This window comes from Peribacillus sp. NPDC097895 (genome assembly GCF_050277555.1).
Lineage (GTDB): Bacteria > Bacillota > Bacilli > Bacillales > DSM-1321 > Peribacillus.
In genome coordinates this window covers 288358-346028 of sequence record NZ_JBNNSH010000002.1, presented here as the reverse complement: position 1 = coordinate 346028, position 57671 = coordinate 288358, and the positions used below count along the sequence as shown (strand labels likewise).

Genomic DNA, 57671 nt, shown 5'->3' with positions numbered 1-57671 from the left:
GTTGAAGCCATGACCAAAGCCTTGGAAATGGAAACGAACATTAGCATATGGAGTTTGATTCCGTTTGTCATCGTTCTAGTCATGGCTTTGAAAAAGGTGTCGGCGATTCCGACATTGTCAGCAGGAATCGTTTCGGCGGCTGTCATTGCTTTCATACAAACGCCAAGTGTGACGGTTGCAAAACTAGCAGATATTTTATACGGCGGCTTTGTACTGAAGAGTGGGATGGATCAACTTGACTCAATCCTATCGCGGGGCGGCATTGAAAGTATGATGTTCTCCGTTTCGATGGTGTTGTTGGCATTGGCGATGGGCGGACTATTGTTTGAATTGGGAGTCATCCCATCTATTTTAAATGCGGTCCAGAATTCATTGACGAGTGTAGCGAAAGTGATTTCAGCTACCGTATTTGCAGGAATCAGCGTGAATTTCCTAGTGGGGGAACAGTATTTGTCAGTTATACTGCCAGGGAAAGCTTTTCAGCAGAAATATGATGATTTAGGCTTGAAGCCAAAAACGCTTGGGAGGGTACTTGAAGATGCGGGAACGGTTGTGAATCCTCTGGTTCCTTGGGGTGTCTGCGGTGTATTCCTGACACAGGTATTGGGTGTTTCAACCCTTGAATATGCCCCATTTGCATTCTTTTGCTTACTTTGTCCTTTGCTCAGTTTGATTTCGGGCTTTACGAAAATAGGTATCCATTATAAATGAAAAAACAGGCGGTCGTTTCGACTGCCTGTTTTTTCATTTATATGAACTTCCATAACTTTGAGAGAAGGGAAAAACCCCCTGACATGAACGGCAATGTCAGGGGGAAGAAGTTGATCGTCTATTTTGAAGAAGCAATCTCATCTTTTGGGATGGACAAGACCTTTTCTTTCTTTTCCAGTAAATTCATTCGCATTACGACATTCTGGAATATACCCATTGAAAGCATGAGCAATAGTAAGGAAGATCCTCCATAGCTGATGAACGGAAGAGTGATTCCAGTAATGGGAATGAGTCCCGTCGCACCGCCGATGTTGATGCCAACTTGAATGCCGATCATGGATGAGATTCCGATCAATAATAAGCTTCCAAATGGATCTTTACATTTTGCGGAGAGTATAAAACCCCTAAGGACGATAAATCCAAGTGTCAATAGAACGAAACCTACACCGAATATTCCAAGTTCTTCAGCAATGACGGAAATGATGAAATCCGTATGTGATTCAGGCAGGTACCCGTATTTTTGTACACTGTCACCAAGTCCCACGCCTGAAAGGCCTCCTGATCCTATCGCATACAAGGAATTCACGAGCTGATACCCATCTCCTCCCTCTTGACCAAAAGGATCTGCAAACCCGGTAAAACGAGACACTTTATTTTCAGATAAAACGGATGACAAATTTCCTGTCACGATTACTCCCAATGCAAATATTGTAACGAATATCGCAATAATCAAAGAGAGTTTGAAAATACTCTTAAAAGACATTCCGGATGAAAAGATCATCGTACTGGAAATTAGGAAAATGACGGCTGCCGTTCCATAGTCAGGTTGAATCCCGATTAAAAAACAAATAAATACGAGAAAGAAAATCGGGGGGATGACGGCTTTATCAATGCTATTGATCCGATCCTGCCTTTTTCCGTAAATGGCTGCCAGATAAATGATCATGGCTAACTTGGAAAATTCCGCGGGTTGGATCGATTTTGTCCCTAACTTGAACCAACTTGTGGCATTTCCTGCTGTATGGCCGAAAATGAATAGCAACAAAAGGATACCGGCCATTCCAAACATCATAGACATCAAGAAAATTTTGTTTTTGTACATCTTATAAGGAAGAATCATCGTCACGATCATTGCTAGGAATGAGATGATAAAAGCCGTTTTTTGCTTTTCGAAGAAGAAATCCATGGGCTGGCTGTACCGAGCAACAGCCGTAATCATGCTTGCACTATAAATCATGACTAAACCAAACAAACAGAGTAATACGACAGCGATGAAAATAGGGAAGTCGTATGCTTTAATTATTCTTTTCACTTGTGCGCTCACCTCAAATATGTATGCGCGAAAAATTCGCCTTCTTATATAGTAACGGAAAATCAGTTATATAGATAATAATTTTTATTCGATACCATGAATTTATCCTCCAGGAACCAATAGTAAACATTAAATCCGATAAACTTGAGGGCAATTCCTTTTTTCTTTTAGGCGCATTCAATTTCCTATTCATTACCTTCGATAGCAAACATGAATATTCCTTTTAATAATAAAAATTTTACTATATATTCCATTTTGGCAGTGCTATAAAGATTACTATTTAAGGTTATTGCAGACAGGGATGGAGTTCAGGGGTCTCACCAATTGAGTTGTAAAACGGGATGTGATGTCGCGGATACTGTATATGAATTTGTTTAAAACGAGTAACTCATCTTAAGAGGTATACTTATTTTAGATCCGGTTATGTGGCAGGGAATGGCGGACAGGGATTTTATGAAGAGAGGGAAACGGTTGTGAACCTGGTTCCAATCTATTATATTATACAGGCTGGCTGCGACTCTGGCATTATATAAAGAGAGTTCAGGTGAAAACGTAGTTACAGGTAATGAAGCTTATGAACGCTTCTTTGATGAATTGTTTAAGAAAGTACCTAGGCCACTCAGTAGCTGCATTTCAGGGAAGGTGTTCCTTTCTTTGGTCGATCTTAAGTATAAAAATGATAGGGAGTACCAATAAAAATAAAAAGCAAGGGGAGTAGTTATGGAAGAAATAAATGACAAGTTGGAAGTGTTTTCTCCGGCAACAGGAGAGAAGATTGCGGAAATCGCCCCAACGCCATTGAAGTCAATTCCTCATATATATAAGAATTCCAGACATGCGTTTAAAACGTGGTCGAATCTTCCCATCAATGAAAGGCTGCACTATTTAAAACGCCTTCGTGCATTGATGGTTGAAAAAATGGATGAAATAGCTGAAGTCATTTCAAAAGATACAGGAAAAGTTAAAATCGAAGCGCTAGTTGCTGATATCATGCCGACTATTGATGCGATCAAGCATATAGAGAAACATGCAGTGAAAGCTCTTTCCGGAAAAAAAGTCACCACCCCACTCATGTTAATTGGCAAAAAATCATATGTCCATTACATGCCACGTGGAACGGTTCTCGTCATTTCACCATGGAATTATCCTTTCCAATTGGCGATGGTGCCCATTCTTAATGCTCTAGCAGCAGGAAATACAGTCATCGCCAAGCCATCTGAGGTGACTCCTTTGGTTGGGGTGTGCATGGAAAATCTGTTTATTGAAGCTGGTTTTCCTGAGGGAACTATACAGTTTGCCCATGGGGGGAAAGAATTGGGTGCAGCGTTAACTGAACAAAAACCAGACTATATATTTTTTACTGGTTCTGTAAGGACCGGAAAAATGATAGGGGAAGTTGCAGCAAAACAGCTAATCCCCACAACCCTGGAGCTTGGCGGGAAGGATCCTATGATCGTGCTGCGTGATGCTAACCTGGAGCGGGCTGTGAACGGGGCACTCTGGGGAGCTTTTACAAACAGCGGCCAGGTTTGTATGAGTGTTGAAAGGGTTTATGTGGAGCGTCCGGTTTATAAGGAATTCCTGGCGTTGCTTAAAGAAAAAACGATGTCCATGAGGCAGGGGATACAATTAAAGGATGATATCGGTTCAATGACTTTTCCTGCTCAAGTTGATATCGTGGCTGGACACCTGGAGGATGCATTGAATAAGGGGGCCATACTTGAGGCGGGAACTTCGCCGAAAGAGTGGAAAATGGGGCAGACCCATTTCATTCCGCCGACGATTCTGTCCAATGTCGATCATTCCATGAAAATCATGAAAGAAGAAACGTTCGGTCCCGTGTTGCCTGTTTTGCCTTTCGATACGGAGGAAGAAGTGGTCGCTCTAGCCAATGAGAGTGAATATGGACTCAATTCGAGCGTATGGACGATGGATGAGGAAAAAGCAATGCGGATTGCGTCACAGTTAATAGCAGGAGCGGTGACGATCAATGATGTGCTGGTTACGGTGGCTAATCATCATTTACCATTTGGCGGTGCAAAACAAAGTGGCATTGGCCGTTATCATGGCGAACAGGGATTGAAGATTTTTTGCCATGAAAAAGCGATCATGATCGACAAAGGTAAAAAGATTACAGAAATACAATGGTATCCGTATGAGGGGAAATACACGAGGTTTTTATCGTTGTTCCAGCACTACTTTTCTGCAAAAACAAACTGGGTAAAATTCGGGAATGAATATTTGCGATTGATTAAAATATCCAAAGGGAAACGAAAATGATGGTTTCTTATAAAAAAGATTGTTATTTTCATAATGACCACGTATACTATTAATATACTTAATAACTGATTTTCCTTTATCAAAGGGGAGTAGCGTTAGGGTTCGCCCTAAAACAAAGTCGTCATTACGTGAATGGAAACATTCATCGGCTTTGTTGACATGTTTTCATGTTCAGCAAGACCTTTGCCTATATGGCAGAGGTCTTTTTATTTTGCCAATGCCGATAGGAGTGGGAATAAAACTATTGGAGGTTGAATGGATGGAAGCATCAATATTATTGGAATATGGCTGGGTCCTGCTTATCTTGGTTGGATTAGAAGGAATACTCGCTGCGGATAATGCAGTCGTCATGGCTGTCATGGTTAAACATTTACCAAAGGAACAACAACGTAAAGCTTTGTTTTATGGTCTGATGGGAGCTTTTGTTTTCCGTTTTGCAAGTCTATTCCTTATTTCCTTTCTTGTCGACGTGTGGCAAGTTCAAGCAATCGGTGCCCTTTACTTACTTTTCATTGCTTTTCAGCATATTTACAAGAAATACGCTGGTAAAGGTGAGAAGGAAGTCACTAAACCTAAAAAGCAATCTGGCTTTTGGATGACGGTAGTAAAAGTTGAAGCTGCCGATATCGCTTTCGCAATCGATTCCATGTTGGCTGCCGTGGCACTCGCTGTGACACTTCCTGCAACAGGCTGGATGAAGGTCGGCGGTATTGATGGTGGGCAATTTGCTGTTATGTTCATCGGTGGTTTGATTGGATTGATCATTATGCGATTTGCAGCTAATGCATTCGTGAAATTGCTTCATCAGCGTCCCTCACTTGAAACGGCAGCATTTTTGATCGTAGGGTGGGTTGGGGTGAAATTAGCGATATATACACTTGCACACCCTTCGTTAGCTGTTATCGATCACCATTTCCCTGAATCAGCTCTTTGGAAATCGATTTTCTGGGTCGTATTGATTGGAATAGCAGTAGGTGCATGGATCATTTCAAGCAAAAAAGAGAAAAAAGAGAAAAAAGAAAAACATATACAAGAAGCATAAAAAATGGGCGTGTCTGCCACGCCTCAGTTTGTAGACAAAAAGGTTACGGAATGTTCCCATTCCGTAACCTTTTTGATTTTTTATTGGATGTTAAGCAGTTAAGGCTGGTGTTTTGTAAGCTGCATCTGTGGCAACAGCTTTTGGTTTACCGACTTTTTCATTCACTTGTTCAACCAAAGACTCTAAGATATGACTATCATGCATATCTCTGGTTGAAATATCTTCCCACACAACTCCATTGCGGTCTGCTGCCGTATGAAACGAATACGCAAACTGTTTAGTATTCGTTCATCTTTCACAAAATAGCCACTCTCAGGGGCAGTTGAACGTTCTTTAAACTCCTTGGTTTCTTCCTATATAAAATTATCTGGTGGAAAAGGCTTCTTTCCACTGTTTTCACGATCTTGATTTATTTCTTATTGAAGGCGTCCTTGATAGGCTCGTGTTTTCTTACGAACGATTTTCTTTCAAATTTCCGCTTATTCGCACTGGCTTTCACATGTGTGGAACGAAAGCATCCTTATCACCTCATGTTTCAAAACAAAGTTAACTGGATCGGGTGTGCGAGTCTTATACGGTCATCCCACTGGCGCAAAGCTCTGAGGGATGACCGCCCTCGGAAAGCGAGTGCCCTACGTTCCAATCAACGGTCATATATTACAAACACTCAAAAAATCTGTAGGCAAACTCAATTATTATCGAGTGTTAGTCAGAATCATTATCTTTATAGATCAAAACAGATTTTTAATATCGATTTAAGGAGATTACCCACAAAAGTCCATGCATGTTTACGAATGATATGTTTAGATGTGAATATTAAATTCCGATTATAAAAATGACAATTGTCCCATGGATTTGTAAAAACTGCGGAAAAAGATATTTTACTGTAATTGCACTGTAATAAACGAGAAAAAACTAAGTATTTTATCATGTGGATATATTATGTGATTTCATTTATATCGCAAAAATAGTTCTTTTGGTACTGTCTTTTAGTCTCCCTCCGCTTAAGATAAATATGTTGATGCGTATTTTATGTTCAACAGGAGCGAGGTGAGCAGATGCTTGGTTTGTTGTTTACAGCATTCAAAAAAAAGCGTTCTTTAGAAGAAACCGTATTGAAAATTCAACAAGGCGATTTAAGCCTTCGTAATGATACAATAGAGTCATTCAAACCATTTATAGCAAAAACCGTCTCATCAGTTTGCAGGCGTTACATATACGAATCAGATGATGAATTTAGTATAGGTATGATTGCCTTTAATGAGGCAATCGACAAATATTCCCCGGAAAAAGGCCGTTCTTTATTGGCATTTGCCGAAACCCTCGTTAAACGAAGGGTTATAGACTATTTAAGAAGCCAGTCGAAACGCAAAGAAATCCTTCTGGACTTATCTTTGAATGATGATGATGATCAAAGCCACATATATATCGATAATGAAAATTCGATTCATGAATACGAGAAGCAAAAAGAATCGGAAAAAAGGAAAGAAGAAATACAGCTTTATATAAGCCATCTACAGGATTTTGGTCTGTCATTTGAGGATCTCGTTGAAAACTCTCCAAAACATGCGGATGCTAGGAAAGGAGCTATAATGATCGCTAAAATGTTAATGGACGATGACGAACTGAAAGAAATCCTGTTTGCAAAAAAGCGTCTGCCAGTGAAACAGCTTGAAGGAAAAGTGGATGTAAGCAGAAAAACGATTGAACGGAACCGAAAGTACATCATTGCTGTGGCAATTATAATAAACGGAGATTTTTTGTACTTGAATGACTATATTAAAGGGGCTATCAATGGATGAAAAAAGGAGTTATTCTTTCAGTTAATAAACGTTTTGTTACCCTATTGACCCCCGAGGGTGAATTTCTAAAAACCAAAAGACAGGAACGTGTATATGAAGTGGGTGAAGAAATCACTTTTGCACCTGTTAAACAAAAGGTCTCTTTTTCCTTGCCCAGCTTTCATTCATCTTTCAAAAAAAAGGCCGTGATAAGCATTGCCTCTACCTTTCTGATTCTTTTTTCGATTCTTCCATCGTATTTCTCTGGTCATGTGTCGGCATATATGACAATAGATGTAAATCCTAGCATTGAATTGGAGCTTGACGATCATTTAGAAGTGCTCAAACTTACCGGCTTAAACGCAGACGGCAAGCTTGTGATTGATCAGCTAAAAAATTGGAGAGGTAAGGATATTAAGACGGTTACAAATCGAATCGTTGCAACGACGAAGCAACTTGGATATTTGAAAGGGGAAAAACAAATAGTTGTTTCCACAACTGTATTGGATAAAGGTAAAAAATTGGATAAGAACTTAAAAGAAGAGATAAAAGAGATATCTGAGCAGGATAATGTTTCAAAAACAAAGATGAAAGTGATTGAGGCAACAAAAAAAGATCGGGAGCAAGCAAAGGAACAAGGAATATCCACAGGTAAATATGTCGAAAAGAAGTTGAATGAAGATAAAGAAAAAGTAAAAGTGAATAAGAGAGAACCTGTACCAGCAGCACCTGAAAAAAAAGTTGAGGAAAAGGTCGATATTTCGACTGAGAAGAGTGCAGCTCAGAGCAATAAGAGCAATTCGGACGAAGAAAAGAAAAAAGAGGACAATACAAATGAAATAAAACAAAAGACTGTAAAGGAAGCCAAACCAATGGTACGGCAAAATCTGAAAACGGTTCCTGCCCCAACCAAAGAAAAAACCAATAGTGAAGATAAAAATGAAAACCGGAATGAGATAAATGGCCTTAAGCAAAAAAAACAGGAGTCAAAAAGGGAATCAGATAGTAACCAAAGCACCCGAAGTAACCACAGCAGTCAAAGCACCCGAAATAACCACAATTACCAAAGTAACCACCGTAATCAATTAATGGACAAACAGAAGAATGAAAAGGCAGATAAAAAGCTTGTTGAGAAACGATATCCAGACAAAGAAAGGGGAAGAGAAAAGGAAAAGAATAAAAACGATCATAGTAAGCACGAAAATAAAAAAGATAAACAAGAGAGGGATAAGTGGAAACGGGGTAATGGGAATGATGAAAACAAGCATTGGACGCAATAATTAAAAAGAGTCCAGCAAGGAGCTGGACTCTTAGCCATGGATATTCAATTGTGTTTTGAATTATTGACCTTTAAGTTGTGATTGAGCTTGTGCTACAAGTCGTTTCGTAATTTCTCCGCCAACTGATCCATTTGCACGTGATGACGTATCTGAACCTAATTGTACACCGAATTCTGATGCAATTTCATATTTGATTTGTTCTAATGCTTGTTCAATTCCAGGAACAAGAAGGTTGTTGCTGCTGTTGTTAGCCATTTGAATCTCCCCTTTACTTTTTCAACGGCTTTTGCCGCTGTAATGATAGTATAAGTAGAATCAAGAGTTTTACTTACATGAACAGCATCAAATTTATTGGTAAACCTGCCTTATTGTTGTATGTAAGTCAGTTTCAAAAGAGAATGGAAAAAAGAATGAAAAAAGGGTAAACTAGAGTTTCAATGGTTATGTGATCCACATAACCATAAAGGAGTAAGAAAGGAAACTCTGAATGGTTGCTATCAAACAAATATTATCAAAGTTAACACCAGCACAGCTTATCGTCGGTTATTATTTTTTGGCCGTCAGTATCTCGACCTTACTATTGAGTCTGCCTGTTGCTCTTAAGCCAGGCGTAGAATTTAAATTCATGGATGCGTTATTCACAGCCGTAAGTGCAGTTAGTGTGACAGGTCTAACAGTTGTTAGTTTGCCCGATGTGTATAATGAGGTAGGCTATTTCATTCTAATGTTTGTTCTCCAATTTGGCGGGATTGGCATCATGACACTCGGAACTTTTTTCTGGTTGATTTTGGGTAAGAAAATCGGCTTGAAGGAAAGACAATTGATCATGACGGATCAAAACCAATCGAATCTCTCAGGCCTTGTTAAATTATTGATTCATATCATTCAGATATTTGTCGTAATTGAAATGATTGGCGCCCTAGTTTTAGGGATTTACTTTCTGGATTATTTTCCAAACTGGAAAGAAGCCTTTTTAAATGGTTTATTTTTGGCAATCAGTGCCACTACTAATGCTGGTTTTGATATTACCGGTACTTCAATGATTCCATTTAAAGACGATTATTTTGTCCAGTTCATCACTATTATCCTTCTTACCCTTGGAGCTATAGGGTTTCCGGTCTTGATTGAGTTGAAAGAATTTTTATCTAATAAAGCCCGTACATATAAGTTTCATTTTTCATTGTTCACGAAACTGACATCGGTCACTTTCTTTTCCTTGATTATTGGGGGAACGCTCCTGATATTCCTTCTGGAGATGAATGGTTTCTTAAAAGATAAGAACTGGCATGAATCGTTCTTCTACTCTTTATTTATGTCATCCAATACGCGAAGCGGCGGGTTAGCAACAATGAATGTGAGCGATTTTTCGGAACCAACCCTTTTGGTGTTGAGCATACTGATGTTCATTGGAGCATCCCCAAGTTCAGTCGGAGGGGGGATTCGTACAACCACTCTGGCTATTATGATGCTTTTCTTATGGAATTTCATGAGGGGGAGGCGCTCGATTAAAGTATTCAAACGGGAGATTCATCCTGATGATATCAGAAAGGCGACTGCAGTGATAATCATGGGGTCGCTCCTATGCATACTGGCCGTCTTCATTTTAACGATTACCGAGAATTTTACTTTAACCCAAATTATCTTTGAGGTTTGTTCGGCTTTTGGATCAGTTGGACTTTCAATGGGAGTCACGCCTGATCTCAGTAATACCGGTAAAGTTGTCATTATGATCATTATGTTTATTGGACGGGTCGGGATCACGTCCCTCCTGTATATTATAGGACACAAAGAAGTTACGGAAATTTATCATTATCCAAAAGAGCGCGTCATTATTGGCTAATGATATAGCAGGACAGAGACCTTTCCAGGGTGGAAAGGTTTTTTGTCTTATTAGCAGGAATCAAAGATAAAATGTTGAAATTTACCTATAAGTGAGTTATCTAACGTATTTATATACAGTATATGCTCAATTTGAACCCTTACTTGCTGGAATTCGATTGGATGAAGATTATATCATTTTCATAAAGGAGGTGGAGGAAATAAAGAAATATACTGGAAGGGTCATTGTTCCTGCCCTGTTCTTCATATTGTTATTGCCCTATTTAGGATTGCTGGATCATGAAGAACGCAGGTTTTCCGCCTTTGAAGGAATATACTTAATCGGCAGTTTATCCATAGCTTGGTGTTTGGGTGCTATCTATGATAATAAACGGAAAACAATTGCTTTATTACAAGATAGCGAAGGACGCTATCGTATTTTCTCCAAGTACTCCAAAGAATTGGTCAATAGCTTCAATGAGGTTATTTTCCAAACGGATGAAAAAGGTAAATGGTTATATTTAAACCCAGCATGGAAATCGATGAGTGGTGCAACCGTAAATGAATCTCTCGGGCTGCACTTTTCTAAACATATGGATAACACTTCTTATCAAGCCGTATTAAAGGCGTTTGCGGAATCATTTCATCAAGGAAATAAATATTTTCGAGTGGACATTAAACTGAATGATGCAAAAAAGGGGACAAGTTGGGTTGAAGCATTCGTTAAACTGATTTACGATGACGCTGGGAAATTCATAGGGACTGCAGGAATATTATCGGAAATTAATGAACGGAAACATGCAGAAGAAAAGCTTGTAAGCCTTAACGAACATTTGGCAATCACATCAAGCAAGTTATCAACCGCTGCCCAACTTGCGGCAGGGATTGCACATGAGGTCAGGAATCCAATGACAGCTATATTAGGATTTGTAAAGTTGATTAAAGATGGGAATGCCGATAAACAGGAGTACTATGAAATAATTTTTTCGGAAATAAACCGGATTGAGCAAGTTCTTAATGAACTCTTGTTGCTCTCGAAACCGACTGGAGCGGTTTTTCTTGAGAAGGATTTAAAAGAAAGCTGCAACCATGTCGTAACACTGTTGGAGACAAACGCCGTACTGAACAATATTCAAATTCATAAAAATTATGATGCAGAACCAATTTTCCTTTACTTTGATGAAAATCAAATTAAACAAGTACTAATAAACATGATAAAAAACTCCATAGAATCGATGCCGAACGGCGGAAATATATTTGTTAGTGTATATGAAAAAAATGGGGAAGTTTATGTAAGCATTTTGGATGAGGGGGAAGGTATTCCAGAAAACTCCCTTCAAAAAGTAGGAGAACCGTTTTTCACTACCAAATCCTCAGGAACAGGATTGGGTCTTTCCGTTTGTTTTAAAATCATCGAAAAGCATGGTGGCAAAGTTTTCATCACAAGTGAACTGAAAAAAGGCACGAAAATCGTATGTGTATTCCCTGCCGTCCAACCCAAGGATGTAAGCGGGAACAATAATGTCCAAGGAAAGGAGATTGAACAATCAGGAAAATAGATTGTCAACTGTCGGAAAAATCGGAAAATAAATAACTAATTATTGGAAAAATCGGAAAATTGCGTGTATACTGTAAAAGTGACAACATACTAACCGGTTAGTTAGTTTGAAAAGGGGGAATTCAATTTGAATTTTGAACATACTCAAAAGGTGAAAAGTCTGGAAAAGAAGTTAAGGGGATTCATGGAAAAACACGTCTACCCCAATGAATCCGTATACAAACAGCAGCTCGAATCACAGGAAAGCCGATGGAGTAAAATACCGCCAATTTTATTTGAATTAACGGCAAAAGCAAAGGAAGAAGGATTATGGAATCTATTTTTACCTGATAGCAGTCATGGAGCGGGTTTAACGAATCTAGAATATGCACCGCTTTGTGAAATCATGGGAAGGTCGATGATAGGACCCGAAATCTTCAATTGTAATGCGCCGGATACCGGAAATATGGAAGTGTTGGTGAGATACGGTTCAGAGGAACATAAGGAACGCTGGCTGAAGCCGCTACTTGCTGGGGAAATCCGCTCATGCTTCTCTATGACAGAACCAGACGTAGCTTCTTCGGATGCGACCAATATTGAATGCAGGATTGAAAAGTCAGGAAATGAATATGTCATAAACGGCCGGAAATGGTGGTCTTCGGGAGCAGGCGATCCCCGATGCAAAATTGCCATTGTCATGGGCAAGACGAATCCTGAAGCATCCAAGCATGAACAACAGTCCATGATTCTTGTACCGCTGGATACACCGGGTGTCAAAATCGAGAGATTGCTTCCTGTTTTTGGTTACGATCATGCACCGCATGGCCATGCTGAAATCAATTTTGAAAATGTAAGGGTTCCTGCTGAGAATATTTTATGGGGGGAAGGCAAAGGATTTGCGATTGCCCAGGGAAGACTCGGACCTGGGAGGATACATCATTGCATGAGGCTGATTGGGGCTGCTGAAAGAGCACTTGAAGAATTATGTAAGCGCATTCAAGATCGGGTTGCTTTTGGAAAACCTTTGGCTAGACAAGGTGTGATCATGGAATGGGTGGCTGATTCAAGGATTGAAATCGAACAAGCAAGGCTTCTGACTCTAAAAGCTGCCTATATGATGGATACTGTCGGGAACAAGGAAGCGAAGGCGGAGATTGCCATGATTAAAGTGGTTGCACCGAATATGGCATTGAAAGTCCTGGATCGGGCCATTCAAGGGTTTGGAGCTGCAGGGATCTCCGATGATTTCCCTTTTGCTGCACATTGGGCAAATGCCCGGACGTTGAGACTTGCCGATGGTCCGGATGAAGTGCACCGGTCACAAATAGCTAAAATCGAACTTCGAAAATACCAGCAGAAGCATGAGGTGAATATATGAAAGTTACCGACCTATTCGATTTGACTGGTAAAACGGCAATCATAACCGGTGGGGGGAGGGGGTTGGGAGAACAAATAGCGACCGGCTTTGCCGAAGCAGGTGCCAATGTCGTTCTTTGTTCTAGAAAGAAGGAAGCATGCGATGAAGTAGCCTCTCGCATGCAAAGTATTGGAGTCAGGGCACTTTCCTTCAAGTGTGATATCACCAATCCCTCAGATGTACAAGAAGTCGTTAACGAAACTTACCGGGAGTTTGGTTCCATTGATATTTTAGTGAACAATAGCGGGGCATCTTGGGGAGCTCCAGCTGTCGACATGCCACTGGAAGCCTGGCAGAAGGTGATGAATGTCAATGTAACTGGAACCTTTATCATGAGCCAGACTGTAGGCAGGGTCATGATTGAACAGGGACATGGAAAAATCATAAACATCGCTTCTGTCGCTGGATTAGGAGGGACGGACCCGAGGGTGCTTGATACAGTCGGATATAATACGAGCAAAGGGGCAGTCATTGTTTTAACAAAGGATTTAGCCGTTAAATGGGGCCAGCATAATATCAATGTTAATGCAATCGCACCTGGATTCTTCCCGACAAAAATGAGTAAAGGGGTGCTTGAACAAGGAAAGAATCCGATCTTGGATTCCACTCCGCTTAAAAGGTTAGGGAGTGATGATGATTTAAAAGGGGCAGCGGTTTTCCTAGCTTCAAAAGCATCTGATTATGTGACTGGAAATATCTTGATTGTTGATGGGGGTTCGCATGCAATGTAATGAAAAGTAAGTAAATATGGCTGGAGGGTATGGAATGATGAACGAAAGAAAATGGCTGTCCATTTATCCCGATTCAATATCAAAGGAAATAAAGGTTCCTGAGTTTCCGATGCAAAGAATTCTTGAACATGCATATGAGTCCTATCCAAACAATACAGCTATTACTTTTTATGGTCGGAAGATTTCTTATCAGGAACTTTTTCATGCGTCGCAAGCATTTGCTTCAGCCCTTCAAAAAAAAGGTGTCCAAAAAGGCGATCGTGTCGCCATCATGCTGCCTAACTGTCCACAATACGTCATTGCGTATTATGGATCTTTGACCACAGGAGCGATTATCACACAAATCAATCCAATGCTGGTTGAAAGGGAGTTGCAGCATATCCTGCAGGACTCCGGGGCAGAAACCATTGTGGTATTGGACGGTTTATATCCGAAAGTCAAAAGTGTGCAGCAGCACGCAAATGTGAAAAATATTATCGCAGTGAGCCTGCAGCCATCGGAAGCAGATTTCCAACCTGATGCTTCCTTTGACCAATTCATGAAGTCAGGAGACGGAAAAATCAACCCAGTAACGATCGACCCGGAAAATGATATAGCCGTTCTTCAGTATACAGGAGGAACGACAGGCCGTTCAAAAGGGGCAATGCTGACTCATGGCAATATTCTGGCTAACGTTGTTCAATCATATGAATTCTTCAAGCATGAATTAAAAATGGGCTCAGAAAGAACGTTGTCGGTCATACCGCTTTTTCATGTATTTGGAATGACCTCGGCCATGAATTTATCCGTGTATATCGCGGGGGATTCAATCATGCTGCCACGATTTGAAATAGAGGAAGTGCTTGAAACGATAAAACGTGAACAGCCGACGACTTTTCCTGGTGTACCAACCATGTATGTAGCTTTGACGAATCATCCTAAAGCAGATGAATATGGAATGGGCTCCATACAGCTCTGTAACAGCGGAAGTGCACCTATGCCCGTGGAACTCCTACGTGAGTTTGAACGGAAATCAGGTGCGAAGATATTGGAAGGCTATGGTCTTACGGAAGCTTCGCCAACAACGCATTGTAACCCCGTATTTGCCGACAGAAAGCCTGGGAGTGTCGGGATTGGTATCCCTTCAACTGATTATAAGGTGATGGATCTAGGTGACGGGACAAAAGAAGTGGCCCCCGGCGAGATGGGGGAATTGGTCGTCAAAGGACCACAAGTGATGAAAGGTTACTGGAATATGCCAGAGGAAACGGCTGTGACTCTTAGGGATGGTTGGCTTTATACGGGTGATATCGCCAAAGTTGATGAGGAAGGGTATCTCTATATTGTCGACAGGAAAAAAGATTTGATCATCGCAAGTGGTTATAATATTTATCCTCGTGATGTGGAAGAAGTTCTCTATGAACATCCTGCTGTCCTGGAAGCGGTTGTCATCGGAGTTCCGGATGCGTATCGAGGAGAGTCGGTTAAAGCGGTGCTAGTACTTAAAAATAATCAAAAGGCAAGCGAACGGGAAATCATCGATTACTGCCGAGCAAACCTATCGGCATATAAAGTTCCTCATGTCCTCGAATTTCGTGAGGAGTTACCGAAAACAAATGTTGGAAAGATTTTAAGGCGTGCTTTAAGAGAAGAATTTTCCAGGGGATAAGTGGATTTGATAGTACGAAAGCGTATGACTTCAATTCAGCTGAAATTTTAACAGATTGCGAGGATGCTTACATGAAAGAAAAAATGACAGAACATAGCATACGCTTATTCGAAAAGAAGGGGTTTAGTGAAACGTCGATTACTGATATCGTCGAATCGGTTGGGGTTACGAAGGGAACGTTTTATTATTACTTTACGAGTAAAGAGCAGTTGCTAATGGATATTCATCTCGCTTATATTGACGAGTTGCTTAGTGAGCAGGAAAAAATCATTTTGGACCCTGAAAAAAGTTGTAAGGATAAGCTTTTTGAAATGGTGTATATGCTTTTAAAGAGCATTAAGACTAAAAAGTCAAGCGCAATGGTCTTTTTCCGCGAAATGAAAAATCTAAGTGATGAAAAACTGGCACAAATCCTGCCTAAGCGAGATCTGTTCCGAAATAAAATCGAGCAGGTACTGATTACTGGCATCGAGAGCGGAGAACTGCGGTCCAATCTCGATGCATCCATCATTTCTTTTGCTATCTTGGGTGTGGTCAATTGGAGCTATCATTGGTTCGACCCAGCAGGGGAAAAAAATGAACAGGAAGTGGCACGTATTTTCATGGAGATGATTCTACAGGGGATTGAAGCGTGATATAGGTTACATACTAACTAGTTAGTAGAGGGGAGATAGATGACATGACCAACAAGCAAATTCAATCTATAACCGTAATTGGAGCTGGCCAAATGGGGCATCAAATTGCGATGCTCGCTGCACTTGGAGGTTACGAGACGATTCTTCAAGATGTTCAGGAAAAAGCATTGAATGAGGCCAAGGAAAAATTGGATGTCATTTTGAATAAGTGGGTTCAAAAAGGAAAATTGTCTGAAGATCGTAAATTGGCAGCTTTTAGTCGACTTCAATATACGACCGATTTGGAAAAAGCGGCCAGTGGAGCTGATTTAGTCATTGAAGCGGTTGTCGAAAAGCTTGAAGTGAAACGTGAAGTTTTTGCTAAACTGGAGGAATTGGCCCCAGCAGAAACCATTTTTGCTACGAATAGTTCAACGATTGTCAATAGCCTGCTTTCAAGTGTGACAAACCGTCCGGATAAATTCATTAATATGCATTTCTTTTTTCCACCTCTTATTATGGATTGTGTTGAGGTTGTCATGAGTGACCAAACATCAGAAGAAACAGCAAAGCTTGCGATGGAAGTCACTCAGAAAATGAATAGGACAGGTGTTTTATTAAGGAAAGAAATTTCGGGATTCGTAGCCAATCGGATATTGGGTGCACTGCAGCGTGAAGCTTTATATTTGTATGAAGAAGGAATTGTGGACTATAAGGATATCGATCTAATTTGCAGAAAAGCGTTAAGCCATCCCATCGGCCCTTTTGAACTTATGGATTTATCAGGAATTGATGTGGGGTATTTTGTCATGCAGCAGCGATTTAATGAAACGGGGAATCCAGAAGATAAGCCAAATGCTTGTATAGAAGAAAAAGTGAAACAGGGACATTTAGGAAGGAAAACTGGTAAGGGTTGGTATGAATATCCGAATCAAGGAGTGAAGAATTGATGCCAAAGTTCATTAGATTGGAAAAAGAAAATAAGCTTGCAATCATAACCATTGATAATCCTCCATTAAACGTAATCAGCAGACAAGTATTCAGGGAATTGGGAGAAATATTCACAGAACTTTCAAATGATGATGAAATGGTAGCAGTACTGATAACTGGTACAGGCAATATGGCTTTTGCGGCTGGTGCAGATATAAAAGAATTTCCAACCATGATGGGAAATCCGAATATGAAAGAAAGAGTAAAGGAAAGTCATGCGGTTTTAACCAAAATTGACCAATTTCCTAAACCTACGATAGCCGTATTAAACGGGTTGACTTTAGGAGGCGGATGCGAACTGGCTTTGGCCTGTGATTTGCGCGTTGCCGAAACACAGGTTCAAATTGGCCTGCCGGAAGTCAAATTAGGGTTATTTCCAGGAGCTGGTGGTACACAGCGATTGTCCAGACTTGTTGGAAACGCCAAAGCAAAGGAAATGATCTTTACCGGTGATCCGATTGATGCTAAAGAAGCGGAAAAAATCGGGCTCGTCAATAAAATCGTCGAGCAAGGCTGTGGCTTATCAGAGGCGAAGATTTTAGCCTCAAGAATGACGAGGCACTCCCTTCAATCACTGTCGAGAATCAAGAAGGCGATCAATGAGGGAAGCGAGGCAACGCTTGAACAAGGTCTAGAAATTGAAACGGATCTTTTTGAAGAAATCTTCCAAACTGAAGATGTGAAAGAGGGGGTCTCCGCTTTCTTGGATAAGCGTAAACCTGCTTTCGTTCATCGATAATCTAGGAGGGATTTTATGCATGAATTAGAAGTCAACGTCCGTTTTTCCGAAACGGATGCTTTGGGACACATCAATAATACAAACTATTTCATATATCTGGAAGAAGCACGCATGAAATTTTTTGAAGCTTTGGGTCTGACGACAAATGCCGAATCATGGAATTTTTTGTTAGCCTCCACAAAATGCGATTTTATTGCTCAGGGATATTTCAATCAACTCTTGACCATTCGAACTTCTTTGACAAAGGTAGGTACGAAAAGCTGTGACATGGCCCATGAAATCCTTTGTTCACAAACTGGTGCGTCCATTGCCAAGGGGAGTGCGGTTTTAGTCTTTTTTAATTTTTCGAATCAAAAAAGCGAACCTATTCCGGAAATGATTAAAGAAAAGCTCATCTCACATCTTGTTCATAATTAGAATGGTAAAAGTCTAAAAGGGGTTGAAGAATATGGTTGATGATACAATTCCAGTTCGGCCTGGCGAGGAGCTTAATCTTGATGCATTAGTAGATTTCCTCAGAAAAAATGTGTTGGACCTTCCCAAGGAACCGTTAGAACTGCAACAATTTTCAACAGGCTACTCCAATTTGACCTATCAGCTGAAAATGGGAGAGTGGGAGGCTGTACTGAGAAGACCTCCGCTTGGTCCTGTTGCTCCAAAGGCACATGATATGAAACGTGAACATCATATCCTTTCACGAATCAACCCGTATTTTCATGCTGCTCCCGAGCCTATCCTTTATTCGGATGATGAATCAATTGCTGGTGCCCCTTTTTTCCTGATGGAAAGGAAACATGGAATTGTAATAGATACTGAATTTCCCGCGGGAATCGAGCCTACTTTTGAACGATGCCGTCAGCTTTCTAATGTGTTGGTCAATCGGCTGGCAGATCTACACTCCATTCCCCATGAGAAAACGGGATTAGCGGAGATCTCCAAACCTGAAGGATTCATTGAAAGACAAGTATACGGCTGGATTTCCCGATATGAGAGAGCAAAGACTGATGAAATCAAAGAAGTGGCGCCGCTTATCAATTATTTGAAGCAGAATATCCCAAAATATAGCCAGACCTCCATTATCCATTATGACTATAAGATCAATAATGCCATGTTCAATCAAGATCTTACCGAAATGGTTGGGCTATTCGATTGGGAAATGTCCACAGTTGGCGATCCGCTGGCAGATCTAGGAGTGGCTTTAAGCTATTGGACGGAAAGTGGTGATCCAGAATTAATCAAATTCGGTTTGGGCCAAGCGTCCATCACTACTTTAAATGGTTTTCTGACACGAAAGGAATTTATCGAGTCGTATGCAGCGAGAAGTGGAAGGGATGTTTCAAACGTCGATTTTTACTTAACCTTTGGTTACTTTAAGTTAGCTGTCATCCTTCAGCAAATCTATTATCGATATAAAAAAGGCCAGACAAGTGATCCCCGCTTTTCCAAACTCGGAAAAACCGTAAAAAGCTTGCTCACCCATGCAGCAAATGTAGCAGTGGAGGAAGTTTAATAAAATGGGGCATGTACAACACATTCATTTGTTAATAAAAAAAGAAGAGATAGATAGGAAAAAGCTTCAAGAAGGGGAGAAAGTGGCAGTTATCCTGGATGTCCTGTTAGCGACCACGACGATTATTTCAGCGCTTCATAATGGAGCTCGCCAGGTGATACCTGTCATGGATCCAGTTGATGCCCTATTGAAAAGCCAGGAATTGAAAATAGGAGATTTTCTAATGGCAGGGGAACTGAAAGCAAAGCCTGTTGATGATTTAATGTATCCCAGTCCGACGCTTTTGAGTAAGTTGGTACGCGATAAAACGCTAATATTGTCCACGACTAACGGAACGGTTGCATTGAGAAATTCTGCAGCGGCTAAGAAAGTATATATCGCTTCTTTGCTGAATAATCCAGCTGTTGCAGAAAGAATAAAAAAACATCATCAAATAGAAACGATCATCATCGTATGTTCAGGGAACTCAGGTGAATTCAGTCTGGAAGACTTTTATGGGGCAGGTCATCTGATAGATTGCATGATTGCTGGATCACAAGGAAGGTTCATACTTAATGATGCAGCAAGGGCTGCAACCACACTATATAGCACGAACATCGATAATGCTTTCGATATTTTGCAATCATCTTATGTCGGACAGCTATTCGATAAACACAGCTTGGTCGCAGATTTGAAATTGGCTGCACAAAAGGGTTCGATTGACCTTGTTCCAGAGTTGGTGGATGGACGAATCGAAGCTGAATTGAAAAAGCAGGAAACGTAGTATAAAAATCATGATAAGGGGTGAGGGGCATGAGGTTTTCACAAGCAATAGCGGTGGTGACTGGTGCTGGATCTGGGATTGGGAAAGCTACAGCGCTGCGCTTATCGGACGAAGGGGCACGGGTATTATTGGTAGGGCGGACGAAAGGAAAGCTGAAGGAAGCGGCGGCTGAAATCAATGCCCGGCATACTATTCCCATGGCCGATATTTTCCCTGCAGATGTGACGGACGAGGATGATGTAAAAGATCTGGCCATGTATGTACAGGAACAATATCGTGACCTTCACATTTTAATCAATAACGCAGGTGGATCAAAGTCCTCGAAGCTTTTGGATACAACTGTAGATGATTGGGAAATGATTCAACATGTCAATCTGAAAAGTGTCTTCCTTGTTTCCAAGTACTTGGGGAAAGTGATGGTAGAGGGAGCGAGCGATGGAAATGAAGAGCCCGTCAACCGGGCAATCGTGAATGTCGCCTCACTGTCAGGACATCAAGCAGGAGCACTCATCCCCCACTACAGCTCGGCTAAAGCTGGCGTAATCAGTTTAACGAAATCATTGGCACTGGAACTGGCATCAGCTGGCATTCGGGTCAATTCCGTTTCACCCGGTTTTATTGAAACGCCATTAACAGAAGATGGATTGCAAAATGAAAAGTTTGTAAAGTCGATTCAACGAAACACGGTACTGGAAAGAGTGGGGAAAGCTGAAGAAATTAGTAATGTCATTACATTTGCTGCTTCCCCGGAAGCGTCATATATGACAGGGACCGATATTTTGGTGGATGGTGGCTGGTTGATCAAGTAGAAAAAAGGGGATGGGTAAATGTTAAAAGAACACTTATTAACAGAAGTAATCGATAACGTATTGATCCTGACTTTAAATCGTCCTGAGAGCTTGAATGCCTTTAGCCCGGATATGATTGCAAACCTAACGAAAGAGATAAAAGATGTTAAACAAAAGCCCCATATAAGGGCCGTAGTCATCAAAGGAGCGGGACGATCATTCACGGCAGGAGGAGACGTGAAGTCGATGGGGAAGGCCTCTGCAAGTCAATTGTATGATCATGTCGGCAGAATGAATGAATGCATCTTGGCCATTGATGCTTCTGAGGTTCCCGTAATCGCTGCCGTCCATGGATTCGCGGCAGGGGCCGGTTTCAATTTGGCACTCGCTTGCGACTTGATCGTCGCTTCAGATGATAGTCAATTTGCCATGAGTTTTTCACAGGTAGGTCTGATTTCAGATGGAGGGGGTTCGTATTTTTTACCAAAGTTAGTTGGCCCACATCTTGCAAAGCAACTCTTCTTTTCAGCGGAGCCGATTTCTGCTGAGCGCTTATATACGTTAGGGATCATTAATTATTTATATCCACTCCATCAACTTGAAGAAGAAGCGCTAAAACTTGCGAAAAAGCTTGCCAACGGCCCGACAAAAGCATTTGGAATGATGAAAAAACTCGTCAGTCATTCATTTGCGGCTACACTGGATGAAATGCTCGAACAGGAGCGAATTACGCAAACCTTGATGGCCTCCACAGAAGATCATTTAGAGGGAGTAGCTGCATTCAAAGAGAAACGAAAACCGGAATTTACGGGAAATTAATAAGGGAGGGACAATGATGAGAGCCATTCAATTTGAAAAATACGGCGGACCGGAAGTACTGAAAATGACGGAAAAGGAAAAACCCGTGCCGACTGGCCATGAAGTGCTGATAGAAATCGATTGTGTCGGCGTCAATTATGCAGATACGGCCAGGAGGGAAGGGCAATATGTAGTACCTACGCCGCTTCCGTTCATTCCAGGTGCAGAAGTGGCAGGCGTAGTGGTGGAAGTTGGTGGGAAAGTGACCAAAATCAAACCAGGGACAAGGGTCGTGAGTTTAATCGAATCTGGTGGATATTCTGAATATGCCCTATCCGATGAATACTCTGTCATTCCGCTTCCTGATGCCATTCCGTTTCATGAAGCTGTTGCCCTGCCGCTTCAAGGTCTTAGTGCCTATCATATTCTAAAGACGATGGGACGTCTGCAGCAAGGGGAGTCCGTTTTGGTACATGCTGCAGCAGGAGGAGTGGGAACGATTGCTGTTCAGCTTGCCAAAATCTTTGGTGCTGGAAAGGTGATAGCAACCGCCAGCACCGAGGAAAAGTTGGAATTAGCTAAAAAGATGGGGGCAGATGAACTAATCGATTACACTAAGGAAGGCTGGGAAGTGAAAGTGCGTGAGGCCACAGGTGGGAAGGGCGTTGATGTGGCACTTGAAATGGCTGGAGGAGACATTTTCAATAAAACATTGAAATGTTTGGCGCCGTTTGGCCGACTTATCGTTTTTGGTAATGCCAGCCGGGAGGCATATAAGATGAACCCACAGCAATTAATGAGGCGGAATCAATCCGTCGTAGGTTTTTTCCTGCCGCAGATCATGAAAAACCCAGAATTGCTGTTGCCTAGCATAGAGGATCTTTTTTCTTACGTGATGTCTGGCGAGCTTAAACTGACTATCGGAGGCATTTATCCGTTTGAAAAGGCAGCAAATGTTCATGAAGAAATGAACACCCGTCAAACGAAAGGAAAATTGATTTTGCAGGTTAAATAAAGTAAAGGGGTGTACACCGAATGGGTGATACACCCCTTTGGTTTTAATGGAGATTTCAGGGGTCCCCTTGACCGCCGGTTGCCACTCAATCTGTATCAAAGCTAACATCTTTATCAGGATGCATAAAAGGAGGTTGCGGAGCTTTTTTAGCTTCTAAAAGTTCGCGGTTTTCTGTTGAATTCCAGCCAATATCATTAGTGGGGTGAATCCATTCGTCACCAGCCATGATTTCCGGGTCTGTTTCTTCACTCCAATTTTCAAGTGGTGAGTTTTCTGATGAATATTTACTATCACCGATGACAACCCCATAATCATTAATAAATGGAGCTTTTGGTTTTATACCTGTTCCTTTAAAGCTTGGTGCATTAATTTGGTGGGGTTGTGTATCAGCCATGATTGGCGAATCCAATTTCTTTTTCATATTGTCTCTCCCTTTTCGTTTTATGATTATTTTTCTCGTCTGTCCCTATATTATCCCTGAATAATTTTCGGCAGTTTTACCCCATTCTAAAACGTAAAATTTATTAAAAAGGGTGGATGTAAAATGAAACGGAAAGCAAATGTGGATGGTGCTATCAAAGCAAGTAAGACACCAAAAAGAAACCAAGCCGAAAATGAGTTTTCCAATGAGTTCGCTTTAGAGGAAAACCCAATGAAAGGTGCCAACCGCAATTCAAAGCAAGGTAGAAAAGGAAGAAGTTAATGGATAAAGCTAAACGGAATTCCCAGGAAGAACAGATGGGAGAACATGTTCGGACTGAATTTGGAATCGAATTCAGCGGCGATATGAATGCAACTAAAATTTATGAAATATTGGCAAAAGAAAATAAAAAGCGTGATAGTAAATAAATGAATAAGGACGGACCCAATTTTGGGCTCCGTCCTTATTCTTAAATAATGATGCTCCCAGATTTCGAGAAAGCGAAAATGGATGAGCCTTTACCACTCGGATCAAAATAGGCAAGCATGATCGAGGGGTTTTCAACGATTGTCCCCTTCGCTAAATAGGTTTCCAAATCAAAGGGAAGGGCCTCAAGCAATGTGTGTTTGTGTATCTCTTTTTCATTAAGTGCCAAAGCAGTGAAAGTAGGTCCAAGCTGTTCAGGGTTATTTAGGATAGCTTCATAAATCTCTTTCCGTCCCTGTTTATCCAGTGAAGCTTCCCACCATGGTTTACGTGGCTTGTACTTTTGATTTTTGAAATAATCCAACTTCATGAGTCCGATAATGTTTTTCAGCTCGGCTGATTCCCTGGAAGCTAGAAACTGCTGTAGGCGTCGGAACAGGTCTTCAAGTTGATGTCCGATTCGTGACCAGCCTTGTTCATCCCAATAGGTCCCGAAATCTTGAAAAAAGTCGAATGGTGATTGAAATACCGAATTAACCAGATACTCTGTTGTATGATCCATTCTATGGTCGTTCCAGTATTTTTCAAGGACATCTTCTACTTGCTTAATGCGGACGATATCATCGAAGGATAATACATTATTTCCAAGAATTTCATAAGGAGCATGATCACTGTATATATATTGGTGCTCATCGGCACGTATCCTTAAGCCAGTTCCACGGAGCATTTTTAAGAAACCAAGCTGCATTTCTTCCGGCCTTAGTTCAAATACATCATTGAAGGTCTTTCTGAAGGTTTGATAATCTTCTTCAGGTAAACCGGCAATCAGGTCTAAATGCTGATCGATTTTCTGCCCTTCTTTAACCATTGTAACGGTCCGGGTCAGTTTTTCGAAATTTTGTCTCCTCATCACAAGGTCATTCGTATGGTCATTCGTTGATTGTACACCGATCTCAAAGCGGAATAATCCTGCAGGAGCGTTATCGTTCAAGAACTGGATAACTTCCGGACGCATGATATCGGCCGTGATTTCAAACTGGAAAACCACGCCAGGAAGATGTTCATCAATTAAAAATTGAAACATATCCATGGCATAGCTTCGGCTGATATTGAAGGTTCGGTCAACGAACTTAATGGTCTTTGCACCATTTGCCATAAGGTACCTGATATCTTCTTTAATCTTTTCACGGTCAAAATACCTGACTCCCACTTCAATGGATGAAAGGCAAAATTGGCAACTGAACGGACACCCGCGGCTCGTTTCGATATAAGTGACACGTTTAGATAGATCGCCACGGTCTTCTTCCAAACGATAGGGTGTAGGAAGCGACTTCAAATCAACCTTGCCGTTCTGTGGCTGGATGATTTTTTTTCCGTCTTGTCGATAGGCGATGCCGCCGACCTTCTTATAATCGTTTGCACCTTCAATTTCAGATAAAAGGGCCTTGAAGGTTACTTCACCTTCGCCAATGACAATAAAATCGGCCCCGGGAATCTGATCAAGCCATTCACCAACATCATATGTGACTTCAGGTCCTCCGAGAATGATAACCAATTCTGGATTGATCTTCTTCAGCATGGCTACGACTTTCATTGTTTCTTCGATGTTCCAAATATAGCAGCTGAACCCGATGACATCAGGTTTTTTGGAGTGAAGGTCACCAGCGATGTTCATAATCGGATCTTTTATTGTATATTCAGCCAGCTGAACATCATAATCCGGCTGGGCGTAAGCCTTTAAATAACGTATGGAAAGTGAAGTATGAATGTATTTTGCGTTAAGAGTACTGATTATTATATTCATGTTAAAGGGCGTAAAAAAACGCCTGTCTCCTTTCGTGTACATGTCTTTTTAAGCAAACAAGCACTAACGAGTAATTTTACCATAGCGCGCTCCATTTGAAAAATTAGTTATTGGTAATGAAGGGGAATCTTTTCAGCTTGAGAAGTTTAATGAAAAGACTTCGAAAAAAACGGATAAAGCAAAAATGCTTTATCCGTTTTTTTTAAAATGCCTGTTTTATATACTCTTTTGTTTTAATCATGAATCGTTTTGTTTTGGTCGCCTTCAATTCGATGATTGGCTGGGCCATTGTAGCGATCATTTCGCTTGATAATAACACAGTGATCAAGAAAGAGAGGCCGGCGAGCATGATGAAGCTCTCTGTATTACTGAAGTAGTCATGTATAGTGCTTTCACGGAAGAAACGAATGAAGAAGCCGTGAAGCAAATACACATATAAAGTTTGTTTACCCCAATTCGTAAAGAAATATTGTCCCCTTGGGATGAAAGATAGAAAGCTAAACACTGAAATTATGCTCAATCCGTAAAATCCCAGACGTTTAAACATGGACACGATCGTCGCATCTTCAAGCTCGGCATACGGTTTTGAACCGAGGAGCCATTTATAATTGATATCGGTATTTAAATAGAAACCGATAAAAATAACTAACATGATACCAAGTGAAGCCAAACGAACTTTGGGTGTGAATAATTTTTTTAAATGGTCTTTGCTTAAATGGTAACCGATTAAAAACATCGGGAAAAAAACGAAAGTCCTTGAGAGACTAAGATAATTGGAGATATTGTCAATATACCCAATCAATAAAGCGATTAATAAAGATAAAGCTATGCCTACTGAAGGCTTAAGCTTTGAAAAACCAAGCAGCATGATGTTCCAACAGAATAAACTGATCAAGAACCAAAGCGACCATTGGGGATCGAGCAAGTCTACAGTGATGGCAGACCGTTCATATAAGAAATAATAGTAAACGGTATATATCAATTGGAAAATAACGTAAGGCAGGATTAATTTTTTTGTAATTTTAGCTAAATATCCTTTTTGATAAAAGCCTTTTGCAAAGAATCCTGATACAAGGATAAAGGCTGGCATGTGAAAGGAATAAATGGTTTTATATAAAGCGTATATCGTTTCGCTGTCATGTATATACGTATTCAGCAAATGACCAAAGACGACAAAGGCCATGAGAATGAACTTGGCGTTATCGAAGAAAAAATCACGTTGTTTCATATTTGCCTCCATATAATAAATTTTTAAGGTAGCTAGAAAGCATTGTTATTTCTATACCCTAAATACGCAATGCGTAATCCTTTTTTATTAAATTTATTATAATTCCCTTAAATTAAGCTTAACGTTAAGTATTAAAGGATTCAACATACTATAATTTGACATAGAGGAAAATTTAGGTTTTCCATAATTGATTCGATTTTCGAAAATACCGAGGAAATTCAAAATGGGCGTCGAATAAAGTTTGGTGAGTAGTGGGTTTGGAAAAGGGGTGTTAATATGAATATCGGTTATGAAAATGAAACGGAATATAAACAAGAGATTATAAAATTGAATAAACAGGTTAAAGGATTATTGGACATTTTCAATTCAATGTCCGAACCTTATATTAGGGTTGATGATGAACTAAGGCTTACATATGTCAATGATGCCACTTGTTCCCTGCTGGAAACATCGAAAGATCAGCTGGATTCGATGAAGATAACTGATTTTTTCGATCCCATCTATTTAAGTAATCAGGAAGAGTCGGGTTCCCGAAAAAAACTAAATGGAAGAGAAAGGAAGATGATCCAGCTTCATACGGGGGCTCTTAAGCAAATTGAATTTGTGCTTATGGGTGAACTTTCCGAAGGACAGCAAATTTATCGATTGGAAGATGTGACATTGGATGTTTCTTTCTCCAAGGAAACAAGAATGTCTAGGCAGATGTTTTTGGACATATTTGATGCAGCCGTAGAAAGTATCGTCCTTTTCGATAGTTCGGGAATCATCATGGAAGTGAATCATGCCTTTATCCATTTTTTAGGAATCCCCAAAAAAGAGATTGTCGGAAAGAATATGATGGATCTCATATCCCCGGATTACAAGACCTATTGGGAAGAAAGCATACAAAGAGTCCACGCAGAGTCGAACTTCAAAGGAGAGGTAGAGTTAATGATCCGGGATGTACCCCATCATTTTACATTTTCCATTAGTTCAACGATCGGAAATGAATTATACATGTCGGTATTACGAAGACTTACAGAATCAAATTTAATAGAAAAGAAGTTAGAGACGAGCGAACGGATTTTTGCGGAACTATTCGACCAGTCAATGGATGCGATCATATTTTGGAATGATGACGGAATTATTTTTCGAGTCAATCAATCAGCATGTAAAATATTTGAATCCAGCCGGGAGGAATTGATAGGGAGTTATATTTGGAAATATGTGTACAGCAACAATCATCATTTTGGCCAGATGATGGAAACGTTTGAAAGGGACACCCAAGTGAGGGGGGAACTGATTTATAAAATGCCGAATCATCAAATTAAATTACTTGAATTGACCGCAAAAAAACACGAAGGTGATGGGTATAACGTAACGATTTTTCGAAATGTCAGCGAACGCTGGCTGATTGAGAAGGAATTAAGGGATAGTGAAAAGAAATTCAGGAAAATTTTCGAGGGAACTTTGGACGGCTTGATTTTATGGAATCATGAAGGGTTCACGGATATTAATGAAGCGGGTCAGAAAATATTGGAAATATCGAAGCGCAAACTACTTTCTTTGTCTGTAAAGGGATTCATCAAGAAAATTCCTGGAAATGCACCTGACGTGAACGCCCACATTGAAAATGTATATAAGCATGAGGTCTACTCATCCATCATTCCGATAACATTCGAAGATGGGAGAGTTAAGCATATCGAATTCTTAACGAGGAAAAATTTATATTCGAACCTGAATCTAAGTATTTTCCGTGATGTGAGTAAAAATCTTGAAATGCAGGAACAGATCCGTAAATCGGATACATTGAATGTCGTGGGTGAACTGGCGGCAGGGATTGCCCACGAAATCAGGAATCCAATGACGGCTTTAAAAGGTTTTATCCAGTTGCTTGAGGATGGTGTTAAGGGGGATTTTTCCACCTATTTTCATGTAATTACATCTGAAATTAAACGAATCGAAACCATTATCACGGAATTTTTGGTATTGGCAAAGCCACAGGCGCTAAAAGTTTTTAAACAAGATGTTCATACCATTTTGAGGGAGACACTAGAATTGCTTGCAGCTCAGGCATTGCTGGAAAATATCCAATTTGAAACAGACTTCGAAGAAGAAGAGTTTACTGTTTTATGTGAAGCGAACCAGTTGAAACAAGTATTCATAAACATAATCAAAAATGCATTGGAAGTCATGCCGGATGGTGGATCTGTTCGGATTAAAACAAGCAGATATTCAGAGAAACACATTTGTATTTCAATTACTGATCAAGGTATGGGGATCTCGACGGAAAAGCTGAAAAAGTTAGGTGAACCTTTTTATACGACGAAGGATAGGGGAACGGGGCTTGGGCTCATGGTCAGCTATAAAATCATAGAAGAGCACAATGGCTATATAGAAGTCGAAAGCGAAGTAGATAAAGGGACGTGCTTTCATATATATTTGCCATTCGAGTATTGATAATAGAGTGGGGTGAATATCATTGCCCTCTGCTCAGTTATTCAATTTGTTAATGGGGATCCTTCTTCAAACGGATTCCTTTTTTTTATTGGCTTCATATCTCATCTTTATGATGCAGCAATAAGTTGTACCAATTTTGAAAAGGATGAAACTCAATTTTGTACTTATTTTCTATGATAGTGAACGGACGGAGGATTCTAGCGTACAGTGAAAATCAAAGGGGAGAACTTTCGAAGCAGGTTCGAACGGGCAACATATCAGGCCCGCCGTATCAAGAAATTTCCGTCATATCCTGTCTGCAGGCAGGTCAAGCTTTATCGCAATTTAAGAAGTTTTGTCTTTTTTTGCGAATCTATTTACATATAAGGCATATTTTGTAATACTTCATTATTATAATGTAACTTTAAAAGGGCAGGAGTAGTGAATGTAGTTATGAATTCTAGGTGTGTAACGGAAATTTGTTCTGAGATTCGAATGAAGCGTTGGGAAATGATGGAGTTGGCAAAAATGTATGGGATAGGTCATGAGTATACCCTTCGCCAAAGCGAGCAACTTGATAAACTTATAAATGAATATTTGATTCTTCAACATCATTCGTCAGTGGAAGTGAAAAATAAGCGAGAAGATATGGTTGTGATTGTTCAGAAGCCCTTCCATGAGGATATTACATTTTAAATGGAACTAAAATGCATGCATGCACGACCAAGCGGTAGGGAGAAAATCACTTTTAGTTAAAAGATTAGTTGTTCGTTACAAATGGAAACGAACTTGAACTTTACGAAGATTTCTGAGAATAATTCAAGAAATACTCATATACGGTTTGAAGCCGAAATTCGACTGAGTTGAATACTTTGAAAATCTTTTTGTACAAGGCGTGTATGGAATCCAAAGCATTTTAAGAAGAAAGGGCTGACTCACTTTAAGGAGCCAGCCGGACGTGTCGGAAATTACAAAACTTCCAATAATATTACCATGAACAATAGACCGACAATGAAGGAATAGGTGGAAGTGCGCTCATTTCCATCCCCATGACTTTCAGGGATCAATTCCTTATAAACAATGAAAAGCATGGCCCCTGCTGCAAAAGCAAGGCCGTATGGAACAAGGAAACTAATGTAAGAGGTTAAATAAAAACCTAATAAGCCCGTTATTATTTCAATGGTACCAGTTAAGGTGGCTATGAAGAACGCTAGGAATTTACCGATTTTTTGATTGATTAAAAACAAGGCGACAAGTAAACCTTCCGGGGCATTTTGCAGGCCGATGGCAAAGGCGATCAAGTTACCCGTATCTGCCGTATCCGAGGCGTAACTGACTCCAACAGAAAGCCCTTCAGGAATATTATGGAGTGTAATGGCAGTGATGATAAGCAAAGCCTTTTCATCGAACTGAATACCACTTTTCGTATGGCTGAGATCGATATGCGGAATATTTTTTTCCATGATCGTTAATGTCATTACCCCGAGGAAAACCCCAATGACAAGCTGCATATACCCTCCGGTGGCAAGGGACTCCGGAATCAGGCTCAATAACGAAGCAGCCACCATGATACCAGCGGTAAATGCCAAAAGCGTGTCTCTGAATCGATGTGTGATTGAACCTTGAATGAACAAGATAGGTAACGCACCGAAACCTGTAGACATTGCAGATAAGATGCTGCCTAATAAGACTCCACTCATAAATTTCTCCTTTGTATGAAACTTATCACTACCTATTTTAAAACTTTGGGTGAAACAATAATTTATTGTATTGAGATCATAAAAAATAGGTTCCAGGAAAAATCCGTTTTACAGTCATGCATGATTTATGTGAATCATTCTTCGGCATACCATTTTTTCAATGTTAGATCAGATGGCAGCAAGAAGCCGATGATTCCCAGCAATGGCAGGAATCCCACCAGCTTAATCATGGATTCGATTCCGATCATATCCGCAATGGTCCCTAATGATACGGAACCGATGGCCCCCATTCCAAAGGCTAACCCTACTGTCAACCCGGCCATCGTTCCGACTTTACCTGGTACCAATTCCTGTGCATATATTACAGTGACCGAAAAGCTGCTCATTATGATGAATCCTGCTATCAATAATAAGATAAAAGCAGCTGTAGGAGGTACGAATGGTAAAAGGGCGGTTAGTGGAGTACTGGCAGCGAAAGAAAAGAAAATCACATTTTTGCGTCCGAATCTATCCGCAAGCGGTCCGCCGAAAAACGTACCTACAGCCCCAGCGGCTAAAAAGGCAAATAGGAAAACCTGTGCGGATTTGATCGTGAATGAATGCTGCTCAATTAAATAAAAACTGTAAAAGTTCGTCATGGCTGATACATACCAGGAACGTGCAAAAATAATGAACAAAATTAAAATCAATGCTTTAGCCACTTTATGTGACCGCTCTTTATTGATGACTTTTGCAGCCAGCTTTTTCGGCTGGAAGTGAACAAGTTTGTGAGAATACCACTTGGCAATATACAGTAATAGGATTACGGCCGTTAAGGCAACCAGGGCGAACCAGAGTGCACCTTTTTGGCCAAATGGAACAAGCACGATAGCAGTGATGAGTGGGGCAAGGGCCTGCCCGCTATTCCCGCCAACCTGATAAATCGATTGTGCCAGGCCTCTCTTTGGGCCTCCTGCCATGTAGGCAACCCTAGAGCCTTCCGGATGGAAAATGGCTGACCCGAAGCCCATCAGGATGACTGCACCGAGGATAATGGTATAGCTTGGGGCAATAGCAAGTATGATGACCCCAATTAGTGTGCTGGTCAATCCAATTGGCAATGCATAGGGTAGGGGTCTTTTATCCGTATAGAACCCAACAGCAGGTTGCAGAAGCGACGATACGATATTCAGGCAGAATGCAATCATCCCCAGCTGTGTATATGTCAGCGACATTGATTTCTCGAGGATAGGGAACATGGCCGGTACAACGGCCTGAAGAGAATCATTCATTAAATGGCATATGCCTATGATGATCATAATTTTCAGAGTCATATCTTGTTTTTGTGTTTTTGTTTTAACGGCAGTGATACTTCCCATATGTATATTTCCTTCTTCCTGTATAAATATTTCTACATTACCATATATAGGTTCATCAATCATGAATCATTTGTCCTGTCTCTTATAAAGAATATACTTCAATGAATGCCTAAGGTTGTTCTTTTATTAGTGGTAAGCAGATTGTAACAGTTGTACCTTTTAAAGGTTTACTTGTAAGCTCGATGGTTCCATTGAATGAATCAATAATTCGTTTACACACAAATAGCCCTAATCCGGTTCCTTCTTTTTTCGATGTATAGAAGGGCTCGAACACTTTGCCGATTTCTTTTTCATTAAGTCCTTTCCCTGTGTCGACGATTACGATTTTCGCCCGTTCATTTTCATGGTAAATTCGTATCCTTAACTCTTTTCCAACATCCATGGCCTCGAAACCATTTTTGGCAATGTTAAGAATGACTTGTTTGAGTTGGTCCTTCGTACAATGAACCCTGATCGGTTCCTTTATGATATTCCATTCCACTTCAATATTAAAGTGACGCGCTTCAGATTCTATTATTGGTCTCAATTCAGCAATAATACTGCGAATATCATATAAGGATAAAGTCTGGGCCATGGGCTTCCCTAAAATTAAAAACTCGCTGACGATACTATTGATCCGTTCAATTTCTTTCATGATGACAGAATAATAAAACTGATCTTGTTCTTCAGGGTGCTTTTCACCCAGTAACTGTACCAGTCCTTTTATGCCTGTAAGTGGATTTCTTATTTCATGTGCAGTACTAACAGCCAATGTACCGACAAAATCTATTTTTTGCCTATCGATTAATATCTTTTGGTTTTTCGTATTGCTACGGACGATCAGTTCCTCAACGATGGTATAGATCATGTGAGTAAAAAAGAAGGTGAAAAACACAAACATCAAGAAGACATTCATGTTATTTGTGTTAAGCGCGTCGGGCATCTTGACGGAAAGTGTCCAATCCACTTCGGTCAAAGGAACTTCAACCCATGGTGAATGTCCAGTAAAGTCTCCGGCATTTATATCTAAAATTCGAGTTTTATCGCTTGATTCCAGCATCAAGGACTGATCAGGGATGAGCATTTTTAATGTCTTTTCCATATGGTCCAAACTAATTTGGACCAATAAAAACCCTTGTACCTTTTTATCATGATCCAGAATGGGAGCGAAAATGGTGAAATAATGTAAACTCGGGTTATTTGACTCCTTAGAACCAACAACAACGGCTTTTTGAGTTTTTACTGCACGGTCCATATCATCCTGTCCAATTAAATAGGAATGAAAAAAATCCTGATTCGTCCCTGATATGGAAACGCCATCCTGATTTAGCCAATATACTCCTGCATATCTCGGATCTGTATCCTTGATCCATTTCATAAGATGCTCGGTTTTTTTATCATCCAAATAAAGAACAGAGCTGCTAAGGCTCAGCAATTCAATATTTTTTTTCGTTTCACTAATTACTTTGTCTATGTATTCTTGATAAACCGTTCCCGCCCATTCAGCTTGTTCCAGTCTTTCTTTTTGGATGGAACGTTCTAAATGCATCCAATAAATGATGGATAGAATAAATAATGGTAAAATAACAATAAGTAAATATGTGCGGAATTTATGCCTTGTTTTCATGTTTGTCACTACTTTAGCTTTTTTTCAAGTATATCAAACTGTGTAATTAAACAATAGTACATACTATTGAAGGGTAAATTGACAAAAAAGCCAAAATGTCATATAATAACTTTTAATTCAAGATATTTTAATTAAAAACTTTTAAGGTTGTGAAGTTATGGAGAATAATAACATCCAACAGTCTTTGAAACTGTTCATTGTGATGTCTAGAGCTCATCGATCAATTAATGATGTGGTAAATAAACATATAGCGGAAGAGGGTTTGAATCCCACTGAGTTTGCAGTACTGGAATTACTTTATCATAAAGGCGATCAACCTCTTCAACAAATAGGCGGAAAGATCCTGCTAGCGAGCGGCAGCATTACCTATGTCGTGGATAAACTTGAACAGAAGGAATACCTTCAGCGAATAGCATGTAAAGAAGACCGCCGGGTAACCTTTGCCAAAATAACGGATAAAGGAAAGGCCTTTATTGAAGGGGTATTTCCGGAGCATGAAAAAAGAATCGATGATATCATGAGTGTACTTACGCAAGATGAAAAGGCTACCGTGATAGAACTGCTTAAAAAGATTGGCTATTCCGCTCAAAATTAGCATATGAACCAGCACCCTCGTTTTATATTTGGTGCTGGTTTTTTATGTTTAAGTGCATGGTGGTGCGATGAAGACCATGGCTAGTAAATCCTGATTTGTTTCTAGGACTTGAAGGTTTTTAATCGTTCATTGGCGAATTTAATTATATTACGAAAATCACCGAGAATATGTCTAAAAATAATGATTTTTTTGGGTGTTAGCGTCAATCTGGATTTTGAAAAAAAGGTGTTAAATCGTATAAAGGAGTGTACATATGAAATTTAATGAGTATGAATATAAACGTCCTGAAATGGATGAAATTAAAACCCGTTTCATGAAGGTTTTGGAGGAATTTGCGGGTGCTAAAAATGCAGATGCACAAATAAAGGCCATGGAAGAAATTAATGAAATTCGAAACTATGTAGGTACGATGTTTAATTTGGTTTATATTCGACATTCGATTGATACACATGATGAATTTTATAAAGCGGAGAATGATTATGTAGATGACTTCTCCCCTGAAATGGAAGAATTGACTTCAAAATTTTACACTGAACTAATTCAATCAAAATATCGTAAGGAGCTTGAAGTGAGATGGGGTAATCAACTGTTTGACTTGGCGGAGGCCCAACTTAAAACCTTTTCGCCTCAAATCATCCCACAACTGCAAAAAGAAAATAAATTATCAAGCGAATATTCGCAATTAATTGCCTCCGCAAAAATTCACTTTGATGGGAAGGAACTAACACTTGCGCAGCTTCAGCCTTTTATGGAGTCGGCGGACCGTGAATTAAGGAAAAATGCAAGTGAGGTATATTATGGCTTCTTTGAAGAAAAGCAAGGGGAATTGGATCGAATATTCGATGATCTCGTTAAAGTGAGGCATGAGATTGCGATAGCGCTAGGCTATGTGAATTTCGTGGAACTTGGGTATTATCGAATGACAAGAACTGATTATGATGCAAAAATGGTCGCTGCATTCCGAAAGCAGGTGAAAGAGGAAGTGGTACCGCTTGTTACCCGGTTGAAGGGCCGTCAGCGTGAACGTCTTGACTTGGACAATCTGTACTATTATGATGAGAATTTTCATTTCAAAACGGGCAATGCCGTTCCTAAGGGTGATGCTGAGTGGATCATCGAAAATGGGAAAAAGATGTACCAAGAGCTTTCGCCTGAAACGAATGAGTTTTTCAATTATATGATAGATAATGACTTGATGGATCTTGTGGCGAAAAAGGGAAAGGAAAGCGGGGGCTACTGTACTTTTATAGAAGATTATAAAGCACCATTCATCTTTTCTAATTTCAACGGGACTTCCGGGGATATTGATGTTTTAACACATGAGGCAGGACATGCATTCCAAGTGTATCGGAGCCGTAACCTCGATATTCCAGAGTACTACTGGCCTACATATGAAGCGTGTGAAATCCATTCGATGAGTATGGAATTCCTTACGTGGCCATGGATGGAGCTGTTTTTCAAGGAAGATACGGAAAAGTATAAATTTTCCCATTTGAGTGGGGCACTTACATTCCTCCCTTATGGGGTAGCTGTTGATGAATTTCAGCATTTTGTATATGAAAATCCTGATGCCTCCCCTCTTGAAAGAAAGCAGGCTTGGCGGAAGATCGAGAAGGAATATCTGCCGCATCGCGATTATGAAGGAAATCATTTCTTGGAGAATGGCGGGTATTGGCAGCGACAAAGCCATATTTATCAGTCACCTTTTTATTATATCGACTATACATTGGCCCAAATATGTGCATTCCAATTCTGGAAAAGGTCGGCTGAAAAAGATGAAACGGCCTGGAAGGATTATTTGAATCTGTGCAAACTTGGAGGAAGCAAATCTTTCCTTGGACTCGTGGATACTGCGAATTTGGAATCTCCATTTGTTGAGGGGACAGTTCAGTCAGTTGTGAAGGGAATAGACGGATGGCTTTCCAATGTCGATGATAAAGCATTATAAAAGGTAGGGATTACCAGATACCGTGTTTTATCAATGCTTCAAAAAAAACGCTTGAGGATGCTTCCTTAAGCGTTTTTATCTTTCCCATACCAAGAGAAACGGCGTGTTCGCTTTACATTGGCCATCATCCCCAAAAATCATTACGAAGGCCATTGGGGAATACCTACAGAGTGATATGCCGCAAGGAGTGGATAGGGAATGTTTGAACTCACCATGTTAGAAAGAAAACTTGTTTTTTAATGCCTGTAAGCCCAGAAAAAAACTGCTATTTCAGGAATATTACTTGGCTTGTCTTAAATGTATCTTCCTTACATATAAATGTAGGGAGGAGGGGAGTGTATGCTGTCAAGGTGGTCAGGGATTTTTCAGATTGCAGCCGTATATGTAGGGACAGTGGTCGGTGCGGGTTTTGCAACTGGAAAAGAGATTGTCGAGTTTTTTACCCGTTATGGCTTTTATGGCTTTATTGGGATTTTAATAGCAGGTTATATTTTCATTTTTACAGGAACGAAAATCATGCTCATATCCTCGAGGATCAGGGCATCTTCTTATGAGGAGTTCAATCAATTTCTTTTTGGCAAGAAAGTTGCCGGGATCATCAATATCTTTTTCCTAATCATGCTGTTAGGGGTGACAGCGGTCATGATTTCCGGTGCAGGTGCCGTTTTCGAAGAACAACTTGGCTTGCCGAAAAGTATAGGAAGCTGGTGTACGATCATCCTGGCAACCTTGGTTTTGATGATGGGAATGCGCGGTGTATTCACTGTAAACTCATTTGTTGTACCAATCATGATCTGTTTTAGTTTGATCCTTTTTTTCTCGACCTTGGGAAATGGAGAGTTTTTTAAGAACCTTACAATGGTTCCTGATGAAGTGATCACATTGAAAACGATTTTGTCACCATTTGCCTATACGGCCTTTAACCTTGCTTTGGCACAGGCTGTATTGGTTCCGGTTGCGTATGAAGTCCAGGATGAGAAGGTCATCAAACACGGTGCTATTCTTGGAGGCATATTTCTAACCATCATTTTATTAACGGGGCATTTTTCACTTATGACACTTCCTGACGTGAATAGTTATGAAATTCCTTCGGCCGTTATCATGAGAACGGCAGCCGGGCAGTTATATTGGATGTTCATTTTGGTGATATACGGGGAAATATTCACTTCAGTCATTGGAAACATATATGGATTACAACGCCAAATCAGCAGTTATTTTAAATTGCCAAGCATGCTGATCATCGCTTTGATTTTTTTTATAGCTTTGATCATAGGGGAATTCGGATATGGAAGGCTATTAGGATATATTTATCCGGTTTTTGGATACATAAGCCTGCTTTTTTTAATGCTGGTCTGGAAAAGCAAGGCAGGGAAGGAGTAAGGAAGAATGGGGGGCATGACCTTTGCCCTCCTTCCCGGAATTTAATGGGTGATCATTCTTTCAGCAGTGTCTTGGCCATCACTAGAAAAGCATCACGGTAATCCTTATCTTTTTTCGTGAACATTGTTAAGCGGACGGGTGCTTTTTCATCCTTGAGCAATATGGATGTAATCACATCATCCCCACTTTCAACTTCAAATCCAATGCCGTTATCCACATTAAGTGCTGGCTCCTTAATCGTTTCTGAAAGACTTTTTAGTTGTGCTTGAACATTTTCTTCCACTTCATCCCAGTTGACATCCTTCTTCAACAATTCGATTCTCATATAAATGGAGTCATCTTCAGTGAGGAAAACGACATCTTTTCCTGGTTCTTCAGCACTTAACTTAAATTGTTGCAAAACGTAGAGGCTGAACGGTTGATTATCACTTTTCTTTAGAAAGGCAGTTTTTTCTTTCACTTTCCCATTACTCGTATATTGCAAGTTTTGCTCCATCAGTCTTACTTTGTTGTTTTTTCCGATATTGCCATTATCCCCATCAGAAGAATTGTTTTCATTTTCCTCTTTTACTGAATCCTCCTGTTGCTCCGCTGTGAATTCGTCTGTGGTCGATCCACAGCCAGTCAGCAGAAAAACTGCTAATGTGGCACTGCCTAAATAACGTGTCCAAATAATCATCTCTTTTTATCACTTCTTTCTTTTGTCATTATAAATGTAAATATTTTCCTAATCTTACGTATATTTCACCTTTAATGAATAGACGGTATGAAATGAAAATTGTTACAAAAAATAACAGAGAAACAAAAACGGAGGATTACTAAAAATGAAAACGGAATGGTTATTGAGAAACCATTCCGTTAGATTACATTGAGTTAACCTATAATTTTATAATTTTTATGGTTGACGACGGTTTTTTGTTCAAGTTCCAAATCACGATAATTTTCCATATACGTGACGTCCACGATCACTGAGTTTTCGTTCACTTTCTCGACGATTCCTTTCAAGCCTTCTCTAAATTCAATGATATTTCCAACTTCCGCTTTCTTCATGGTAATCATCCTTTCCCATTTTGTTTCCAATGATTAAAAAGTAACTATGGAGTAATTGGATTATTCGAACATCTTGCCTTTTAGATTTTGACGTTGGGAGTGCAAGTAAGAGAATAAGATATCTCTACTGTCGGTACGGTAAGCTAAACTAAACATTTAAAGGGGTGCAGTCTTGTAATGGATTGGCATTATTTGGTATAACTTGCAAGCGCAGCTATGCTGCCAGTATGTAATCCTATGTACAAAAAATGCCAATCATTTTACAGTATGATATTTTACTATACAGTTTGCACTATTTTAAAGCATTCGTAAAGAATAATGTAGCAAGTGCGCCCCAAAAAATTCTGATTTATATTTAATGCCAAGCTTATGATAAAATGGAAACGGAATTTCTCCTGTCTGAGTACGGATAGAAACGATTGATATGTAAGGAGGATAATATTTTGAATGCAGAAGAAGCAAAAGATGTACTCGATAAACTGGCAAATCGTGAAATGGATGAATTCAGGATATCAAAGGAAGATTTTTTAGGTTTTCGAGAGGTTCTTGTGAAAAGGGAAGACTTTAAACATTTTCGGGGAAATGCTCACCATAATGGAGAAATAATCTATACGTATTTACAAGAAGCGAGAAGTTGATGAAAAGGAAATTCGGGGTGGCTCATATGATGAGCCACCCCATTGTTATTTACAATGGAAAATCAATTGTTTTTTTAATTTTCTTAATGCGGACTTTCTCCATGATTTGACGGCTGCGGCAGTTACCTGATATATCTCGGCAATTTCTGTCACTGTTTTATTTCCCAAGTACGTCTGTAATAGCCAGCGCTGCTGATTCAGTGTCAAGCCTTCCGTGTAGTGGAGGATATTATCGATGGCGAAGGCTTCTTCGAGCTTTGAAAAAGGATCTTTAATCTCTAGGATGGCGGAATCAATGGGTGTGTTGCGGGTTTCATATTTATGATGACGCTTTAATTCGTTTAGAATTCGGCCTTTGATTACTGTATAAGCGTAGTTATGGAATTGTCCGTATTCCTTATTGAAATTTTCATTTGACTCCCATAAGGCAATCAACCCTATTTGATAATATTCATCCTTGTTCTTATAGATGGAAAGTGATCGGATAATATGATGGATCATCGGCGTGAATTCAGTCGCTAGAGCTGAGAAATCTTCCATTATGCATGGCTACCTTTTGAAAAGTGCACTTTCGTGTATTCCGGGGTGCTTCTACCGTATACAATTTTTTTGGCCTTAGCGAAAAGGAATAATTGAAAAATGGAAGGAATAAAAGGGGGGTTTTCAGGAGGCGAATCAAAAGTTTATGAAATGAAAAGGGACATTCAAGTGATCTTGAATGCGGGGGTAACCAAATGGAATACTCATCCTAAAATTGGATGTGAAATAACTCACTCATTCTTCTTCCGATAGGTTTTAAGTTCTTTGACGATCAAGGTAAAGCCATATACACATGAAGATGTGTTTTCCCCCGCAGGAGTTTCGCACACCCGTTCCAATCAACTTTGTTTTGAAGTTTAGAAGGACCGCCTTTTGCCTGCAAACTGAGGGATGTAGCAAATGCTCATCCTTTTCTACTGAACTTTTTTATTTATATGAACTTAGTAAAAAAGAGCCCTTTCACCATAAAGCTAAAAGTGATTGGCTCTTGTCTTTCATTTATCGAATGTCAGTTTGGCTAAAGCATCCGCCCATGCAGTATTGGCATGCCCTTTTATTTTTTTTGAAAAAACCAGGAAGTGGGGGAGAAAAGCTGAAACGAAATGCTTGATTGTTTTTCATTTTACATCCCCATAAACACTTCAATGTGCTGTACGTGGTAGGCAAATTGCTCAACCCATTTTGTTAACTCTGTGATTTTCTGAATCCTGCATCCTGTGCGTCTTGTTCTGTGCAAAACATTTCTTCTGGTTTAGTTATTTCGTAATATTGGCCAGAAGGGATGTGATAGATTTTATTGCCTTTAGAGTTTATATTCCCTTTAATTTTTGGATTGCTGCAGGATGAGTTCCCAGTTGTCTTTTCCACTGATACTTCTTTGGACTTCGAATCATCAAACCCTTTTGAGGTTGCGTAGTTTTCAATTGACCAAATACCGATTTGGTCTTTTTGGGCTTGTTTCTGAATATTTTCCAATTCATCAAGATATTTAGTGTTCGGTGCATAAACATAGGCGACCCTGGCCAGGCCTTTTTCAAGCAGAAGTTTATTCACCATTTCTCCATCTACATAAAAATAGGCAAGCATCCGACCATATTTATCTCTTTCACCAATACCAGGTTCTACTTCCACTTTCGAGCCTGCAGGCATTAAATCCTTGGTGAACTTGCTCGCTTCAGGGCCGAAAGGCTGAACGGGCTTCGATGGGTGCACGGTTTCCGGGGTATCTATTAATAGAAGCCTGACCGTTTCTTCATTTCCATTAGGCATTTTGATTTTTACTGTATCTCCGTCAACAACCCTGATGATTGTGGCTGTGAATGTATTGCCCTTTTCTTCCTTTGAAGAATCTTTAATGGATTGGATATCTTTATTGGATGTCGAATTTTCCTGTTGGGATTCATCATTCATGATATCCGAGGCGCCCTGGCAGCCAGTCAAGATGATTAGGAAAATGGCAGTCAGGAGTAGCACATGCAGACAAGAAGGTAAAAAGGATTTTCTGTTCATTGATAAAATGCCTCCATTTCAAAGGTGTATTCCATGATAGTCATGGATATAATCGCCAGGAATAATACTAACCTATTAAAAAGGGAAAGAAAATGAAAAAATTTACATTCATTGCTATCCCATACCATGATAGTTTCTTATAATGGAATGATGAAGTATGAGAGGCAGGCGTGAGAAATGATGTTTAGACTCGAAAATATCAGATATAAAGGCATTCTACATATTGATAATTTGACTATATCGGCAGGAATGGTTACTTGCTTGACTGGGGAAAGCGGAGCAGGAAAAACTTCACTGCTCCGTTTATTGAACAGGATGGATGATCCGGATAGCGGGTCTATCTATTATCAAGATCAATTGCTGGAAAATCTCAACCCGATAGAGCACCGACGTAAAGTCACAATGCTGTCTCAGACACCGTTCACTTTACCGGGAACGATTGAAGAAAATCTCCAAATGGGTTTGGAATTGACAGAACGGGAAAAGAAGGATGAAACTGAATTGGAGAAGGCACTCGAAACGGTCCAGCTGCAGAAGGCTTTAACCGATGGTGCGGAGAATCTTTCAGGCGGGGAGAAACAAAGGCTTGCACTAGCGAGATTACTTTTGTTAAAACCCGATGTGTATTTACTGGATGAGCCGACAGCAGCTCTCGATGAGGAAACCGAACTGAAGGTCATGAGCCGATTTTTAGGAGAAGTGAAGCGTGAAAAAGGAACCGTCATCATGATTACCCATTCTAGACAACTTGCTGACATATGTGCTGAAAAGATGATCGTTCTGAAAAAGGCGAAGGAGGATGACTATTAATGGAGGGGAATGGGATAATAGATATTGAGTTCTGGCGTCTTTGTGCGGCCTACGTCTTTGTTGTCGTTCTGCTGATTATCGTGAAATGGAGGGGGATTTCACGGGAAAAGCAAATCATTCTCGCTACGGTGCGGATGACAGTCCAACTTATTCTTGCCGGTTATGTTTTGACATATATCTTTGAAAATCCCCACCCTTTACTTTCCTTAGGATTTTTATGTGCGATGGCCCTGTTCTCCATCCATAATATTTTTAAGCAAGTGCCCTATACGCTCAACAAGAAAATCAAAAGGATGGTTATCCTAAGTATGTTGACAGGTCCCATGGCGGCCTTGTTTTATTTTAATGTGGTGGTGATCCATTTCACGCCTTGGTATGAGCCAAGATATTTCATTCCAATAGCAGGGATGATCGTGGGGAATGCTATGACTGGAGTGACGTTGGCGCTTAAAAATCTCCATGATGGGATAAGCAGTAATCGTGAAAAGGTAGAGGCGATGCTAATGCTGGGAGCGACTCCGAAAAGGGCTGTCAAGAAATATGTAGATGCTGCATTCGACTCGGCAGTACTGCCAACTTTGAACAATATGCTCGGGATGGGGATTATTTTCCTTCCAGGAATGATGACAGGTCAAATTATGTCTGGGATAAGCCCGCTAATCGCAATAGAATACCAAATTGCCATACTTATCGGAATTCTCGGGAGTGTTTCATTAACGGTGGTCCTTTTCATTATGTTGAGTTTCAGAGCCTTTTTTACCAAAAATGCACAGCTCTCCATTTAATTATTAAAAAATCTGAAAAGTAATAGTTGCAGTTCCATCTATATTTTTGTACTATTTTTTAGGTACTAGATAGTTTTGGTTTGTTTGTTGGGAATGATAATGCTATTCTGTTAAAGAAAAGGGCATTTCTTTTTTTCCGTTATTTCCTGAGTGGAAATAGAAAACCCCTTACATAACCTATTTTGTTATTTTATCTTAAAGGAGATTGATTTATATGGTAGAAAAAACATTTACAGTAACTGCAGAAACAGGAATTCATGCTCGTCCGGCTACATTGCTTGTACAAGCTGCCGGAAAGTTTGATTCAGAAATAAACCTTGCTTACAAAGAGAAAAAAGTGAACCTTAAGTCCATTATGGGTGTAATGTCCCTAGGTATCGGCAAAGGTGCAGAAATTACGATCACTGCCGAGGGAAGCGATGAAAATGATGCATTAAACACACTTGCTGAAACATTGAACAGAGAAGGATTAGCAGAATAATGACCACTTTGATTAGTGGAATAGCAGCTTCAAACGGAATAGCCATCGCTAAAGCCTATCGACTGACTGAGCCAGATTTATCGATTGAAAAAAGAAGCATAGAAGATGTCGGGGCGGAAATATCCCGTTTTAAGGAAGCTATTCAAAAGTCAACAAATGAATTGGAAGTAATCAGGGAAAAAGCAGAAAAGGATTTGGGGGCGGATAAAGCCGCTATTTTTGACGCTCACCTACTTGTTTTGGCCGACCCGGAACTTATTACGCCTATTCAAGATAAAATCCAATCCGAAAACGTCAACGCTGAGTATTCCCTAAATGAGACAGCAAGTATGTTCATTACAATGTTTGAACAAATGGATAATGAATACATGAAGGAACGTGCAGCGGATATCCGTGACGTCACTAAGAGGGTGTTGTCACATCTCTTAGGTGTTCATATTCCAAATCCAAGCTTGATTGCTGAAGAAGTGATCATTATTGCGGAGGACTTGACTCCTTCCGATACAGCACAGTTGAACCCGGTTTATGTTAAGGGATTCACGACCGATATCGGGGGACGTACATCTCACTCGGCAATAATGGCACGTTCTTTGGAAATCCCGGCTGTCGTTGGTGCAAAATCAGTAACAACGTCCATTGAAAATGGTGACTTGATCATTATTGATGGGTTAAAGGGTGAAGTTCATATCAATCCTACTCCTGAACTCGTAAAACGCTACGAAGAGGAACAGGAAGCCTATGCTATGCAAAAGGCTGAGTGGGCTAAGCTCGTACATGAACAAACGGTTACAAAAGATGGTCATCATGTGGAATTGGCTGCCAATATAGGCACACCGAAAGATCTTGAGGGCGTTCATCAAAATGGCGGTGAAGGAATCGGGTTATACCGTACCGAATTTCTTTATATGGGCAGAAATGACTTTCCGAGCGAAGAAGAACAGTTCGAGGCATATAAAGCCGTGCTTGAAGGAATGTCAGGAAAGCCAGTAGTCGTCAGAACGCTAGATATAGGCGGTGACAAGGAGTTGCCGTACCTAGATCTTCCTAAGGAAATGAATCCATTCCTTGGGTACCGTGCGATTCGGCTCTGCCTAAATGAGCAGGAGATTTTCAGGACACAGCTCCGTGCCCTGCTTCGTGCAAGCATTTACGGTGATCTGAAGGTCATGTTCCCGATGATTGCCACATTAGCTGAATTCCGTGAAGCTAAAGCCGTATTGGCTGAAGTTAGGCAGGAATTGCTTGATAATGGTATTCAGGTTGCTGAAAAAATTGAAGTCGGAATTATGGTTGAAATTCCTTCAACTGCAGTGATGGCTGACATATTTGCTAAGGAAGTCGATTTCTTCAGCATAGGGACTAATGACTTGATTCAGTATACGATGGCCGCTGACCGAATGAATGAGAGAGTATCTTATTTATACCAACCATATAATCCAGCGATTTTACGCCTGGTTAAAATGGTCATTGATGCAGCTCATAAAGAAGGAAAATGGGCTGGGATGTGCGGAGAGATGGCTGGAGATGAAGTGGCTATCCCGATTCTGATCGGAATGGGACTTGATGAATTCTCTATGAGTGCAACCTCGATTTTAAAAGCACGTTCTTTAATTAGCCAACTTACGCTTGAAGAGATGAAAAAACTATCTCAAGAAGTTTTAATGATGGATACGAATGATAATGTGAAAGAAGCGGTAGTAAACGCTTTGAAATGATAAATAAGAAGTGAAAAACAGCCCCCTCCATAGAATCTTCGTTGGGGGGGCTGTTTGTAATTTTTTGAGAAAGAATGTTTATTTAAAAAAAATGGGGGTATTTAAAAAGCAAGCACAGTTGTTTTGCTCTAGTAGGGCAGCTGACATTCTCATTTCCCCCTTTGACGCCGGTTGGGCTATCCAACCGGCAATTTTTTTGGGTTTAGCAATTTGAAACCAAAAAAATAACAAGGATGAGAATTCAGATTTTTCACTTTTCGGCATTAACGATATAATGGATATATATTTATTTTACAAGAATGGAGGAAATCACATGGAATTACATTTGGAAAAGAAAAATGCTTTGATTTTAGCTTCAAGCCAAGGTTTGGGGAAGGCGATAGCAGCAGAATTGGTTAAAGAAGGAGCAAATGTCATGCTTGCCAGCCGTGATGGAGAAAAGCTTGCCGACGTGCAAAGGGAATTATCGCAGCTTGGGGCGGGTAAAGTGGCATATAAGGCAACGGATATAACAAAAACTGAAGATATTAAAAGCTTGGTTGAGAAAACAGCTGCAGAGTTCGGCAGTATCGACATTCTTATTAATAACGCTGGAGGTCCTCCAGGGGGATCATTTACAGATTTCAATGATGAAGATTGGCAACAATCTTTTGAACTTAATTTACTAAGCTACATCAGGACGATCCGTGAGAGCTTGCCCCATCTAAAAAAACAGGGCGGTAAAATCATCAATATTGCATCGTCATCCATCAAGGAACCGATTCCGGGACTGATATTATCGAATACATTCCGGACTGCAATTGTTGGATTGTCAAAGACGTTGGCTACTGAGTTAGCTCCAGATCAGATTTTGATCAATACAGTTGCTCCTGGCAGGATCGCCACAGACCGCGTTCAGCACCTTGATAATATGAATGCAGAGAAACAAGGGGTCACTCCTGAGGTGGTCACTGAACAAGCCATTAATAAAATCCCTCTTGGGCGATACGGGGAACCTGAGGAATTTGCTAGGTTCGTTACTTTCCTTGTTTCGGGTGCCAATACATATCTAACGGGCCAGTCGTATTTAGTAGACGGAGGAATGGTAAAATCAATTTAAGGGTTATTTCCACAAAATGATTGGGAGGAATTTGCAGTGACGCAATCGAACGAAGCAATCGGATTCATAGGTTTAGGGGTCATGGGAAAAAGCATGGCTAGAAATCTGCTTAAGGCAGGATATGAGGTATTTGTTTATACAAGGACGAAAGATAAGGCAAATGATCTGCTGCAACTGGGCGCAAAGTGGGTAAAAGCACCTAAGGACATCGCACAGAACGCTAATGTAATCATTTCCATGGTAGGGTATCCGAGCGATGTTGAAGAAATTTACCTGGGATACGATGGGCTTATCGAGAATGGGAAAGCGGGTACCTATTTAATCGATATGACGACCTCCACTCCATCTTTGGCCGTGAGAATAGCCGAGGAAGCCAAGAAAAAAGGAATGGAGTCATTGGATGCACCAGTTTCAGGTGGAGATATCGGTGCACGTGATGCGAAGCTTACGATCATGGTCGGCGGGGATAGTGAGGCATTCGAAGCGGTACGTCCCATTTTTGATATCATGGGCAGTAATGTAGTCCATCAAGGCGCGGCTGGATCTGGACAGCATACGAAAATGTGCAATCAAATCGCCATTGCATCCAATATGATCGGAGTGACTGAAGCGATTTCTTATGCTAAAAAGGCGGGATTGGATCCAGACCGTGTTCTGCAAAGTATATCATCGGGTTCTGCTGGAAGCTGGTCACTGTCCAATCTAGTGCCGCGTATGGTCAAAGGGGATTTTGAACCAGGTTTTTATATCAAGCATTTCATCAAGGATATGAAGATCGCACTTGATGAAGCAGAAAGAATGGGAATGGATGCGCCAGGATTAAGCCTGAGCAAATCCCTATATGAAGGCCTGGCAGATGCTGGGGAGGAAAATAGCGGCACCCAGGCGTTATATAAACACTATAATTAAGTGCTACCATTCCTTTTTCATGAATAAGCTGATAGCGACAGCCTTTACAAAAAGGAGTGATCGTTATGGGTGAATTCGATGACATCAATATGAAATTCCAAGAATTGGAAGATGGTCGATATATTGTCAGGATTGAAGGTTTTAAACGCGAAAAAACCATTCATCAAACTAAGCCCATACGTTGGGATCTGAAATTAATGAATGAAAGTCCGCTAATCTTGCCGGTGAAATTCAGTCATATCGAAACGAATGCCGGTTTCCAAATCCTGATGCGCGAATTGAAAAGTTTAGGTCTTTCAAAACCGCGCTCCTCAAAGGAATTTGAAGATGTGATGGCCGATTTACTTGGATCCATTGTTGAAGTGAGCCTTACCACGACAAACAAGGAAGAAGGATATCGGGAAATTCGTTTTTTACGTAGATTGTATTAGCAGTATCTAGCATGGTGGAAAAATAAATTATGAAATGAAAAAAGCGGCCTTCAATGATTCTATTGAAGACCACTTTTTTTTCGATTAACCTTAAGCTAAAAAAGCTTCAATTCGATTCAAAGCTTTTTCCAAGGTTTCCATGGAATAGGCATAAGATATCCTAAAGTACCCTTCGCCGAGAGGAGAGAATGCGTCTCCAGGGACAACAGCCACTTTTTCCTGTTTAACGAGTTTGAGGCAAAAGTCAAGAGAAGAGGTATACCCTTCAGGAAGCTTTATAAAGAAGTAAAAGGCACCATTTGGCTTGACTATTTCCAAATTCATTGCATGTAAGCGATTGTATACATATTCGCGTCTCCTTGCATACTCGTTCTTCATCGGAATGGCATCATCCTTGCCTGTCGTCAATGCAGCCAAGGCAGCTCTCTGAGATATGGAAGAGGCACAAGTTACATTGTATTGATGGACCTTCAGGATATGCAAAGAGATGGATTTAGGCGCAAACAGAAGGCCAATTCTCCACCCTGTCATGGAATGGGACTTGGACAAACCATTCAGGACGATGGTTTGTTCTTTTAAGAATGTGGCAATCGATACATGTTCCTGATCAAATACAAGTTCACTGTATATCTCATCAGCCAATATGAAGATGTCCTTGCCCCGTACGAGTTCGGCAATGTCCGATAATTCTTCGGCAGATAATGTGACCCCAGTCGGATTCGATGGATATGGCAGAACGATGCAACGCGTTTGATCAGTTATGTATTTTTCAATAATATCTGCCGTCAAACGAAATCCATTTTTGGTTGTATCGGCATAGATTGGGGCCGCACCGCACATTTTAATGATGGGTTCGTATCCTGGATATACCGGTCCTGGTAATATTACTTCATTCCCAGGGACGAGGATCGTTCGGAATGTAATATCAATGCCTTCACTAGCACCAGAGGTCACTATGACTTCATCGGCTGGATCGTAGGAGAGTTTGTATTTATCCTTAATATATGCTGATGCAGCTTCCCTTAATTCGAGATAGCCGGCATTGTGAGTATAAACGGTATAATCATGATCAATGGCTTGTTTTGCCGCTTCTTTAATATGCATTGGAGTCGGAAAGTCTGGCTGTCCGATCGTTAAAGAAATGGTGCCTTCGATATCAGCTACCATATTGTAGAATTTACGGATTCCTGATATTTGAACGTCTTTTACTAGAGGGTTAACTAAATGCTCCATCTATGAATATCCTCCCTTTTCAAACTTCATGAGCTTATGTACTATGTTTGACAGATCCATTCTATTTTATCATTTAGTTTGGATGAGGGAGAAATACTTTTTGAGATTAATGAATTAAAGGTATAATGAAAGATAAGAAAATTTTGAGGGTTGATACAAATGATAAGGACTTGTGCGATAACTTCAAGCCATGAAGTCAGTTTTGATTTACCGCTATTAGAAATGAATAATCCGGATATCGAGTGGTATTGGGTTGATTTTTCCAACCCGACAACCAAGGAAATCGAACTTTTATCCACTCATTTTCACTTTCATCCGCTGGCAATCGAAGACTGCCTTGATGACTTTAACCAACGCCCTAAAATGGATTTTTATGAAAACTATCAATTTCTTGTGATACATGCTCTCAGGCAAAAGGTATTTAGAGCCGTTGAATTGGATATGTTTGTTGGAGAAAAATGGATAATCACTTTTCATAAGGAAGAAATGCTTGAAGTTGAAAAGGTGTGGGAAGAAATTTCTGGTAATAAAATGTTGAAACAGGGTCCCTTTTTCTTGATGCACAGGCTAATTGACAGGATCGTCGATGAATTTTTCCCTCCTGTTTATAAAATGGAGAGCGAATTGGGGAGCATTGAGGACAATACTGAAAATGAAACGATAAACGACCTGATGGATCAGCTATTCGATTTGCGTACGGATATGTCAAGGCTCCGCCGGACCATATTACCGATGCGTGATTTGTTGTACAGAATGATTTCGTCTGAGCGTCTCAATTATTTAAAAGATCAGCACCTTTATTTTAATGATGTGTACGATCATCTTCTTAAATTGACTGAAATGCTGGAATCCTATCGAGATTTCTCCTCCGATATCCGGGATAGTTATTTGTCTGTGAATTCTAATAATATGAATTCAACGATGATGACTTTGACTGTCATCACTACCATTTTCATGCCGCTGACTTTCATAGTAGGTGTATATGGGATGAATTTTGAAAATATGCCCGAATTAAATTGGCACTATGGCTATTTCCTCATCCTTGGATTGATGGGTGGAATTGCCTTGATGATGTTTTTATACTTTGTTAAAAAAGGTTGGCTCAATCCAAGGAAAAGATCGAGAAAGAACTGAAAATAGGACGTTATTAGTTGGGCTTTGGCCAGGCTATCATTGCTGGAAGCATCATATGGATGCCCGCTGGAATCGAATCCTATCGCTTTTTGAGAGTATCTTTTGAAGTCGCGCGGTAGACGAATTTAAAAGGAGAACAAATAGGGTTTGTAAGGGCTATAGCGCGTTATATAGCGACGATCCGAGGTATGTCTATACAATGTCGGTTAAATCGTGGAGTGGTTCACAATGAAGAAACAGGCCCTGCACGATATGGTTTCCGCGACGTTGATAGCAAAAAAATGAATAAGTAAAAGGGGGCTTGATAGGGGCTCCTTTTTTTTGTTTTGCTTGAAGAGATAATTTATTAATAAATAGCCCCTCCTTATTCTTTTTTTTCCTTTGCCCTAAACAAAAGACATAAGTATCCGAATTATTAGGTATGAGTTCATTGATAAAATCATGATAGGTCTAGTTAACTGACAAGCAGGATTTTCTGCATTAGTAAAATGGTTTATGGAACTAAAAATTGAAAAAGTAAGAGAAGGGCGAGATGAACCAATGGAAGCAAACAAAGGGATATTATTGGAAAGTGGAACGAATGAGCTGGAGATAGTGGAATTCGGCATCGGAAAGAATAAATTCGGCATTAACGTAATAAAGGTGAAGGAAATCATTAATCCTGTACCCATCACACTTGTCCCTCATTCCCATCCAAATGTTGAGGGGATCATAGAGCTCCGCGGAGAAGTCCTGCCTGTTGTGAATGTGGCGGATGCTCTAGGCTTTCCTCCATCTGAAACTCCTGAGCAGGATAAATTCATTGTCGCGGAATTCAATCAGCAAAAAGTGGTTTTTCATGTACATACGGTTACACAGATACACCGTATTTCGTGGTCCCAAATCGAAAAGCCTTCGGATATGTATCAAGGACTGGAAAGTCAGATTATCGGGGTCATAAAATTAAAAAGTGAAATGTTACTGTTACTCGATTTTGAAAAAATAGTGGTCGAAATTAATCCGGAATCTGGAATAAACATCCAGCAGGTTAAAAAGCTCGGCAACCGGCAAAACTCAGACAAGAGAATCCTGATTGCAGAAGATTCCCCATTACTGAGAAAGCTGCTGTTTGATACATTGTCAGAGGCTGGATTCAAGTACTTGGAGTTTTATGAAAATGGTCTTGATGCCATGAATTATTTAGAGAATTTGATTGAATCTGGAAAAGTGGTCGAGGAAGAAGTGCAATTGGTGATTACCGATATTGAGATGCCTCAAATGGATGGTCATCATTTGACTAGAAGAATAAAGGAAAGCGCTGGGCTCTCAATATTGCCGGTCATTATCTTCTCTTCTTTGATTACGGATAGCTTGCGTCATAAGGGGCAGGTCGTAGGGGCTGACGCACAAATCAGCAAACCTGAAATTGCGGAGCTTATAAAGTTGATAGACAGACTTGTATTATAAATGTGAAAACGGGCCGATGAGGAATTACCTCAAGGCCCGTTTAATTTATTCTTAATACTTGGAACCTTTTCCCAAAAACGAGGATGGGAATGGATTGTGAAAAGGTTGCTTGACCGAACTGCGTCCGTAAGCCCTTTTCTCGGTGTTGGTGGAGTTCGGTTGCTTTTCACCTGCTTGTCCAACGTAAGATTGGAGGATTTGTTTTGCCTTGGATAAAGACAACGCAGCTTTAGGGTTCCGTATGGATGCTGCCCGGCTGCCGAGGTGGGGTAGTTTTTTCAAATCTTCCTTAGTGGGAGGTAGATGAAAAACATATGATCCGCATTCTACAATCACGTCGGATTGTTGTGCTGCAAACCGAGGGTTATCAGAGAAATGAAGTCCAATCTTCTTCGCTTTTCCTTCTTGCATAAGCTTGCTTAATGCGAGCCTTTTTAAATTATATAAATTTTTAGGCTCCAACGCAGTCTTTGCATGTTTGTTAACAATAAACACGGCTTGGGCAAGGGAATTAATCGAAAACTCATCCCTTTCAGAATGTCCTTTCGTTTGGTTCATTATGGAAACTCCTTTTCTTAATAAGGTTAGAAGGAACGATGAAGCCTTCCTTCAATAAATACCTGTTTTTATATTGATCGAAATAGAGACGGATGTGCTGCTTTGGCTGATTTTCATAAAAAAAAATAAATGCATGTACATCTCTTCGGTATGTCAATCATTTCCCAACACTTTACCATCTATGCATTTCATATTATACCACTTCAAAATATATAAGAAAGTAAATTTCAATCAGACACCTTTTTGCAAAAGAAAAAGAAGGCGTTGAATGACGCCTTCTATCCGTTCCTTATCGATTGTATATATTGATATTTTCAGAAACTCCAGCCTGTGCGCCGAATTGTTGGGGGTAGCCCTGAAAACCTTGATATGGGGGGTAAGCAGGGTAAGAAGGATAAGGAGGGTAAGCGGGCGGGTATGGAGGATATGGCGCATAGACTGGTGGACGGTTATTGAATAACAATGGTCCAATAGCTAACCCTGCAACAAATGCTACAGGCGCTAATAGAGGAAAGAAAGGAAAGAATCGTTCATCATTATAATATCCTGGATCATATTCATTCCTATATGCATTTCTATATTCGTTCTGGAGCATTATGGTTTGTGGATAGTGGTAGTAAGGAAAATACTGTGTTTGCATAATTAGCCTCCTTTTTTTCAAATTCTTTATATAGTATGGTTTTTTTTTCGAAAAGAGCCTGTTTCATCTTAATCTGTTATAATGAAACTACTTGTGAGAAAAATTTGAGGTGACTACAATGGACCGGTTTAAAAGCATTTTTGCCGTTGGTTTTGGAGGAGCAGTGGGAGCTTTATTGCGTTATTGCATAATCTTGACGACTGACCATTCCTTCTTCCCGTTTGGTACCCTCTTAATAAATATAGTAGGCACCTTTTTACTTGGATTGATAAACGGCTATTACGCCTCGAAAAAGAAATCGTTTATTTTTTTAGCATTGGGCAGCGGGTTTTGTGGAGGTTTCACCACGATGTCTACGTTTTCCCAAGAAATGGTGAATTTGCTACAGACATCGATGCTATATGCAGGTCTGTATCTTGGAGCCACACTTTTATTTGGTTTGGTTGCAGGATTTCTTGGACTGGGCCTTTTTAATAGACCGAGAGGTGAGACCCTTTGATTTCTGTTCTATCAGTTTTTATCGGAGGCTTTTTTGGTGCTGCCTCTAGATATGTTTTACAGAATAGTTTTAATAGGCTATTGCCAGCTGGTTTAATACCTATTAGTATTTTACTGATTAACCTTATAGGTTCTTTCGGTTTGGGGATTGTCTTTCCTCAGGAAGAAAGCTGGGCTTTATCTTTACAAGCATTTCTGGCAATAGGTTTCTTAGGAGCCTTTACGACCTTTTCCACATTCAGTATGGAAACACTCGAGCTTATTGAAAAACACCGTTACATAGATAGCCTTATCTATGTAACGGTGTCGGTTTTAGGTTGTATCGGCACTTTTCTGTGTGGTTACTTAAGTATGGTATAACCTAGTCCCACTTACCAGGGATCATTGGTAAATAAAACCTGGTTTTCTCAATTATACTTCTAGTGCTATAATTCTTAAGAATCCATAATAAAATGATACATGTAAACAAGTTGTTTTTCGTTGCACAGGTTTTGTTAATGAGTCTGGCAGTTTTCCCCTGTGTTCTTTTCCTATCGTTTTTCGACCTTGAATTCGTAAACCGTTAACTCAGGGCGTGAAAGAAAGCGATATGGAAGACGGGTAGTGCCAAGCCCTCTATTAACATGTAACGTTAACGAATCAATTTCATACGTGCCTTCACGGTACTTTTCAGCGTATGGGGGTGTGACAAGGGCTCCGGCGAACGGAATTTGTACTTGTCCCCCATGACTGTGACCGCTTATTTGATACTGGATATCGTAAGTACTTGATATGTCTGCTAGGTCAGGGGCATGTGAAAGCATAATGGTGAACGCATCTTCTGGAATGCCTTCAAGGGCTTTTTCAAAATCGGGTTTTCCAAGCATGGCATCATCAATACCTGCTATGAATATTTCTTCAGCCGTTAATAAGGAAATCTTGGTGGAGGTATTTTGCAACATGGTAAAGTGGGATTTCTTCATGATATCGCTGTAAATTTCAGAGCCATATCCCCCATGATCGTGGTTACCGTAGATGCTGAACTTTCCAAGTGGCGCTTTGAGCTGATTCAAAACAGAAGGGATTTTCTGTTGAGCCTCATATTTGTTAGGCTGGTCCATTAAATCTCCGGTAAATAAAATAACATCCGGGTCCAGTTGGTTTATCTTATTGACAATTTCTTGTAAATCTTTAAGCTGAAATTGAAAGCCTAAATGGGTATCACTGAATTGGATCATTTTCATGCCATGAAAACCTTTAGGGATAAGAGGGTGGCTGATTACCATATGCTTGGTTTCTAACCACTTAGGCTCCAAATTATGGGCATAATAGTTTCCGCCAATACCTAAACCCGTTATGGTAGCAAATGCACCGAGACTTTTTTTTAAAAATGTTCTTCTGGATATGGGTTTATTCAAATTAATCAACCTATCTAATAATAAAATGTTACTTCCTCATACTAACAAACAATATACATAAAATGAAGAAAATAGCTTCTATTCACATAGGCAAAACATGTAAACTGGGGTTTAATGCAACCTTATCCGACTTGAAATTGAACATCTATACGGAGGTAACATGATGACCGAACCAATGTTTATTACACTGATTATACTTCTATGCGCTATTGCGCTTTTTATACAAGGAAAATTTCGCGCTGATTTAATTGCACTTAGTGCACTATCCATACTAGGGTTACTGGGAATACTTACATTGGATGAACTTGTGACCGCTTTTGCGAATCAAGTGGTAATCATACTGGCAGGACTATTTATCGTAGGTGCCGGCCTGTTAAATACAGGAATCGTAGAAAAGGCAGGAAATAAGTTGTTAGGTTTATGTGGGGGCAGTGAATGGAAATCGCTGCTGATCGTCATGCTGACGGCTGGAATATTAAGTGCGTTTTTAAGTGGCACAGGAATTGTTTCCATTCTGCTTCCACTTGTTATGAGTATGGCTTTACAACAAAAAACAAGTCCGACAAGGTATTTATTGCCCCTTGCCTATGCGAGCAGTATTGGCGGACTATTAACACTTACTGGTACGCCCGCCAATATGATCGTTGCTGATGTATTAAGGCAAAACGGTATCGTTACATTATCATTTTTTGACTTTACACCAATCGGCTTAATTGCTTTTGCAGCAGGTTTATTCTTCATGTTGACACTTGGACGCCTGTTGCTTCCAGAGAAAACGATTGCTGCGAACAATAGTGTCAAGGGATTGTCGGCAGGGGAGCTTGCCGGAATGTATAAAGTGTATGATCGATTGCACTATCTGCATATACCCGCCACTTCCGATATTGTGGGAGAAAGGCTGTCGGATCTTCAGCTACCTATCCAGTATGAATTGACTTTAATTGAAATTCAGCGGAAGCCAAAGGATAAGCAGTTGCCGCTGTTGCAAAGACAGTTGACGATTTCAGCAAGAGCGGATGAAGTGCTGCATCCTGATGATATCATTTTGGTGTTTGGAGAAGAAGAAGCTGTTGAGAGATTGGCACTTAACTATGAACTGGAGTTTAAACATTTCAATACAGAACAAATAAAAAAACATTTTCTTAGCAGTAGATTTGGTTTGACGGAAATATTGATCGTTCCGAATTCCGATTATGAAAATCAAACCTTGATCGATGTACATTTCCGAGAGAAATACCAATGTAATGTGCTTGCGATCAATCGCAATGGTGAATATATTCAAGCGGATGTCGGGACGGAACGACTAAAACCGGGCGATGCAATCCTGATACATGGAGAATGGGAGAACATTGAAAGGATTTCCTCTGATTTGCAGGACGTCATCGTTATTGGAAGTACCTCTGAGGATGGCTCACCGGTCAACTCAAAGGGCAAAGCATGGATTGCTTTGGGCATCACTGCATTGATGGTCATTCTTTTATCGATCGAATCCATCCCTGCTATGCTATCGGTATTGACGGCCGCATTGTTGATGGTGATCACAGGCTGTGTCCGTTCAATGGAAGATGCATACCAAAAGATTAACTGGGAGCCTGTTTTATTAATTGCATCTATGTTTGGAATTACGGCTGCCCTTGATAATACGGGTGGTGTGAGAATGATAAGTGATTGGCTTGCCGTTATATTCAGTAATATCGGGGCACATGGTATATTAGCCGTCTTTTATCTCCTGACATTGATCCTGAGTCAATTCATCCCGTATGGAGCGGCGGTGGTGATCATGACGCCCATTGCCCTGACATCTGCAGTAAATCAAGGAATTGACCCTCTTCCTGTGTTTCTATGCCTTGCTGTTGCTGGCAGTTTGGCGTTATCTACACCTAGGGTTGCCACAACCAACGCTCTTGTCATGACAGCTGGTGATTACAAGTATAAGGACTTCATCATGATCGGGATATCCATACAGATCTTCATTGGCGTTATCATGGTCATCACGATTCCATGGTTCTTCCCTTTCTGAAAGCTAAAGGCATTGTTCCATTTGTGGACAATGCCTTTTTCCATGAGGGATTCATTAAAAGGAGTGGATGATGGAGGAATTTTTAAAGGGATGAAAAAAGATGTATAGTATAGGAATTTAAATTATTTATTATCAATGCTAGAAACTAATGGTATAATTTTTGCATATTGGTGTTTCGTAATTAGGGGGAAGATGCATCATGGATACAGAAAAGATATTAAAGAATTTAGACAGGGTGACACCATTCTTTCAACCGATTTTCAGTGCAGATCAACATCAGGTAATCGGATATGAAATTTTAGGGCGCTATGAGGAACAATCTGAATATAAAAGCCTTGGCCCTTTTTTTCACGATTCTACAGTGCCTGAAGAGTACAGGGTGGAAGTGGATAATTATGTTCTTGAAATAGCCTTGGAAAGAATAAAAGACTACGGTGAAGATTTTCTTATCTTTATTAACAGAGATCCAAATTTGCTTATGCTGGATCATGGCGAAGAATTCATGGAGATTTTACATCGTCATTTTCAACCTGAGGAAATGCACCGGATTGTGCTGGAATTATCAGACACGATCAGTCCGGAGAACTTTGATCCTTTACAGCATGTGCTCGCTTATTTTAAAACTTATGGAATTAAAATAGCCTTGGATCATTTAGGACAAGATACGCAATTGGACCGAATTGCGCAGATTTCCCCGAATATTTTAAAAGTTAACCTGGATCAGCTTCGCATTTCAGGTGGAGATGCCTATCAGGTCATCTTGTTTTCTCTTAGCATGCTTGCACGTAAAATCGGCGCAAATTTACTTTTTGAGAACATTGAGTCCGAATATCAGCTTCGCTTTGCATGGAAGAACGGGGGACGATATTATCAAGGGTATTTTTTGGCTAAACCGGAAGGCGAGTTCATTAATAAAGATTTACTTCGTGAAAAATTCCATCAAGAATGCCAGTCCTTCATTTCACTTGAAACGAAGAAGCTTGAAGCCGTTTATCAAAAGACTTTGCAGTTCAATGAAAATATGCAAACCTTCTTAAAACAGCAAAAGAGTGTCGGTTCCCATGAAGATTTTCTCGGTATTTTAGCGAAAAAGTTGGATTCCATATGTTTTCGGCTTTAT

Annotated in this window: 56 protein-coding genes and 1 pseudogene (2 of these 57 only partly in view); 40 read left to right on the top strand and 17 right to left on the bottom strand. The window is 40.2% G+C overall.

The window, feature by feature from the left end:
* A protein-coding gene (nhaC, locus tag ACQKMH_RS12980; protein ID WP_427587876.1) for a Na+/H+ antiporter NhaC crosses the window boundary here: on the top strand, positions 1 to 711 show its 3' portion. Its footprint begins 669 nt before the window's first position; 711 of the gene's 1380 nt are visible here — the last part of the coding sequence; its start codon lies beyond the left edge, outside the window; its stop codon occupies positions 709 to 711.
* 118 nt (positions 712 to 829) lie between these two features.
* On the opposite strand, the gene ACQKMH_RS12975 is transcribed toward nhaC, so the two are convergent.
* Complete coding sequence (locus tag ACQKMH_RS12975; protein WP_427587874.1) at positions 830 to 2023, bottom strand: FtsW/RodA/SpoVE family cell cycle protein; 1194 nt, start codon at positions 2021 to 2023, stop codon at positions 830 to 832.
* Between the two features lie 720 nt (positions 2024 to 2743).
* On the opposite strand from ACQKMH_RS12975, the gene ACQKMH_RS12970 reads away from it, so the two are divergent.
* Entirely contained in the window at positions 2744 to 4303 is a 1560-nt protein-coding gene (locus ACQKMH_RS12970) for an aldehyde dehydrogenase family protein (protein ID WP_427587872.1), read from the top strand.
* A gap of 259 nt (positions 4304 to 4562) precedes the next feature.
* Positions 4563 to 5345, top strand: coding sequence for a TerC family protein (locus ACQKMH_RS12965; RefSeq protein WP_427587871.1), 783 nt, complete (start codon positions 4563 to 4565; stop codon positions 5343 to 5345).
* A 96-nt stretch (positions 5346 to 5441) separates the two neighbouring features.
* Here the strand turns inward: ACQKMH_RS12965 and ACQKMH_RS12960 are convergent.
* Positions 5442 to 5853 (bottom strand): annotated as a pseudogene (locus ACQKMH_RS12960) (IS5/IS1182 family transposase); the annotation flags it as partial.
* Positions 5854 to 6403: 550 nt separating this feature from the next.
* Here ACQKMH_RS12960 and sigI point away from each other — a divergent pair.
* Positions 6404 to 7147 carry an RNA polymerase sigma factor SigI gene (gene sigI, locus ACQKMH_RS12955; RefSeq protein WP_427587870.1) on the top strand — a complete coding sequence of 248 codons (744 nt, stop codon included), beginning with the start codon at positions 6404 to 6406 and terminating at the stop codon, positions 7145 to 7147.
* A complete protein-coding gene (locus ACQKMH_RS12950; RefSeq protein WP_427587869.1) occupies positions 7144 to 8406 on the top strand; it encodes an anti-sigma-I factor RsgI family protein in 1263 nt (420 codons plus the stop codon). Before sigI ends, ACQKMH_RS12950 begins: the two co-directional genes overlap by 4 nt.
* 60 nt (positions 8407 to 8466) lie before the next feature.
* On the opposite strand, the gene ACQKMH_RS12945 is transcribed toward ACQKMH_RS12950, so the two are convergent.
* On the bottom strand, positions 8467 to 8661 hold the full coding sequence (locus tag ACQKMH_RS12945) for an alpha/beta-type small acid-soluble spore protein (RefSeq protein WP_230157610.1): 195 nt from the start codon (positions 8659 to 8661) through the stop codon (positions 8467 to 8469).
* A 232-nt stretch (positions 8662 to 8893) separates the two neighbouring features.
* On the opposite strand from ACQKMH_RS12945, the gene ACQKMH_RS12940 reads away from it, so the two are divergent.
* The 14 genes from ACQKMH_RS12940 to ACQKMH_RS12875 all read left to right on the top strand — a co-directional run bounded on the left by ACQKMH_RS12940 (position 8894) and on the right by ACQKMH_RS12875 (position 22774).
* Positions 8894 to 10246 carry a TrkH family potassium uptake protein gene (locus ACQKMH_RS12940; RefSeq protein ID WP_427587868.1) on the top strand — a complete coding sequence of 451 codons (1353 nt, stop codon included), beginning with the start codon at positions 8894 to 8896 and terminating at the stop codon, positions 10244 to 10246.
* Between the two features lie 91 nt (positions 10247 to 10337).
* Positions 10338 to 11783 carry an ATP-binding protein gene (locus ACQKMH_RS12935; RefSeq protein ID WP_427587867.1) on the top strand — a complete coding sequence of 482 codons (1446 nt, stop codon included), beginning with the start codon at positions 10338 to 10340 and terminating at the stop codon, positions 11781 to 11783.
* A 126-nt stretch (positions 11784 to 11909) separates the two neighbouring features.
* Positions 11910 to 13139 (top strand): acyl-CoA dehydrogenase, encoded by a 1230-nt coding sequence (locus tag ACQKMH_RS12930; RefSeq protein ID WP_427587866.1) that lies wholly within the window; start codon positions 11910 to 11912, stop codon positions 13137 to 13139.
* Positions 13136 to 13909 carry an SDR family oxidoreductase gene (locus ACQKMH_RS12925; RefSeq protein WP_427587865.1) on the top strand — a complete coding sequence of 258 codons (774 nt, stop codon included), beginning with the start codon at positions 13136 to 13138 and terminating at the stop codon, positions 13907 to 13909. Before ACQKMH_RS12930 ends, ACQKMH_RS12925 begins: the two co-directional genes overlap by 4 nt.
* 37 nt (positions 13910 to 13946) lie before the next feature.
* Positions 13947 to 15557 carry a long-chain-fatty-acid--CoA ligase gene (locus ACQKMH_RS12920; RefSeq protein WP_427588499.1) on the top strand — a complete coding sequence of 537 codons (1611 nt, stop codon included), beginning with the start codon at positions 13947 to 13949 and terminating at the stop codon, positions 15555 to 15557.
* A 71-nt stretch (positions 15558 to 15628) separates the two neighbouring features.
* Positions 15629 to 16192, top strand: a complete 564-nt coding sequence (locus ACQKMH_RS12915; RefSeq protein WP_427587864.1) for a TetR/AcrR family transcriptional regulator — start codon at positions 15629 to 15631, stop codon at positions 16190 to 16192.
* Between the two features lie 44 nt (positions 16193 to 16236).
* Complete coding sequence (locus ACQKMH_RS12910; protein WP_427587862.1) at positions 16237 to 17121, top strand: 3-hydroxyacyl-CoA dehydrogenase family protein; 885 nt, start codon at positions 16237 to 16239, stop codon at positions 17119 to 17121.
* A complete protein-coding gene (locus tag ACQKMH_RS12905; RefSeq protein ID WP_427587861.1) occupies positions 17121 to 17900 on the top strand; it encodes an enoyl-CoA hydratase/isomerase family protein in 780 nt (259 codons plus the stop codon). The genes ACQKMH_RS12910 and ACQKMH_RS12905 overlap by 1 nt, the downstream gene beginning before the upstream one ends.
* A gap of 15 nt (positions 17901 to 17915) precedes the next feature.
* Complete coding sequence (locus tag ACQKMH_RS12900; RefSeq protein ID WP_427587860.1) at positions 17916 to 18317, top strand: acyl-CoA thioesterase; 402 nt, start codon at positions 17916 to 17918, stop codon at positions 18315 to 18317.
* Between the two features lie 31 nt (positions 18318 to 18348).
* The gene (locus tag ACQKMH_RS12895; RefSeq protein ID WP_427587859.1) at positions 18349 to 19410 is read left to right on the top strand and encodes a phosphotransferase family protein; all 1062 of its coding nucleotides are present in this window, start codon (positions 18349 to 18351) and stop codon (positions 19408 to 19410) included.
* 4 nt (positions 19411 to 19414) lie between these two features.
* Positions 19415 to 20173, top strand: coding sequence for a 2-phosphosulfolactate phosphatase (locus ACQKMH_RS12890; protein ID WP_427587858.1), 759 nt, complete (start codon positions 19415 to 19417; stop codon positions 20171 to 20173).
* A gap of 29 nt (positions 20174 to 20202) precedes the next feature.
* Positions 20203 to 20982, top strand: coding sequence for an SDR family NAD(P)-dependent oxidoreductase (locus ACQKMH_RS12885; RefSeq protein ID WP_427587856.1), 780 nt, complete (start codon positions 20203 to 20205; stop codon positions 20980 to 20982).
* An 18-nt stretch (positions 20983 to 21000) separates the two neighbouring features.
* Entirely contained in the window at positions 21001 to 21780 is a 780-nt protein-coding gene (locus ACQKMH_RS12880; RefSeq protein WP_427587854.1) for an enoyl-CoA hydratase/isomerase family protein, read from the top strand.
* Between the two features lie 16 nt (positions 21781 to 21796).
* Positions 21797 to 22774 carry a quinone oxidoreductase family protein gene (locus ACQKMH_RS12875; protein ID WP_427588498.1) on the top strand — a complete coding sequence of 326 codons (978 nt, stop codon included), beginning with the start codon at positions 21797 to 21799 and terminating at the stop codon, positions 22772 to 22774.
* 85 nt (positions 22775 to 22859) lie between these two features.
* On the opposite strand, the gene ACQKMH_RS12870 is transcribed toward ACQKMH_RS12875, so the two are convergent.
* The gene (locus ACQKMH_RS12870) at positions 22860 to 23195 is read right to left on the bottom strand and encodes a DUF3905 domain-containing protein (RefSeq protein ID WP_427587853.1); all 336 of its coding nucleotides are present in this window, start codon (positions 23193 to 23195) and stop codon (positions 22860 to 22862) included.
* A gap of 123 nt (positions 23196 to 23318) precedes the next feature.
* Here ACQKMH_RS12870 and ACQKMH_RS12865 point away from each other — a divergent pair, with 123 nt between their 5' ends.
* Both ACQKMH_RS12865 and ACQKMH_RS12860 read left to right on the top strand, forming a co-directional pair.
* Positions 23319 to 23477 (top strand): hypothetical protein, encoded by a 159-nt coding sequence (locus tag ACQKMH_RS12865; RefSeq protein ID WP_230157588.1) that lies wholly within the window; start codon positions 23319 to 23321, stop codon positions 23475 to 23477.
* Positions 23477 to 23623, top strand: a complete 147-nt coding sequence (locus tag ACQKMH_RS12860) for a hypothetical protein (protein ID WP_427587852.1) — start codon at positions 23477 to 23479, stop codon at positions 23621 to 23623. Before ACQKMH_RS12865 ends, ACQKMH_RS12860 begins: the two co-directional genes overlap by 1 nt.
* 41 nt (positions 23624 to 23664) lie before the next feature.
* Here the strand turns inward: ACQKMH_RS12860 and ACQKMH_RS12855 are convergent, their stop codons facing one another.
* Both ACQKMH_RS12855 and ACQKMH_RS12850 read right to left on the bottom strand, forming a co-directional pair.
* Positions 23665 to 25425, bottom strand: a complete 1761-nt coding sequence (locus ACQKMH_RS12855; protein WP_427587851.1) for a B12-binding domain-containing radical SAM protein — start codon at positions 25423 to 25425, stop codon at positions 23665 to 23667.
* Between the two features lie 202 nt (positions 25426 to 25627).
* Positions 25628 to 26653, bottom strand: a complete 1026-nt coding sequence (locus tag ACQKMH_RS12850) for an acyltransferase family protein (protein ID WP_427587849.1) — start codon at positions 26651 to 26653, stop codon at positions 25628 to 25630.
* Positions 26654 to 26929: 276 nt separating this feature from the next.
* Between ACQKMH_RS12850 and ACQKMH_RS12845 the strand changes: the two genes are divergently transcribed.
* Positions 26930 to 29092 (top strand): PAS domain S-box protein, encoded by a 2163-nt coding sequence (locus tag ACQKMH_RS12845; protein WP_427587848.1) that lies wholly within the window; start codon positions 26930 to 26932, stop codon positions 29090 to 29092.
* A gap of 432 nt (positions 29093 to 29524) precedes the next feature.
* Complete coding sequence (locus tag ACQKMH_RS12840; RefSeq protein ID WP_427587847.1) at positions 29525 to 29767, top strand: aspartyl-phosphate phosphatase Spo0E family protein; 243 nt, start codon at positions 29525 to 29527, stop codon at positions 29765 to 29767.
* Positions 29768 to 30039: 272 nt separating this feature from the next.
* Here the strand turns inward: ACQKMH_RS12840 and ACQKMH_RS12835 are convergent, their stop codons facing one another.
* The 3 genes from ACQKMH_RS12835 to ACQKMH_RS12825 all read right to left on the bottom strand — a co-directional run bounded on the left by ACQKMH_RS12835 (position 30040) and on the right by ACQKMH_RS12825 (position 33735).
* Complete coding sequence (locus ACQKMH_RS12835) at positions 30040 to 30771, bottom strand: ZIP family metal transporter (RefSeq protein ID WP_427587846.1); 732 nt, start codon at positions 30769 to 30771, stop codon at positions 30040 to 30042.
* Between the two features lie 134 nt (positions 30772 to 30905).
* Positions 30906 to 32129 carry an MFS transporter gene (locus ACQKMH_RS12830; protein WP_427588497.1) on the bottom strand — a complete coding sequence of 408 codons (1224 nt, stop codon included), beginning with the start codon at positions 32127 to 32129 and terminating at the stop codon, positions 30906 to 30908.
* Positions 32130 to 32238: 109 nt separating this feature from the next.
* Positions 32239 to 33735 carry an ATP-binding protein gene (locus tag ACQKMH_RS12825; RefSeq protein ID WP_427587845.1) on the bottom strand — a complete coding sequence of 499 codons (1497 nt, stop codon included), beginning with the start codon at positions 33733 to 33735 and terminating at the stop codon, positions 32239 to 32241.
* A 157-nt stretch (positions 33736 to 33892) separates the two neighbouring features.
* On the opposite strand from ACQKMH_RS12825, the gene ACQKMH_RS12820 reads away from it, so the two are divergent.
* The 3 genes from ACQKMH_RS12820 to ACQKMH_RS12810 all read left to right on the top strand — a co-directional run bounded on the left by ACQKMH_RS12820 (position 33893) and on the right by ACQKMH_RS12810 (position 37658).
* The gene (locus ACQKMH_RS12820; RefSeq protein ID WP_034314147.1) at positions 33893 to 34330 is read left to right on the top strand and encodes a MarR family winged helix-turn-helix transcriptional regulator; all 438 of its coding nucleotides are present in this window, start codon (positions 33893 to 33895) and stop codon (positions 34328 to 34330) included.
* Between the two features lie 253 nt (positions 34331 to 34583).
* Complete coding sequence (locus ACQKMH_RS12815) at positions 34584 to 36278, top strand: M3 family oligoendopeptidase (protein WP_427587844.1); 1695 nt, start codon at positions 34584 to 34586, stop codon at positions 36276 to 36278.
* 339 nt (positions 36279 to 36617) lie between these two features.
* Positions 36618 to 37658, top strand: coding sequence for a YkvI family membrane protein (locus ACQKMH_RS12810; RefSeq protein ID WP_427587843.1), 1041 nt, complete (start codon positions 36618 to 36620; stop codon positions 37656 to 37658).
* A 52-nt stretch (positions 37659 to 37710) separates the two neighbouring features.
* Here the strand turns inward: ACQKMH_RS12810 and ACQKMH_RS12805 are convergent, their stop codons facing one another.
* Together ACQKMH_RS12805 and ACQKMH_RS12800 are read right to left on the bottom strand one after the other, a co-directional pair.
* Complete coding sequence (locus tag ACQKMH_RS12805) at positions 37711 to 38337, bottom strand: hypothetical protein (protein WP_427587842.1); 627 nt, start codon at positions 38335 to 38337, stop codon at positions 37711 to 37713.
* Between the two features lie 194 nt (positions 38338 to 38531).
* Positions 38532 to 38708, bottom strand: coding sequence for a YkvS family protein (locus ACQKMH_RS12800; protein ID WP_064505160.1), 177 nt, complete (start codon positions 38706 to 38708; stop codon positions 38532 to 38534).
* Between the two features lie 443 nt (positions 38709 to 39151).
* Here ACQKMH_RS12800 and ACQKMH_RS12795 point away from each other — a divergent pair, with 443 nt between their 5' ends.
* Entirely contained in the window at positions 39152 to 39346 is a 195-nt protein-coding gene (locus ACQKMH_RS12795) for a hypothetical protein (protein WP_230157566.1), read from the top strand.
* A 45-nt stretch (positions 39347 to 39391) separates the two neighbouring features.
* On the opposite strand, the gene ACQKMH_RS12790 is transcribed toward ACQKMH_RS12795, so the two are convergent.
* On the bottom strand, positions 39392 to 39886 hold the full coding sequence (locus ACQKMH_RS12790; protein ID WP_427587841.1) for a sigma-70 family RNA polymerase sigma factor: 495 nt from the start codon (positions 39884 to 39886) through the stop codon (positions 39392 to 39394).
* Between the two features lie 684 nt (positions 39887 to 40570).
* The gene (locus ACQKMH_RS12785) at positions 40571 to 41395 is read right to left on the bottom strand and encodes a thermonuclease family protein (RefSeq protein ID WP_427587840.1); all 825 of its coding nucleotides are present in this window, start codon (positions 41393 to 41395) and stop codon (positions 40571 to 40573) included.
* Between the two features lie 180 nt (positions 41396 to 41575).
* On the opposite strand from ACQKMH_RS12785, the gene ACQKMH_RS12780 reads away from it, so the two are divergent.
* The 7 genes from ACQKMH_RS12780 to ACQKMH_RS12750 all read left to right on the top strand — a co-directional run bounded on the left by ACQKMH_RS12780 (position 41576) and on the right by ACQKMH_RS12750 (position 47625).
* Complete coding sequence (locus ACQKMH_RS12780; RefSeq protein ID WP_427588496.1) at positions 41576 to 42205, top strand: ABC transporter ATP-binding protein; 630 nt, start codon at positions 41576 to 41578, stop codon at positions 42203 to 42205.
* Positions 42205 to 42990: an ABC transporter permease gene (locus ACQKMH_RS12775; protein ID WP_427587839.1), complete on the top strand. Its 786-nt coding sequence runs from the start codon at positions 42205 to 42207 to the stop codon at positions 42988 to 42990. Before ACQKMH_RS12780 ends, ACQKMH_RS12775 begins: the two co-directional genes overlap by 1 nt.
* A 214-nt stretch (positions 42991 to 43204) precedes the next feature.
* Positions 43205 to 43471 carry a phosphocarrier protein HPr gene (locus ACQKMH_RS12770; RefSeq protein ID WP_230157562.1) on the top strand — a complete coding sequence of 89 codons (267 nt, stop codon included), beginning with the start codon at positions 43205 to 43207 and terminating at the stop codon, positions 43469 to 43471.
* Positions 43471 to 45186, top strand: a complete 1716-nt coding sequence (ptsP, locus tag ACQKMH_RS12765; RefSeq protein ID WP_427587838.1) for a phosphoenolpyruvate--protein phosphotransferase — start codon at positions 43471 to 43473, stop codon at positions 45184 to 45186. The genes ACQKMH_RS12770 and ptsP overlap by 1 nt, the downstream gene beginning before the upstream one ends.
* 313 nt (positions 45187 to 45499) lie before the next feature.
* The gene (locus ACQKMH_RS12760; protein ID WP_427587837.1) at positions 45500 to 46285 is read left to right on the top strand and encodes an SDR family oxidoreductase; all 786 of its coding nucleotides are present in this window, start codon (positions 45500 to 45502) and stop codon (positions 46283 to 46285) included.
* Positions 46286 to 46321: 36 nt separating this feature from the next.
* The gene (locus ACQKMH_RS12755) at positions 46322 to 47194 is read left to right on the top strand and encodes an NAD(P)-dependent oxidoreductase (RefSeq protein WP_427587836.1); all 873 of its coding nucleotides are present in this window, start codon (positions 46322 to 46324) and stop codon (positions 47192 to 47194) included.
* Between the two features lie 65 nt (positions 47195 to 47259).
* Entirely contained in the window at positions 47260 to 47625 is a 366-nt protein-coding gene (locus tag ACQKMH_RS12750; protein ID WP_230157559.1) for a hypothetical protein, read from the top strand.
* A 90-nt stretch (positions 47626 to 47715) separates the two neighbouring features.
* Here ACQKMH_RS12750 and ACQKMH_RS12745 read toward each other — a convergent pair whose 3' ends face one another.
* Positions 47716 to 48858, bottom strand: coding sequence for an aminotransferase A (locus ACQKMH_RS12745; RefSeq protein WP_427587835.1), 1143 nt, complete (start codon positions 48856 to 48858; stop codon positions 47716 to 47718).
* Positions 48859 to 49017: 159 nt separating this feature from the next.
* Between ACQKMH_RS12745 and corA the strand changes: the two genes are divergently transcribed.
* Together corA and ACQKMH_RS12735 are read left to right on the top strand one after the other, a co-directional pair.
* Positions 49018 to 49992, top strand: coding sequence for a magnesium/cobalt transporter CorA (gene corA / locus ACQKMH_RS12740; RefSeq protein ID WP_427587834.1), 975 nt, complete (start codon positions 49018 to 49020; stop codon positions 49990 to 49992).
* A 540-nt stretch (positions 49993 to 50532) separates the two neighbouring features.
* The gene (locus tag ACQKMH_RS12735) at positions 50533 to 51438 is read left to right on the top strand and encodes a chemotaxis protein (protein WP_427587832.1); all 906 of its coding nucleotides are present in this window, start codon (positions 50533 to 50535) and stop codon (positions 51436 to 51438) included.
* A gap of 51 nt (positions 51439 to 51489) precedes the next feature.
* On the opposite strand, the gene ACQKMH_RS12730 is transcribed toward ACQKMH_RS12735, so the two are convergent.
* Together ACQKMH_RS12730 and ACQKMH_RS12725 are read right to left on the bottom strand one after the other, a co-directional pair.
* Entirely contained in the window at positions 51490 to 51996 is a 507-nt protein-coding gene (locus tag ACQKMH_RS12730) for a YkyB family protein (RefSeq protein ID WP_427587831.1), read from the bottom strand.
* A 289-nt stretch (positions 51997 to 52285) separates the two neighbouring features.
* Positions 52286 to 52636, bottom strand: coding sequence for a hypothetical protein (locus ACQKMH_RS12725; RefSeq protein ID WP_427587830.1), 351 nt, complete (start codon positions 52634 to 52636; stop codon positions 52286 to 52288).
* A gap of 118 nt (positions 52637 to 52754) precedes the next feature.
* Between ACQKMH_RS12725 and ACQKMH_RS12720 the strand changes: the two genes are divergently transcribed.
* Entirely contained in the window at positions 52755 to 53135 is a 381-nt protein-coding gene (locus ACQKMH_RS12720) for a fluoride efflux transporter FluC (protein WP_427587828.1), read from the top strand.
* Positions 53132 to 53494 (top strand): fluoride efflux transporter CrcB, encoded by a 363-nt coding sequence (gene crcB, locus ACQKMH_RS12715; RefSeq protein ID WP_427587826.1) that lies wholly within the window; start codon positions 53132 to 53134, stop codon positions 53492 to 53494. The genes ACQKMH_RS12720 and crcB overlap by 4 nt, the downstream gene beginning before the upstream one ends.
* Before the next feature lie 170 nt (positions 53495 to 53664).
* On the opposite strand, the gene ACQKMH_RS12710 is transcribed toward crcB, so the two are convergent.
* Positions 53665 to 54531 (bottom strand): metallophosphoesterase, encoded by an 867-nt coding sequence (locus tag ACQKMH_RS12710; RefSeq protein ID WP_427587825.1) that lies wholly within the window; start codon positions 54529 to 54531, stop codon positions 53665 to 53667.
* Between the two features lie 163 nt (positions 54532 to 54694).
* On the opposite strand from ACQKMH_RS12710, the gene ACQKMH_RS12705 reads away from it, so the two are divergent.
* Together ACQKMH_RS12705 and ACQKMH_RS12700 are read left to right on the top strand one after the other, a co-directional pair.
* Positions 54695 to 56551: an SLC13 family permease gene (locus ACQKMH_RS12705; protein ID WP_427587824.1), complete on the top strand. Its 1857-nt coding sequence runs from the start codon at positions 54695 to 54697 to the stop codon at positions 56549 to 56551.
* 199 nt (positions 56552 to 56750) lie between these two features.
* A protein-coding gene (locus ACQKMH_RS12700) for an EAL-associated domain-containing protein (protein ID WP_427587823.1) crosses the window boundary here: on the top strand, positions 56751 to 57671 show its 5' portion. 285 nt of this gene lie beyond the right edge of the window; only the first 921 of its 1206 coding nucleotides appear in the window; its start codon is at positions 56751 to 56753; its stop codon lies beyond the right edge, outside the window.

Coding starts and splice junctions, on each gene's coding strand:
- ACQKMH_RS12720 (WP_427587828.1), top strand. CDS start 52,755: ATGGACCGGTTTAAAAGCATTTTTGCCGTTGGTTTTGGAGGAGCAGTG.
- ACQKMH_RS12880 (WP_427587854.1), top strand. CDS start 21,001: ATGTTAAAAGAACACTTATTAACAGAAGTAATCGATAACGTATTGATC.
- ACQKMH_RS12735 (WP_427587832.1), top strand. CDS start 50,533: ATGGAAGCAAACAAAGGGATATTATTGGAAAGTGGAACGAATGAGCTG.
- ACQKMH_RS12940 (WP_427587868.1), top strand. CDS start 8,894: ATGGTTGCTATCAAACAAATATTATCAAAGTTAACACCAGCACAGCTT.
- sigI (WP_427587870.1), top strand. CDS start 6,404: ATGCTTGGTTTGTTGTTTACAGCATTCAAAAAAAAGCGTTCTTTAGAA.
- ACQKMH_RS12860 (WP_427587852.1), top strand. CDS start 23,477: ATGGATAAAGCTAAACGGAATTCCCAGGAAGAACAGATGGGAGAACAT.
- ACQKMH_RS12920 (WP_427588499.1), top strand. CDS start 13,947: ATGAACGAAAGAAAATGGCTGTCCATTTATCCCGATTCAATATCAAAG.
- ACQKMH_RS12850 (WP_427587849.1), bottom strand. CDS start 26,653: ATGAAACAACGTGATTTTTTCTTCGATAACGCCAAGTTCATTCTCATG.
- ACQKMH_RS12870 (WP_427587853.1), bottom strand. CDS start 23,195: ATGAAAAAGAAATTGGATTCGCCAATCATGGCTGATACACAACCCCAC.
- ACQKMH_RS12705 (WP_427587824.1), top strand. CDS start 54,695: ATGACCGAACCAATGTTTATTACACTGATTATACTTCTATGCGCTATT.
- ACQKMH_RS12750 (WP_230157559.1), top strand. CDS start 47,260: ATGGGTGAATTCGATGACATCAATATGAAATTCCAAGAATTGGAAGAT.
- ACQKMH_RS12905 (WP_427587861.1), top strand. CDS start 17,121: ATGCCAAAGTTCATTAGATTGGAAAAAGAAAATAAGCTTGCAATCATA.
- ptsP (WP_427587838.1), top strand. CDS start 43,471: ATGACCACTTTGATTAGTGGAATAGCAGCTTCAAACGGAATAGCCATC.
- ACQKMH_RS12895 (WP_427587859.1), top strand. CDS start 18,349: ATGGTTGATGATACAATTCCAGTTCGGCCTGGCGAGGAGCTTAATCTT.
- ACQKMH_RS12900 (WP_427587860.1), top strand. CDS start 17,916: ATGCATGAATTAGAAGTCAACGTCCGTTTTTCCGAAACGGATGCTTTG.
- ACQKMH_RS12835 (WP_427587846.1), bottom strand. CDS start 30,771: ATGAGTGGAGTCTTATTAGGCAGCATCTTATCTGCAATGTCTACAGGT.
- ACQKMH_RS12865 (WP_230157588.1), top strand. CDS start 23,319: ATGAAACGGAAAGCAAATGTGGATGGTGCTATCAAAGCAAGTAAGACA.
- ACQKMH_RS12810 (WP_427587843.1), top strand. CDS start 36,618: ATGCTGTCAAGGTGGTCAGGGATTTTTCAGATTGCAGCCGTATATGTA.
- ACQKMH_RS12775 (WP_427587839.1), top strand. CDS start 42,205: ATGGAGGGGAATGGGATAATAGATATTGAGTTCTGGCGTCTTTGTGCG.
- ACQKMH_RS12805 (WP_427587842.1), bottom strand. CDS start 38,337: ATGATTATTTGGACACGTTATTTAGGCAGTGCCACATTAGCAGTTTTT.
- ACQKMH_RS12925 (WP_427587865.1), top strand. CDS start 13,136: ATGAAAGTTACCGACCTATTCGATTTGACTGGTAAAACGGCAATCATA.
- ACQKMH_RS12780 (WP_427588496.1), top strand. CDS start 41,576: ATGTTTAGACTCGAAAATATCAGATATAAAGGCATTCTACATATTGAT.
- ACQKMH_RS12760 (WP_427587837.1), top strand. CDS start 45,500: ATGGAATTACATTTGGAAAAGAAAAATGCTTTGATTTTAGCTTCAAGC.
- ACQKMH_RS12945 (WP_230157610.1), bottom strand. CDS start 8,661: ATGGCTAACAACAGCAGCAACAACCTTCTTGTTCCTGGAATTGAACAA.
- ACQKMH_RS12965 (WP_427587871.1), top strand. CDS start 4,563: ATGGAAGCATCAATATTATTGGAATATGGCTGGGTCCTGCTTATCTTG.
- ACQKMH_RS12910 (WP_427587862.1), top strand. CDS start 16,237: ATGACCAACAAGCAAATTCAATCTATAACCGTAATTGGAGCTGGCCAA.
- ACQKMH_RS12830 (WP_427588497.1), bottom strand. CDS start 32,129: ATGGGAAGTATCACTGCCGTTAAAACAAAAACACAAAAACAAGATATG.
- ACQKMH_RS12790 (WP_427587841.1), bottom strand. CDS start 39,886: ATGGAAGATTTCTCAGCTCTAGCGACTGAATTCACGCCGATGATCCAT.
- ACQKMH_RS12890 (WP_427587858.1), top strand. CDS start 19,415: ATGGGGCATGTACAACACATTCATTTGTTAATAAAAAAAGAAGAGATA.
- ACQKMH_RS12745 (WP_427587835.1), bottom strand. CDS start 48,858: ATGGAGCATTTAGTTAACCCTCTAGTAAAAGACGTTCAAATATCAGGA.
- ACQKMH_RS12815 (WP_427587844.1), top strand. CDS start 34,584: ATGAAATTTAATGAGTATGAATATAAACGTCCTGAAATGGATGAAATT.
- ACQKMH_RS12800 (WP_064505160.1), bottom strand. CDS start 38,708: ATGAAGAAAGCGGAAGTTGGAAATATCATTGAATTTAGAGAAGGCTTG.
- ACQKMH_RS12885 (WP_427587856.1), top strand. CDS start 20,203: ATGAGGTTTTCACAAGCAATAGCGGTGGTGACTGGTGCTGGATCTGGG.
- ACQKMH_RS12725 (WP_427587830.1), bottom strand. CDS start 52,636: ATGCAAACACAGTATTTTCCTTACTACCACTATCCACAAACCATAATG.
- ACQKMH_RS12845 (WP_427587848.1), top strand. CDS start 26,930: ATGAATATCGGTTATGAAAATGAAACGGAATATAAACAAGAGATTATA.
- ACQKMH_RS12770 (WP_230157562.1), top strand. CDS start 43,205: ATGGTAGAAAAAACATTTACAGTAACTGCAGAAACAGGAATTCATGCT.
- corA (WP_427587834.1), top strand. CDS start 49,018: ATGATAAGGACTTGTGCGATAACTTCAAGCCATGAAGTCAGTTTTGAT.
- ACQKMH_RS12820 (WP_034314147.1), top strand. CDS start 33,893: ATGGAGAATAATAACATCCAACAGTCTTTGAAACTGTTCATTGTGATG.
- ACQKMH_RS12915 (WP_427587864.1), top strand. CDS start 15,629: ATGAAAGAAAAAATGACAGAACATAGCATACGCTTATTCGAAAAGAAG.
- ACQKMH_RS12785 (WP_427587840.1), bottom strand. CDS start 41,395: ATGAACAGAAAATCCTTTTTACCTTCTTGTCTGCATGTGCTACTCCTG.
- ACQKMH_RS12950 (WP_427587869.1), top strand. CDS start 7,144: ATGAAAAAAGGAGTTATTCTTTCAGTTAATAAACGTTTTGTTACCCTA.
- ACQKMH_RS12970 (WP_427587872.1), top strand. CDS start 2,744: ATGGAAGAAATAAATGACAAGTTGGAAGTGTTTTCTCCGGCAACAGGA.
- ACQKMH_RS12730 (WP_427587831.1), bottom strand. CDS start 51,996: ATGAACCAAACGAAAGGACATTCTGAAAGGGATGAGTTTTCGATTAAT.
- ACQKMH_RS12875 (WP_427588498.1), top strand. CDS start 21,797: ATGAGAGCCATTCAATTTGAAAAATACGGCGGACCGGAAGTACTGAAA.
- ACQKMH_RS12840 (WP_427587847.1), top strand. CDS start 29,525: ATGAATTCTAGGTGTGTAACGGAAATTTGTTCTGAGATTCGAATGAAG.
- ACQKMH_RS12855 (WP_427587851.1), bottom strand. CDS start 25,425: ATGAATATAATAATCAGTACTCTTAACGCAAAATACATTCATACTTCA.
- ACQKMH_RS12825 (WP_427587845.1), bottom strand. CDS start 33,735: ATGAAAACAAGGCATAAATTCCGCACATATTTACTTATTGTTATTTTA.